This is a genomic window from Cellulosimicrobium cellulans (assembly GCF_042723955.1).
GTDB classification, from domain to species: domain Bacteria; phylum Actinomycetota; class Actinomycetes; order Actinomycetales; family Cellulomonadaceae; genus Cellulosimicrobium; species Cellulosimicrobium cellulans_H.
Genome location: NZ_JBHXIC010000026.1, coordinates 1 through 56,726, shown reverse-complemented (window position 1 = coordinate 56,726; position 56,726 = coordinate 1). Strand labels below are relative to the sequence as shown.

At 75.5% G+C, this 56,726-nt stretch carries 51 protein-coding genes and 1 pseudogene (1 of these 52 running past the window's edge); 23 read left to right on the top strand and 29 right to left on the bottom strand.

Annotated features, from left to right (window positions below; all coding sequences use genetic code 11):
* On the bottom strand, positions 1-1,307 hold the 5' portion of the coding sequence (locus tag ACFWH7_RS09560; RefSeq protein ID WP_378216273.1) for a DEAD/DEAH box helicase. 607 nt of this gene lie to the left of the window's left edge; the window shows 1,307 of its 1,914 coding nt (coding positions 1-1,307); the start codon lies at positions 1,305-1,307; the stop codon falls past the left edge of the window.
* Between the two features lie 399 nt (positions 1,308-1,706).
* Here ACFWH7_RS09560 and ACFWH7_RS09555 point away from each other — a divergent pair, with 399 nt between their 5' ends.
* The 11 genes from ACFWH7_RS09555 (at position 1,707) to ACFWH7_RS09505 (ending at position 12,524) form a co-directional block, all read left to right on the top strand.
* The gene (locus tag ACFWH7_RS09555) at positions 1,707-2,324 is read left to right on the top strand and encodes a CDP-alcohol phosphatidyltransferase family protein (protein ID WP_378216275.1); all 618 of its coding nucleotides are present in this window, start codon (positions 1,707-1,709) and stop codon (positions 2,322-2,324) included.
* Positions 2,321-3,289: a DUF881 domain-containing protein gene (locus ACFWH7_RS09550; RefSeq protein WP_378216272.1), complete on the top strand. Its 969-nt coding sequence runs from the start codon at positions 2,321-2,323 to the stop codon at positions 3,287-3,289. Before ACFWH7_RS09555 ends, ACFWH7_RS09550 begins: the two co-directional genes overlap by 4 nt.
* Positions 3,286-3,618 (top strand): small basic family protein, encoded by a 333-nt coding sequence (locus ACFWH7_RS09545; RefSeq protein WP_021483549.1) that lies wholly within the window; start codon positions 3,286-3,288, stop codon positions 3,616-3,618. The genes ACFWH7_RS09550 and ACFWH7_RS09545 overlap by 4 nt, the downstream gene beginning before the upstream one ends.
* Positions 3,615-4,931, top strand: coding sequence for a DUF881 domain-containing protein (locus ACFWH7_RS09540; protein ID WP_378216271.1), 1,317 nt, complete (start codon positions 3,615-3,617; stop codon positions 4,929-4,931). Before ACFWH7_RS09545 ends, ACFWH7_RS09540 begins: the two co-directional genes overlap by 4 nt.
* Before the next feature lie 176 nt (positions 4,932-5,107).
* Positions 5,108-5,590, top strand: coding sequence for an FHA domain-containing protein (locus ACFWH7_RS09535; protein WP_047234767.1), 483 nt, complete (start codon positions 5,108-5,110; stop codon positions 5,588-5,590).
* Positions 5,587-6,348: a transcriptional regulator FtsR gene (gene ftsR / locus ACFWH7_RS09530; RefSeq protein WP_378216270.1), complete on the top strand. Its 762-nt coding sequence runs from the start codon at positions 5,587-5,589 to the stop codon at positions 6,346-6,348. The genes ACFWH7_RS09535 and ftsR overlap by 4 nt, the downstream gene beginning before the upstream one ends.
* Before the next feature lie 107 nt (positions 6,349-6,455).
* Positions 6,456-6,929, top strand: coding sequence for a bifunctional nuclease family protein (locus ACFWH7_RS09525; protein ID WP_024839673.1), 474 nt, complete (start codon positions 6,456-6,458; stop codon positions 6,927-6,929).
* 216 nt (positions 6,930-7,145) lie between these two features.
* Positions 7,146-7,736 carry a MerR family transcriptional regulator gene (locus tag ACFWH7_RS09520; RefSeq protein WP_378216269.1) on the top strand — a complete coding sequence of 197 codons (591 nt, stop codon included), beginning with the start codon at positions 7,146-7,148 and terminating at the stop codon, positions 7,734-7,736.
* Between the two features lie 207 nt (positions 7,737-7,943).
* The gene (locus ACFWH7_RS09515; protein WP_378216268.1) at positions 7,944-11,342 is read left to right on the top strand and encodes a pyruvate carboxylase; all 3,399 of its coding nucleotides are present in this window, start codon (positions 7,944-7,946) and stop codon (positions 11,340-11,342) included.
* Between the two features lie 79 nt (positions 11,343-11,421).
* Positions 11,422-12,264: an MBL fold metallo-hydrolase gene (locus tag ACFWH7_RS09510; RefSeq protein WP_378216267.1), complete on the top strand. Its 843-nt coding sequence runs from the start codon at positions 11,422-11,424 to the stop codon at positions 12,262-12,264.
* Positions 12,261-12,524: a DUF2510 domain-containing protein gene (locus ACFWH7_RS09505; RefSeq protein ID WP_378216266.1), complete on the top strand. Its 264-nt coding sequence runs from the start codon at positions 12,261-12,263 to the stop codon at positions 12,522-12,524. The genes ACFWH7_RS09510 and ACFWH7_RS09505 overlap by 4 nt, the downstream gene beginning before the upstream one ends.
* A 61-nt stretch (positions 12,525-12,585) precedes the next feature.
* Here ACFWH7_RS09505 and ACFWH7_RS09500 read toward each other — a convergent pair whose 3' ends face one another.
* The 7 genes from ACFWH7_RS09500 to ACFWH7_RS09470 form a co-directional block, all read right to left on the bottom strand.
* Entirely contained in the window at positions 12,586-13,839 is a 1,254-nt protein-coding gene (locus tag ACFWH7_RS09500; RefSeq protein ID WP_378216265.1) for a phospholipase D-like domain-containing protein, read from the bottom strand.
* 102 nt (positions 13,840-13,941) lie between these two features.
* On the bottom strand, positions 13,942-14,211 hold the full coding sequence (locus ACFWH7_RS09495; RefSeq protein WP_375823624.1) for a DUF7218 family protein: 270 nt from the start codon (positions 14,209-14,211) through the stop codon (positions 13,942-13,944).
* A 117-nt stretch (positions 14,212-14,328) separates the two neighbouring features.
* On the bottom strand, positions 14,329-15,789 hold the full coding sequence (locus ACFWH7_RS09490; protein WP_378216264.1) for an outer membrane protein assembly factor BamB family protein: 1,461 nt from the start codon (positions 15,787-15,789) through the stop codon (positions 14,329-14,331).
* Positions 15,790-15,822: 33 nt separating this feature from the next.
* Complete coding sequence (locus tag ACFWH7_RS09485) at positions 15,823-16,884, bottom strand: tyrosine-type recombinase/integrase (protein WP_378216263.1); 1,062 nt, start codon at positions 16,882-16,884, stop codon at positions 15,823-15,825.
* 103 nt (positions 16,885-16,987) lie between these two features.
* A complete protein-coding gene (locus ACFWH7_RS09480; protein WP_378216262.1) occupies positions 16,988-17,692 on the bottom strand; it encodes a histidine phosphatase family protein in 705 nt (234 codons plus the stop codon).
* A 208-nt stretch (positions 17,693-17,900) separates the two neighbouring features.
* Positions 17,901-18,473, bottom strand: a complete 573-nt coding sequence (locus tag ACFWH7_RS09475; RefSeq protein ID WP_378216261.1) for a hypothetical protein — start codon at positions 18,471-18,473, stop codon at positions 17,901-17,903.
* The gene (locus ACFWH7_RS09470; protein WP_378216260.1) at positions 18,470-18,985 is read right to left on the bottom strand and encodes an NUDIX hydrolase; all 516 of its coding nucleotides are present in this window, start codon (positions 18,983-18,985) and stop codon (positions 18,470-18,472) included. Before ACFWH7_RS09470 ends, ACFWH7_RS09475 begins: the two co-directional genes overlap by 4 nt.
* A gap of 175 nt (positions 18,986-19,160) precedes the next feature.
* Here ACFWH7_RS09470 and ACFWH7_RS09465 point away from each other — a divergent pair, with 175 nt between their 5' ends.
* On the top strand, positions 19,161-19,583 hold the full coding sequence (locus ACFWH7_RS09465) for a hypothetical protein (RefSeq protein ID WP_378216258.1): 423 nt from the start codon (positions 19,161-19,163) through the stop codon (positions 19,581-19,583).
* A gap of 18 nt (positions 19,584-19,601) precedes the next feature.
* On the opposite strand, the gene ACFWH7_RS09460 is transcribed toward ACFWH7_RS09465, so the two are convergent.
* Positions 19,602-20,126, bottom strand: a complete 525-nt coding sequence (locus tag ACFWH7_RS09460; RefSeq protein ID WP_378216257.1) for a putative immunity protein — start codon at positions 20,124-20,126, stop codon at positions 19,602-19,604.
* 258 nt (positions 20,127-20,384) lie between these two features.
* Between ACFWH7_RS09460 and ACFWH7_RS09455 the strand changes: the two genes are divergently transcribed.
* Positions 20,385-21,143 (top strand): DinB family protein, encoded by a 759-nt coding sequence (locus ACFWH7_RS09455; RefSeq protein WP_378216256.1) that lies wholly within the window; start codon positions 20,385-20,387, stop codon positions 21,141-21,143.
* Positions 21,144-21,172: 29 nt separating this feature from the next.
* Here the strand turns inward: ACFWH7_RS09455 and ACFWH7_RS09450 are convergent, their stop codons facing one another.
* On the bottom strand, positions 21,173-21,649 hold the full coding sequence (locus ACFWH7_RS09450) for a hypothetical protein (protein ID WP_378216255.1): 477 nt from the start codon (positions 21,647-21,649) through the stop codon (positions 21,173-21,175).
* Positions 21,650-22,008: 359 nt separating this feature from the next.
* Here ACFWH7_RS09450 and ACFWH7_RS09445 point away from each other — a divergent pair, with 359 nt between their 5' ends.
* Together ACFWH7_RS09445 and ACFWH7_RS09440 are read left to right on the top strand one after the other, a co-directional pair.
* On the top strand, positions 22,009-23,028 hold the full coding sequence (locus ACFWH7_RS09445) for an FUSC family protein (RefSeq protein WP_378216254.1): 1,020 nt from the start codon (positions 22,009-22,011) through the stop codon (positions 23,026-23,028).
* Positions 23,029-23,083: 55 nt separating this feature from the next.
* Entirely contained in the window at positions 23,084-23,524 is a 441-nt protein-coding gene (locus ACFWH7_RS09440; RefSeq protein WP_378216253.1) for a pyridoxamine 5'-phosphate oxidase family protein, read from the top strand.
* A gap of 24 nt (positions 23,525-23,548) precedes the next feature.
* Here ACFWH7_RS09440 and ACFWH7_RS09435 read toward each other — a convergent pair whose 3' ends face one another.
* The 3 genes from ACFWH7_RS09435 to ACFWH7_RS09425 all read right to left on the bottom strand — a co-directional run bounded on the left by ACFWH7_RS09435 (position 23,549) and on the right by ACFWH7_RS09425 (position 26,433).
* Positions 23,549-24,298: an SHOCT domain-containing protein gene (locus ACFWH7_RS09435; RefSeq protein WP_378216252.1), complete on the bottom strand. Its 750-nt coding sequence runs from the start codon at positions 24,296-24,298 to the stop codon at positions 23,549-23,551.
* A gap of 149 nt (positions 24,299-24,447) precedes the next feature.
* Positions 24,448-25,086: a CE1759 family FMN reductase gene (locus ACFWH7_RS09430; RefSeq protein WP_378216250.1), complete on the bottom strand. Its 639-nt coding sequence runs from the start codon at positions 25,084-25,086 to the stop codon at positions 24,448-24,450.
* 159 nt (positions 25,087-25,245) lie between these two features.
* Positions 25,246-26,433 (bottom strand): LLM class flavin-dependent oxidoreductase, encoded by a 1,188-nt coding sequence (locus ACFWH7_RS09425; protein WP_378216249.1) that lies wholly within the window; start codon positions 26,431-26,433, stop codon positions 25,246-25,248.
* A gap of 365 nt (positions 26,434-26,798) precedes the next feature.
* On the opposite strand from ACFWH7_RS09425, the gene ACFWH7_RS09420 reads away from it, so the two are divergent.
* Positions 26,799-27,143, top strand: a complete 345-nt coding sequence (locus tag ACFWH7_RS09420) for an RNA polymerase-binding protein RbpA (RefSeq protein ID WP_021483180.1) — start codon at positions 26,799-26,801, stop codon at positions 27,141-27,143.
* A gap of 122 nt (positions 27,144-27,265) precedes the next feature.
* Here ACFWH7_RS09420 and ACFWH7_RS09415 read toward each other — a convergent pair whose 3' ends face one another.
* The 10 genes from ACFWH7_RS09415 to ACFWH7_RS09370 form a co-directional block, all read right to left on the bottom strand.
* Positions 27,266-28,066 carry a polyprenol monophosphomannose synthase gene (locus ACFWH7_RS09415; RefSeq protein WP_378216247.1) on the bottom strand — a complete coding sequence of 267 codons (801 nt, stop codon included), beginning with the start codon at positions 28,064-28,066 and terminating at the stop codon, positions 27,266-27,268.
* Complete coding sequence (gene lnt / locus ACFWH7_RS09410; protein ID WP_378216244.1) at positions 28,063-29,805, bottom strand: apolipoprotein N-acyltransferase; 1,743 nt, start codon at positions 29,803-29,805, stop codon at positions 28,063-28,065. The genes ACFWH7_RS09415 and lnt overlap by 4 nt, the downstream gene beginning before the upstream one ends.
* A gap of 275 nt (positions 29,806-30,080) precedes the next feature.
* A complete protein-coding gene (locus ACFWH7_RS09405) occupies positions 30,081-31,730 on the bottom strand; it encodes an amidohydrolase (protein WP_378216243.1) in 1,650 nt (549 codons plus the stop codon).
* 126 nt (positions 31,731-31,856) lie between these two features.
* Positions 31,857-34,850, bottom strand: coding sequence for a DEAD/DEAH box helicase (locus tag ACFWH7_RS09400; protein ID WP_378216242.1), 2,994 nt, complete (start codon positions 34,848-34,850; stop codon positions 31,857-31,859).
* 268 nt (positions 34,851-35,118) lie between these two features.
* Positions 35,119-36,231, bottom strand: a complete 1,113-nt coding sequence (locus tag ACFWH7_RS09395) for a diacylglycerol/lipid kinase family protein (protein ID WP_378216241.1) — start codon at positions 36,229-36,231, stop codon at positions 35,119-35,121.
* Positions 36,232-36,274: 43 nt separating this feature from the next.
* Entirely contained in the window at positions 36,275-37,018 is a 744-nt protein-coding gene (gene tatC / locus ACFWH7_RS09390) for a twin-arginine translocase subunit TatC (RefSeq protein ID WP_378216274.1), read from the bottom strand.
* Positions 37,019-37,054: 36 nt separating this feature from the next.
* The gene (tatA, locus tag ACFWH7_RS09385) at positions 37,055-37,321 is read right to left on the bottom strand and encodes a Sec-independent protein translocase subunit TatA (protein WP_378216239.1); all 267 of its coding nucleotides are present in this window, start codon (positions 37,319-37,321) and stop codon (positions 37,055-37,057) included.
* Between the two features lie 57 nt (positions 37,322-37,378).
* On the bottom strand, positions 37,379-37,705 hold the full coding sequence (locus ACFWH7_RS09380; protein ID WP_378216238.1) for a hypothetical protein: 327 nt from the start codon (positions 37,703-37,705) through the stop codon (positions 37,379-37,381).
* Positions 37,706-37,715: 10 nt separating this feature from the next.
* A complete protein-coding gene (locus ACFWH7_RS09375) occupies positions 37,716-38,729 on the bottom strand; it encodes a helix-turn-helix transcriptional regulator (protein ID WP_378216237.1) in 1,014 nt (337 codons plus the stop codon).
* Positions 38,722-39,840, bottom strand: coding sequence for a helix-turn-helix transcriptional regulator (locus ACFWH7_RS09370; RefSeq protein ID WP_378216235.1), 1,119 nt, complete (start codon positions 39,838-39,840; stop codon positions 38,722-38,724). The genes ACFWH7_RS09375 and ACFWH7_RS09370 overlap by 8 nt, the downstream gene beginning before the upstream one ends.
* A 35-nt stretch (positions 39,841-39,875) precedes the next feature.
* On the opposite strand from ACFWH7_RS09370, the gene ACFWH7_RS09365 reads away from it, so the two are divergent.
* From ACFWH7_RS09365 to ACFWH7_RS09335, 7 genes and pseudogenes are all read left to right on the top strand, one after another.
* Complete coding sequence (locus ACFWH7_RS09365) at positions 39,876-41,045, top strand: DUF3866 family protein (RefSeq protein ID WP_378216233.1); 1,170 nt, start codon at positions 39,876-39,878, stop codon at positions 41,043-41,045.
* Positions 41,042-41,848, top strand: a complete 807-nt coding sequence (locus tag ACFWH7_RS09360) for a DUF4129 domain-containing protein (RefSeq protein ID WP_378216232.1) — start codon at positions 41,042-41,044, stop codon at positions 41,846-41,848. Before ACFWH7_RS09365 ends, ACFWH7_RS09360 begins: the two co-directional genes overlap by 4 nt.
* Positions 41,845-42,390 carry a hypothetical protein gene (locus tag ACFWH7_RS09355; protein WP_378216229.1) on the top strand — a complete coding sequence of 182 codons (546 nt, stop codon included), beginning with the start codon at positions 41,845-41,847 and terminating at the stop codon, positions 42,388-42,390. The genes ACFWH7_RS09360 and ACFWH7_RS09355 overlap by 4 nt, the downstream gene beginning before the upstream one ends.
* Complete coding sequence (locus ACFWH7_RS09350) at positions 42,387-43,415, top strand: AAA family ATPase (protein ID WP_378216228.1); 1,029 nt, start codon at positions 42,387-42,389, stop codon at positions 43,413-43,415. The genes ACFWH7_RS09355 and ACFWH7_RS09350 overlap by 4 nt, the downstream gene beginning before the upstream one ends.
* Positions 43,412-44,764, top strand: coding sequence for a DUF58 domain-containing protein (locus ACFWH7_RS09345; RefSeq protein ID WP_378216227.1), 1,353 nt, complete (start codon positions 43,412-43,414; stop codon positions 44,762-44,764). The genes ACFWH7_RS09350 and ACFWH7_RS09345 overlap by 4 nt, the downstream gene beginning before the upstream one ends.
* Complete coding sequence (locus ACFWH7_RS09340) at positions 44,761-45,315, top strand: hypothetical protein (protein ID WP_378216226.1); 555 nt, start codon at positions 44,761-44,763, stop codon at positions 45,313-45,315. The genes ACFWH7_RS09345 and ACFWH7_RS09340 overlap by 4 nt, the downstream gene beginning before the upstream one ends.
* Before the next feature lie 104 nt (positions 45,316-45,419).
* Positions 45,420-45,959, top strand: a pseudogene (locus tag ACFWH7_RS09335) (Dps family protein); the annotation flags it as partial.
* 434 nt (positions 45,960-46,393) lie between these two features.
* Here ACFWH7_RS09335 and ACFWH7_RS09330 read toward each other — a convergent pair.
* The 6 genes from ACFWH7_RS09330 to ACFWH7_RS09305 form a co-directional block, all read right to left on the bottom strand.
* Positions 46,394-50,878, bottom strand: a complete 4,485-nt coding sequence (locus ACFWH7_RS09330) for an FtsK/SpoIIIE domain-containing protein (protein WP_378216225.1) — start codon at positions 50,876-50,878, stop codon at positions 46,394-46,396.
* A 123-nt stretch (positions 50,879-51,001) separates the two neighbouring features.
* Positions 51,002-51,724: a hypothetical protein gene (locus ACFWH7_RS09325; RefSeq protein ID WP_378216224.1), complete on the bottom strand. Its 723-nt coding sequence runs from the start codon at positions 51,722-51,724 to the stop codon at positions 51,002-51,004.
* The gene (locus ACFWH7_RS09320) at positions 51,700-53,505 is read right to left on the bottom strand and encodes a serine/threonine-protein kinase (RefSeq protein WP_378216223.1); all 1,806 of its coding nucleotides are present in this window, start codon (positions 53,503-53,505) and stop codon (positions 51,700-51,702) included. The genes ACFWH7_RS09325 and ACFWH7_RS09320 overlap by 25 nt, the downstream gene beginning before the upstream one ends.
* The gene (locus ACFWH7_RS09315) at positions 53,502-55,163 is read right to left on the bottom strand and encodes an FHA domain-containing protein (RefSeq protein ID WP_378216221.1); all 1,662 of its coding nucleotides are present in this window, start codon (positions 55,161-55,163) and stop codon (positions 53,502-53,504) included. The genes ACFWH7_RS09320 and ACFWH7_RS09315 overlap by 4 nt, the downstream gene beginning before the upstream one ends.
* A complete protein-coding gene (locus tag ACFWH7_RS09310; protein ID WP_378216220.1) occupies positions 55,160-56,017 on the bottom strand; it encodes a PP2C family protein-serine/threonine phosphatase in 858 nt (285 codons plus the stop codon). The genes ACFWH7_RS09315 and ACFWH7_RS09310 overlap by 4 nt, the downstream gene beginning before the upstream one ends.
* Entirely contained in the window at positions 56,014-56,538 is a 525-nt protein-coding gene (locus ACFWH7_RS09305; protein ID WP_378216219.1) for an FHA domain-containing protein, read from the bottom strand. The genes ACFWH7_RS09310 and ACFWH7_RS09305 overlap by 4 nt, the downstream gene beginning before the upstream one ends.
* Between the last annotated feature and the right edge of the window lie 188 nt (positions 56,539-56,726).

Here is a 56,726-nt window from a genome sequence, read left to right as displayed (position 1 = left end):
ATGTCGGCGTACATGGACAGGCGGCCTGCCTCCTGGCGGGCGGGGACCTGGCCGAGCAGGGCCCGCACCTTGTGCGCGGACACGTCCGCGGGGGAGGGGATCTCGATCTCCTCGAGCGGGGTGCGGGTGGTGCGCTCGATGGCGCGCAGGCGACCGCGCTCGTGCGGGGTGACGAAGCTCAGGGCCTCGCCGGTGCGCCCGGCGCGGCCCGTACGGCCGATGCGGTGCACGTACGCCTCGGGCTCGCCGGGCAGGTCGAAGTTCACGACGAGGCCGATGCGGTCCACGTCGAGACCGCGCGCGGCGACGTCGGTCGCGACGAGGACGTCGAGCGCACCGGAGCGCAGGCGCTCCACGATCCGCTCGCGCTCCTTCTGCGCGACGTCGCCCGAGATGGTCGCGGCGGAGATGCCGCGCTCGACGAGCGCCGACCCGACCTCCTCCGCGGCGCCGCGCGTGCGGGTGAACACGATCGCGGCCTCGGCGTCGGACGTGGCCAGGACGCGCACGAGCGAGCCGGTCTTGTGCCGGAACGGCACGACGGCGTACGTCTGGCGCACGCTCGTCACCGTGGAGGACTGGCGGGCGACGGCGATCTCGACCGGGTCGGTGAGGTGCTCGTTCGCGACGCGGCGGATCGGAGCGGGCATCGTCGCGGAGAACAGCGCGACCTGACGCTCGCGCGGGGCGCGCGAGAAGATCGTGTCGACGTCCTCCGCGAAGCCCATGCGCAGCATCTCGTCGGCCTCGTCGAGCACGAGGAAGCGCACGTCGTCGAGCACGAGGGTGCCGCGCTCGATGTGGTCGATGACGCGCCCGGGCGTGCCGACGACGACCTGCGCGCCGGCCGCGAGCGCCCGCTGCTGCGGCTGGTAGGGGGAGCCGCCGTACACGGCGACGACGTCGACCTTGGGCAGGTGCGTCGCGAACGACTCGACGGCGTCGGCGACCTGCATCGCGAGCTCGCGCGTCGGGGTCAGGACGACGGCCTGCACGCGGCGCAGGGACGGGTCGATCGCGGCGAGCAGCGGGAGGCCGAACGCGGCGGTCTTGCCGGTGCCGGTCTGCGCGACGCCGGTGATGTCGCGGCCGGAGAGGAGCGCCGGGATGGCCTCGGCCTGGATCGCGGACGGGGTGACGAAGCCGAGGTCGGCGACGGCGCGCTCGAGGGGAGCGGGCAGGCCGAGGTCGGCGAACACGGGCCCGGCGGGCGCGGTCGGCTCGGGGCGGGTCTGGTCCGCGCGCTCGGCGGCGGCGTCGGCGGACTGGTCGAGGGCGTGCGAGGGCGCGAGGACGTCAGCAGTCATGAAGGGGTGAGGACCGTTCGTTTCGGGGTGTGGAGTGGCGTGCGGTCACCAGGACGGTTCTCGCAGGTCGCACTCCCGAACACACCAGGCCGGCCACCAGGACGATCAGGGATGATCGAGGGGGACGGCCGCTCTCACGGACACACGCGGGACGAGCGACGAACTCCAGAGGTGTGGCCATCCTACCGGAGGGAGCGGTCGGCGAGCGGGCCGTCCCCGGTGACGTCCCTCACCGCGTCCCCGTCCCGCGGTCGGTCGGGACGGACGAAACGGGTGATTTCCGCCCGGGGAGGGCGCCGCGCCGCGAAATGAGGGTCCGGGTGCGGGGGCCCGGTACGTAGGATGGTCCGCGCGCGGCAGGTCGCCGCGACGGCGCGACGTGAGCACGGGGCGGTGGGTGTGTCAGCAGGGCAGCAGGTCAGCTCCCGCGTCCTGACCGTCCCGAACGTCATCAGCCTCCTGCGGCTGCTCCTCGTGCCGGTCTTCGCGGTCCTCATCGTGCGCGGCGACGACGTGTGGGCGCTCGTCGTGCTCGCGGTGTCGGGCGCGTCGGACTGGCTCGACGGAGTCCTCGCGCGGCGCCTCGACCAGGTGAGCCGCCTCGGGCAGATGCTCGACCCGGCCGCGGACCGGCTCTTCATCCTCGTCACGCTCCTGGGGCTCGCGTGGCGCGACGTCGTGCCGCTGTGGCTCGTCGTGGTCGTCGTCGGGCGCGACCTGCTCCTCGCCGCGCTGCTGCCGCTGCTGGCGCGCCACGGGTACGGGCCGCTGCCCGTGAGCTTCGCGGGCAAGGCCGGGACGTTCGCGCTGCTGTACGCGTTCCCGCTCCTGCTGCTGGCCGAGATGCCGGGCTGGCTGGGCGACGTCGCCGCGGTCACGGGCTGGGCGTTCACCTGGTGGGGCGTCGGCCTGTACTGGCTCGCGGGCGCCCAGTACGTGCTGCAGACGCGCGCGCTCGTCGTGCGCGACCGGGCGGCCACCGACGAGACCGGCACGACGACGCGGGAGGCGCCGTGAGCGAGAACCGTCCGGACCCGGGCGCCGCCGCACGCCGCGCTCCCGTCGACGCGTCGATGACGCTGCTCAACGAGGTCATGCACCGCCCGCTCGACCCCGGGTACGCGGACGCCGCGGCGCGCCGCGCCGCGGGGCAGTCACCGCACCGTGGCCGCACGGGCACGGTCGCCCTCGTCGCCCTGGCGGTCGTCCTCGGTGTGGTCACGACGGCGGCCGCGGTCGAGCTGCGCGCCCCGCAGCCGGGCGTCATCGCGGCCCGCGAGACCCTGGAGCAGGAGATCCTCGACCGGCAGGGCGCCGCCGAGGAGCTCACGGCCCGCGGGGCGGAGCTGTCCGCGGAGATCGAGCAGCTCCAGGGCGCGGCGCTCAGCGGCGCGAGCGCGGACGTGCTCCAGGGCCTCCAGGAGGAGGGCGCGCTGACCGGCACGCAGGCGGTCGAGGGGCAGGGCGTCGTCGTCACGCTCGACGACACCAGCGGCGGCCTCTCGTCCGACACCGTGGACGCGAACTCGCTCGTGCACGACTCCGACCTCCAGCGCGTCGTCAACGCGCTCTGGGCCGGCGGCGCGGAGGCCGTCGCGATCAACGACCAGCGCCTCACCGGGCTGTCGGCCATCCGCTCCGCCGGGGACGCGGTGCTCGTCGACCTGCAGCCCCTCGTCGGGCCCTACCGGGTCGAGGCGATCGGCGACCCCGACACCCTGCGCACCTCCCTCCTGCGCTCGGGCACGTCGGACTACCTCCAGATCCTCGGGACCCAGTACGGCATCCGGTCCAGCGTGACGACGCAGAGCCGCCTCGACCTGCCCGGCCGGTCCGCACCGACGTTGTTCTTCGCGCAGGCCCCGGCGACCGTAGACTCCGACACGCCCGCCGGGAGCACCGACCGCACGACGGACGGCACGACCGACGGGACCGGGACGGGCTCGGAACCGCACGAGACAGGGCAGGAGATCGTCGAATGATCGCAGTCGTCGGACTGGTGGTGGGCATCGTCGCGGGCCTCGTCCTGCAACCCACCGTGCCGGTGTCGCTGCAGCCCTACCTGCCCATCGCCGTCGTGGCCGCGCTCGACGCCCTCTTCGGGGGCCTGCGCGCGCGCCTCGACGGGCTGTTCGACGACAAGGTCTTCCTCGTGTCGTTCCTGTCGAACGTCGTCGTCGCCGCCCTCATCGTCTTCCTCGGCGACCAGCTCGGCGTCGGGAGCCAGCTCTCCACCGCCGTCGTCGTCGTGCTCGGCATCCGCATCTTCTCCAACGCAGCCGCCATCCGGCGCCACATCTTCAAGGCGTGAGCGTGACCCGCGACCCCCAGGACCCCCGAGACCAGGGCGTCGACGACGTGACGCCGGACGACACCCCCGTCACCACCGACGAGACCACCGACGAGACCACCGACGACGTCGAGACCGCTCGCCCGTCGGACCTCGAGGGCGTCCCCGCCGAGCCCGAGCCCGAGACCCCGGGGGAGACCGCGGCCCCGCACGCGACCTCCGGCGAGGCCGCCGACGACGCCCCGGACGAGATCGGCGCCGACGACGGCGAGCCCGCGGACGTGTCGGCACGCGCGCACGACGACGCACCTGAGGTACCGGACGGCACGCTCGAGGGCGACGAGCCGCCCGCAGCCGACACCACCCCGGTCGGCGAGGAGCCCGGCGACGACCCGGCAGGGGCCGGTCCGCACGAGGGCGCCGACCAGGACCACGACCACGGCGACGGAGACACGGCCGCACCGGACGATCCCGCGGGTACCGCCGCCGCACCGGACGACGACGCGGCGACCGCGGACACCACCGGCACGGACGCCTCGGCGCCGGCAGAACCCCCCGCGACGACGGGGACCGTCGGCGCCGTGGGCCGCCACGGCTCCCCGACGCGACCGGAGCCGCGCGGGCTGCGCGGGCTCGGCCGCGCGCTGCGCCCCCGCGCGTCCCGGTCCCAGATCGTCGTCGGCGTCCTGTGCGCGCTGCTCGGCTTCGCGCTCGTGGTCCAGGTGAGCCAGACGCAGGAGGACCAGCTCTCGTCCCTGCGCCAGAGCGACCTCGTGCGCCTCCTCGACGACGTCACCCAGCGCTCCGGCGAGCTCGAGGACCAGGTCTCCTCGCTCGAGTCGACGCGGGACGAGCTCCAGTCGGGATCCGGGCGCGAGCGGGCCGCCCTCGAGCTCGCCGAGCAGCAGGCGGAGACGCTCGGCATCCTGTCCGGCCGGCTCCCCGCCGAGGGCCCGGGCGTCGAGATCGAGGTCGTCGAGGGCACGGAGGCGCTCGACGCGTTCGCGCTCTTCAACGTGCTCGAGGAGCTGCGCAACGCGGGCGCGGAGGCGATGGAGGTCAACGGGGTCCGGCTCGTCGCGAGCAGCTACTTCGAGGACTCGGCCGAGGGCGTCGTGGTCGACGGGCAGACGATCACCTCGCCGTACCGGTGGAACGTCATCGGCGACCCGTCGACGCTCGAGACGGCCCTCGAGATCCCCGGCGGCGCGATGGCGTCGCTGCGCGCGGACGGCGCGCGCACGACGATCACCCAGCAGGACCGGGTCGAGGTCACCGCGACCGTCGAGCCCGGGGCGCCGCAGTACGCGACCCCGGTCCCGGCCGACGAGTGACTGCGGCTTCCCGCATCCCCGCAGGCCGGGGTAGGTTGGGACGACCGTGGGTCGCGCGCACCGCGTGACCTGCGGGTGTAGTAGTTTTCGAGCACTGTTCCGCACGGCGGGGCCACGGCCCGGCGGTGCGGTGTTCCGAGGTCGAGCACGACGTGCGTGAGCCCCGAGGAGGCGAGATGAGTGTCCCAGGCGGTCCTGAGGTGCCGAACCGGGCGGGTAGCGACACGACGGTCAGCTTCGGCCGGATCGAGGCCCCGATCGAGGAGGGCGTGCAGCCCGGTGGCCTGAGCCCCGAGGAGCACGCCGCGGTCGCGGCGCTGCCGCGCCACTCCGCCCTGCTCATCATGCAGCGCGGTCCCGGGCAGGGGTCCCGCTTCCTCCTCGACGCCGAGCGCACCGTCGCCGGCCGGTCGGAGCGCGCGGACATCTTCCTCGACGACGTCACCGTCTCGCGCAAGCACGCCGAGTTCGTGCGCGAGGGCGAGCACTTCCTCGTGCGCGACGTCGGGTCGCTCAACGGGACGTACGTGAACCGCAGCCGGATCGACGCCGTCGCGCTCTCGACGGGCGACGAGGTGCAGATCGGCAAGTACCGGCTCACGTTCCACGCCAGCCCGCACGCGGGGGCACCGGCGGGCGGCACGGCCCCCCGGTCGTGAGCGCCTCGACGGGCGCCGCGCACGCCACGGCCCCCGAGCCCGCCGACGGGGCGGAGCCGTGGCCGCAGGGCATCTCGCGCCGCGCGACCATGCGCATCTCCGACGTGCTGCGGGCGCTGCGGGCGGAGTTCCCGAACGTCAGCCACTCCAAGCTGCGCTTCCTCGAGGAGCAGGGGCTCATCGAGCCCGTGCGCACCGCGTCGGGATACCGCCAGTACAGCCCCGCGGACGTCGAGCGGCTGCGGTTCGTGCTCGTCGAGCAGCGCGACCGCTACCTGCCGCTCAAGGTCATCAAGGAGCGCCTCGCCGCGCTCGACGCGGGCACCGACGTCGAGGCCCTCGCCCCGCGCCTGGCGACGACCGACGGCGAGCCCGGCTCGGCTGCCGTGCGCCAGCGGTACACGCTCGACGCGCTCGTGTCCGCGGCGGGGGTGGAGCGTGAGCTCGTCGAGGGCCTCATCGAGGCCGGTGTGCTGCGCCAGGCGCCGGGGGGCCAGCTCGACGCACGCTCGCTCGACGTGGTCGTGCTCGCCGCCGGGCTCGCGGAGTACGGCATCGAGCCGCGCCACCTGCGCTCCCTGCGCACCGCTGCCGACCGGCACGTGAGCCTCGTGCACCAGGTCGTCTCGCCGTGGCGCGGGCAGCAGAGCGCGTCCGCGCGTGCCCACGCCGGCACCGTGGCCTCGGAGGTCGGGGAGCTCTGCGCGCAGCTGCACACCGTGTTCGTGCGCCAGGGGATCGACGACCTCACGCGCTGACGGAGGCGCCGACCAACCCTTGCCAGGAGCGCCCAGGCACCAGGGTCCCACCCCCTGCCGGATGCGGGCCGGAGTCGTACCGTGGAGGGGTGAGCGACGACGTCCCGATGGTCCCGGTCGAGGTGCTCGGGGTCCGTCAGCAGCAGCGCGACCAGGAGATCGTGGTGCTGCTGCTCGACGACGCGTCCGAGCTCGTCGTGCCGATCGTCATCGGCCCGCGGGAGGCGAGCGCGATCGCGATGGCGCAGGCCGGCCTGCCGACGCCGCGGCCCATGACTCACGACCTGCTGCGGGACCTGCTCGACGCGGTCGGGGTGCGCCTGGAGCGGGCGGAGATCGTCGCGCTCGACGGCGGCATCTTCTTCGCCGAGCTGGTGCTGAGCAACGGGGTGCGGCTCGACTCGCGCGCGTCGGACGCGATCGCGGTCGCGGTGCGCACCGGCAGCCCGGTGCTGTGCTCGGCGGAGGTCGTCGCGACGGCGGGGGTCGAGGTCGTCGACGTCGCGCAGCAGGAGGAGGTCGAGAAGTTCCGCGACTTCCTGGACCACGTCCAGCCGGAGGACTTCTCGGTGGACGAGTAGGGGGCGGTCCGCGTCGCCGCGGGACCGACCGTCGAGCGAGGGTCGAGGCTTGCGGGCACAACGGACAACACGGACGTTCGACCACAGGTCGAGGGTTGAGCGACCGGCTCGCCGGCCGCACGGGCGCGACACGCCCGCGCGCTCGGGTCGTCGGTCGTTGACGACCCCCGACGGCGCCCATAGCGTGGTCGTGGACATCACCCCAGGAGGCGGACAGTGAACAGCAGCGGTGAGGCGAGCGTCGGTATCGGCGCGGCGGTTCCGCACGGCGCGCAGGGCCTCCTCTTCGGGGAGGACATCACCGAGCAGGACACGACGACCGGCTACCGCGGCCCGACCGCGTGCCGCGCCGCGGGCATCACGTACCGGCAGCTCGACTACTGGGCCCGCACCGGGCTGGTCGAGCCGACCGTGCGCCCCGCGTCGGGCTCGGGCTCGCACCGGCTGTACAGCTTCCGGGACATCCTCGTCCTCAAGGTCGTCAAGCGACTCCTGGACACCGGGGTCTCGCTGCAGCAGATCCGCACGGCCGTCGAGCACCTGCGCGAGCGCGGCGTCGACGACCTCGCGCAGATCACCCTCATGAGCGACGGGGCGAGCGTGTACGAGTGCACGTCGCCCGACGAGGTCGTGGACCTCGTCCAGGGCGGGCAGGGCGTGTTCGGCATCGCGGTCGGCCGGGTGTGGCGCGAGGTCGAGGGCACGCTCGCGGAGCTGCCCACCGAGTCGCTCGACGACGAGGACGGCGCGACGGCCAGCCCGCAGGACGAGCTCGCGCAGCGTCGTCGGGCCCGCTCCGCCGGCTGAGGCCGCGAGCGCCGCCGACCCCGGGCATGTCGGCGGTCTCGTGCCGGTCTGGGAAGGCCCGGTCGACGCGTCACGGCACCCTTCGGCCTGTGGAGCACGTCACAGCCGGTGCGACGGCCTGCCCGGCGAGGCCGTGGGAGGATCGCCCGGTACGCGGCGCGTCACGCCCTCCCCGGCGGCGCCGCACGGTCGACGGATGGAGTGCCGGTGTTCTCGAAGGTCCTGGTCGCCAACCGCGCGGAGATCGCCGTCAGGGCGTTCCGCGCCGCCTACGAGCTGGGGTCCCGCACCGTCGCGGTGTTCCCGCAGGAGGACCGCAACTCCGAGCACCGGCTCAAGGCCGACGAGGCGTACCTCATCGGGGAGCCGGGTCACCCGGTCCGCGCGTATCTGGACATCGAGGAGATCGTGCGTGTGGCGCGCGAGGCGGGCGCGGACGCGGTCTACCCGGGCTACGGGTTCCTCTCGGAGAACCCTGACCTCGCGCGCGCGTGCGCGGACGCCGGGCTGACGTTCGTCGGGCCGCCGCCGGAGGTGCTCGAGCTCGCGGGCAACAAGGTGCGCGCGCTCAAGGCCGCCCGCGAGGCCGGTCTGCCGGTGCTGGCGTCGAGCGAGCCGTCGTCGGACGTCGACGAGCTCGTCGCGGCCGCGGACGCGATCGGGTTCCCCGTGTTCGTCAAGGCCGTGGCCGGTGGTGGCGGGCGTGGCATGCGGCGCGTGGACACGCGCGAGGACCTCCCCGAGTCGCTGGCCGCCGCGATGCGCGAGGCGGACGGCGCGTTCGGTGACCCGACCGTGTTCCTCGAGCAGGCGGTGCTGCGCCCGCGGCACATCGAGGTGCAGATCCTCGCCGACGGCGCGGGGAACGTCGTGCACCTGTACGAGCGGGACTGCTCGCTGCAGCGCCGCCACCAGAAGGTCGTCGAGATCGCGCCGGCCCCCAACCTCGACCCGGCGATCCGGGACGCGCTGTGCGCGGACGCGGTGACGTTCGCCCGGCACATCGGGTACCAGAACGCGGGCACGGTCGAGTTCCTCGTGGACACCGTGGGGGAGCGGGCCGGGCAGCACGTGTTCATCGAGATGAACCCGCGCATCCAGGTCGAGCACACGGTGACCGAGGAGGTCACCGACGTCGACCTCGTGTCCGCCCAGATGCGCATCGCCGCGGGCGAGACGTTGGAGGACCTCAGGATCCGGCAGGAGGACGTGCGCGTCAACGGCGCCGCCCTGCAGACCCGCATCACGACCGAGGACCCCGCGAACGGGTTCCGGCCCGACACGGGCCGCATCATCGCCTACCGCTCGCCGGGTGGGGCGGGCGTGCGTCTCGACGGTGCGACGGCGACCGCCGGGTCCGTCGTCTCGGGCCACTTCGACTCGATGCTCGTCAAGCTCACGTGCCGCGGGCGCGACTTCCCGACGGCGGTGCGCCGCGCCCGGCGCGCGCTCGCCGAGTTCCGCATCCGCGGCATCCGCACGAACATCCCGTTCCTGCAGGCCGTGCTCGCCGACCCGGAGTTCGTCGCCGGGAACGTGGCGACGTCGTTCATCGACGAGCGGCCCGAGCTGCTCGCCGCGCGCGAGAGCGCCGACCGGGGCACGCGCCTGCTCGCGTACGTGGGGGACACGACGGTCAACCGCCCCCATGGCGAGCCGCGGCGCACCCCGGACCCCGCGACGAAGCTGCCCGCGCTCGACCTGTCGGTCGCGCCCCCGCCCGGGTCGCGCCAGCAGCTCCTCGAGCTCGGACCCGAGGGCTTCGCGCGCGCCCTGCGCGGCGAGCAGCGCCTGCGGGTCACGGACACGACGTTCCGCGACGCCCACCAGTCGCTGCTCGCGACGCGCGTGCGCACGCACGACCTGGCCGCCGTCGCACCGTACGTCGCGCGGGCCGCGCCGCAGCTGTGGTCGGTCGAGGCGTGGGGCGGGGCGACGTACGACGTCGCGCTGCGCTTCCTCGGCGAGGACCCGTGGGAGCGGCTCGCGACGCTGCGCGAGGCGATGCCGAACCTCGCGATCCAGATGCTGCTCCGCGGGCGCAACACGGTCGGGTACACGCCGTACCCGACGCGCGTCACGGAGGCGTTCGTCGCGGAGGCCGCGGCGACGGGCATCGACGTGTTCCGGATCTTCGACGCGCTCAACGACGTCGACCAGATGCGTCCCGCGATCGAGGCCGTGCGCGCCACTGGGACGACGGTCGCCGAGGTCGCGCTGTGCTACACGGGCAACCTGCTGGACCCGGCCGAGGACCTGTACACGCTCGACTACTACCTGCGCCTCGCGGACCGCATCGTCGACGCCGGCGCGCACGTGCTCGCCATCAAGGACATGGCCGGGCTGCTGCGCCCAGCCGCCGCGACCCGGCTCGTGACCGCGCTGCGCGAGCGCTTCGACCTGCCCGTGCACCTGCACACCCACGACACCTCGGGCGGCCAGATGGCGACGCTGCTGGCCGCGTCGGCCGCGGGCGTGGACGCGGTCGACGCCGCGAGCGCCGCGATGGCGGGCACGACGAGCCAGCCGTCGCTGTCCGCGCTCGTCGCGGGGCTCGAGCACACCGAGCGCGACACGGGCCTGTCGCTGGCCGCGGTCGCAGACCTGGAGCCGTACTGGGAGGCGGTGCGTCGCGTCTACGCGCCGTTCGAGTCGGGGCTGCCCGGGCCGACGGGGCGGGTGTACGAGCACGAGATCCCGGGCGGGCAGCTGTCGAACCTGCGCCAGCAGGCGATCGCGCTGGGCCTGGGGGACAGGTTCGAGCAGATCGAGGCCATGTACGCCGCGGCGGACCGCATCCTGGGGCGCCTGGTGAAGGTGACGCCGTCGTCGAAGGTCGTGGGCGACCTCGCGCTGCACCTCGTGGCGGCGGGGGCGGACCCGACGGAGTTCGCGGCCGACCCGCAGGCGTTCGACATCCCGGACTCGGTGATCGGGTTCCTCGGTGGTGAGCTCGGCGACCCGCCCGGGGGCTGGCCGGAGCCGTTCCGCTCCCGTGCCCTCGCCGGGCGCGCGGCGCGCGGCGGAGTGACGCCGCTGTCGCCGGAGGACGAGGCCGAGCTCGCGCAGGCGGGGGAGGCGCGGCGCCGCCGGCTGAACCACCTGCTCTTCGCGGGGCCGACCAAGGAGTTCGAGCAGGTGCGCCAGGCCTACGGGGACGTGTCCGTGCTCGACACCCCGACGTACCTGTACGGGCTCGAGCCGGGGCAGGAGGTCGCCGTCGCGCTCGGCAAGGGCGTGCGCCTGCTCGTCGGGCTCGAGGCGATCGGCACGCCCGACGAGCGGGGCATGCGCACGGTCATGTTTACCCTCAACGGTCAGCTGCGCCCGATCCAGGTGCGCGACCGCGCGGTCGACGTCGACGCGCGCACGGCGGAGAAGGCCGACCCGACGCAGCCGGGTCAGGTCGCGGCGCCGTTCGCGGGTGCGGTGACGCCGGTCGTCGTCGCCGGCGACGTCGTCGAGGCCGGGCAGACCGTCGCCACGGTCGAGGCGATGAAGATGGAGGCCGCGATCACGACGCCGGTCGCGGGCACGGTGCAGCGCGTCGCGATCGGCGCGGTGCAGCAGCTGGAGGGCGGCGACCTCGTTCTCGTCGTGGGCTGAGCGGTGGGCACCCTCGTGGTCGGGGTGGCAGCCTGAGGCGACGGCCGTCGCGCCGGGCAGGGCGAGCGGAGGAGGATCCATGCGAGTCACGTTCCACGGCCACGCGTGCGTCACGGTGCGGCACGGCGGTCAGGTCGTCGCGATCGACCCGGGCGCGTTCAGCGACGCGGCGGGCGCCCTGCGCGACGCCGACACCGTGCTGGTCACCCACCAGCACCCGGACCACGTCGACGCGCCCGCGCTCGGCGCCGCCCTCGCGGCCCGGCCCGGGCTCACGGTCTGGGCGCCCGAGGCCGTGGTCGCGGCGCTGCGTCCCGCCCTGCCGGAGGACACCTCCGCGCGCGTGCACGTCGTCGTCCCCGGCGACGGTCTCGACCTCGGCGGCCTGGAGGTCGTGGTCGGCGGTGGGCAGCACGCGGTGATCCACCGCGACGTGCCCCGGATCGCGAACGTCACCTATCTCGTCCGCGGGGACGGTGCGACGCTCCTGCACCCGGGCGACTCGTTCGACGCGCCGGACGGTGACGCGCTCGGAGGCGAGCGGCTCGACGTGCTCCTCGCGCCGGTGTCCGCGCCGTGGCTCAAGCTCGCCGAGACCATCGACTTCGTGCGCGGCCTCGACCCGCGCGTCGTGGTGCCGATCCACGACGCGCTGCTGTCGGCGGTCGGGCACGGCATGGTCGACCGGCTCCTCGGGGAGCAGCGCACCGGCGGGACGTACGCGTACCGGCCGCTCACCCCCGGTGAGGCGCTCGACGTCGCCGCGGGGAGCCTGGACGGGGTCGGTGACGCCGCGGCCCGCGCGCTCCGCGACGAGCACCCCGAGTACGGCGAGGTGACGCTGCTCGAGGCCGACGAGACCGTGCCGCCACGCCCCGAGGAGGAGGTGGCCGACGCCGCCCGCTCCGAGGCCGGTCGGTGACCGCCACCCCGCCGTCGGGCTGGTACCCGGACCCGTGGGGCGTGCGGGCGGAGCGCTGGTTCGACGGGCGCGCCTGGACGCCGCACGTCCGCGACCGTCCCGCGGGCTCCGGCGGCCGGCCCCGGATGCACCCCGGCGCGATCGTCGCGATCGTGCTCGGCGTGGTCCTCGCGCTGGCGGTCGTAGCGGCCGTCGTGGTGTTCTTCGTCCTCACGGTGCAGGGCGTGATCTGCGGCGAGGCGCCCCACTACTGCGACTGACGCGCCCTGGCACCCGCGCCCGCTCCGCCCCTCACGACGGGCCCCGTGCGGGGCCCGCGCGTCACAGCAAGGGCCTCAGCGGGGTGAGGACGACCTCGCTGAGCTTGGCCGCCACCGAGCGGGAGTCCCACTCGGCGAGCGTGAGCTCCCGGGAGTTCGACAGGTCGACGTCGAACACCTTCTCCATCTGCTCGGCCACCCCGGGGTCGGTGATCTCGAGGTTCACCTCGTAGTTCCCCGTCAGGGAGAGCCGGTCGATGTTGGCCGTCCCGATCGTTGTCCACGCGCCGTCGATGGTGGCGGTCTTCGCGTGCACCATCGCGTCCCGGTACAGGTGGATGCGCACCCCACCCTTGAGCAGCGCGGTGTACAGGCCGCGCGACAGCCAGTCCGCGAGCACGTGGTTGGAGCGCTCGGGCACCAGGACGCGCACGTCGACCCCGCGCGCGGCGGCCGCGAGGAGTGCCGCGAGGATCTCCCGGTCCGGGATGAAGTACGCCTGCGTGATGTAGACGTGCGAGCTCGCGCGGTCGATGGCGTCGAGGTAGATGCCGCGGATCGGGAAGACGAGGTGCGCGGGCGCGTTGCGCGCGGCCCGCAGGCGCGGCTCCCAGTGCACCGACCCCGGGTCGGCGAGCAGCGGCTGGCCGGGCTTCCGGTTGGCGTTCCAGAAGTCGACGAACGCGTTGCGCAGCTCCCACGCGCTCGGGCCCACGAGGCGGATGTGCGTGTCCCGCCACTGCGTCGCGTACAGGGCGCCGATGTTGTACCCGCCCACGAACGCGATCTCGTCGTCGACCACGAGGATCTTGCGGTGGTCGCGACCCGACTTGCGCACGTTGAGCATGAGCACGCCCGGGCGGAACACGGGGTAGCGGATGACGTGGATCGGCTCCGGCAGGTCGAAGAACGCCTGCGGGACGACGAGGTTCGCGAACCCGTCGTAGACGACGAACACCTCGACGCCGCGTGCGCTCGCCTCGACCAGCGCCTGCTTGAACTCCTCGCCGAGCGCGTCGGCCTTCCAGATGTACGTCTCGAGCAGGATGCGGCGCTGCGCCCCGCGGATCGCGCCGAGCATCTCCCGGTAGACGTCCTCGCCGTACGTGAAGACGGTCGTCGTGGTGCCCGCGACCTCGACGTCGGCGGGGGAGGAGCGGGGGAACGACGCCTCGGTCGTGTTGCGGCGCTTGCGGATCGCGTCGGCGGTGACGAGCACGCCCGCGACGGTGATCGGCGCCGCGACGGCGACGACGAGCGCGCGGGAGAGCAGGCGGCGGGCGGTGCGCAGGGCGGAGTCGGCGGACAGGTGCACGGACTCACCGTAGCGGGCGCGTCCCCGGGCGCGACCTCACAACGGGCGCGCCGCGGGTGAGATCTGCACCCCCGCCGCCTCCGGGTTCCCCGAGCGCCCGGGTCAGTGCGAGCGCAGGGCCTTGATCAGCTCAGCCTTGCGCATCGAGGAGCGGCCCTCGATGCCGATCTCCGCGGCACGCTTGCGCAGCTTCTCGACCGTCCAGTCGTCGTAGTCGCCAGCCTTGCCGCCCTTGCGTCCGACGCTCTTGCGGGACGAACCCGCGGCGGCGTTCGCGATGCGCGCCGCCTTCTCCTTCGAGTCGCCCTCGTCGCGCAGCTTCTCGTACAGCTCGGGGTCCTTCACGCTCGGTCCCGGGTCGCGCTTCGGCACGGCGTCCTCCCTGGTCTCGGGCCGGCCACCTCGGCGCGGGGGCCGGACTCCTGCCAGGCTCGCCCCGCCGTCGCCCGCTCGCACGCGGACCTCACCCGACCGGCTCGTCTCGGCACCTCATCCGAGCACCGTGACGCGCGAGGTGCTCGGATCCACGTGCACGACCCGCCCCGCCACCGCGGCGAAGCCGTGCGGGTCCGCGTCGTACCCGGCCTGCCAGCGCACGTCGCCGTCGTCGAGGGACAGCGCGACCATGAGCGCGCGCCGCGGGGTGTCCGGGTCGGGCCCGACCACGGCGAGGGTCGCGCCGTCGGTGAACGCCGCCGTCACGCCGCGCGCGAGGTCCGGCCCGGGGGCGGGGCCGCCCGTGGACGCGGCCGACGCGCGACGAGGCCAGGACCACACCCGCTCGCCCGTGCGCGCGTCGAGGGCGACGAGCGCGCCGTCGGCGGCGAGCACCACCCGGGTGCCCGCGAGCGCCACGGCCTGCACGGCGGGCAGGTCGACGTGCCACAGCTCGCGCGGTGCGTCCGCGCCCTGGCCGGGCGGGGCGTCGAGCGCGAGCACCCGGGCGGGCGTCGTGACGAGCCACGTGGTCGCGTCGCGGCCGGGACCGACGAGCGGGACGAGCAGGCGTCCGGCGACCGCGGTGTGGACCGTGCCGTCCGGGGCGACGAGCTGTGTGGACCCGGTGCGGTCTGGCGGCCGGGTGGTCGTGCGCCAGAACGTGCCGTCCGCACGGGCCGTGACGGCCGTCGTGATCGTGTCGCCGCGCGTGTCGAGGCGGGTCCCGGCGGGGGTGAGGACCGCGCTGAGGCGGCAGCCGCGCACGACGAGCAGGTCGTCCTCGACCGTGACCGCGGCCTGGCCGGCCACCTGGGGCCGGCACATCGCGGTGCGCTCGGCGTCGTCCGGGTCGACCTCCCGGTGCCAGCGCACCCGGGCGGTGCGCGCGTCCTGGAGCGCGAGATGGACGACACCTCCGGTGCGGGCCCAGCGCAGGACCGTGCCGCCCGGGGCGGGGACCGCGCGCCCGAGGTCGTCGCCGAGAGGTACGGCGTCCGTCACCGGCCCGGACGGGCCGAGCACGTGCGCCACCGGTGCGAGGGCGGGACCGGTCAGGCACGTGACGACGGAGGGTCGTCCCGCGGGGGCCGACGTCTCGCCCGCAGCCGGTCCGCACCAGGCCGTCGGGTCGAGGGCCCGCCAGTACCGGGCGCCGGTCGCGACGTCGTACCCCTCCACGCCCGCGCCCGCGACCGTGGCGAGGATCGTGCCGTCGTCGACCACGGAGAGCCGGGGTGCGGCGGCGTCGGTCTCCCACACGAGCTCCGGTGGCACCGCGAGCGAGGCGACGGCTCCAGGACGGGCGAGACGTCCCTGCTCCGCGGTGGTCGTGCGCCACGTCCCGACCGCGACGAGAGCGAGGGCGAGCACCAGGAGGGGCACCGCGACGCGCAGGAGTCGGGAACGTCGGGCCGGTGCCGCGGGCCCGTGGGCCCCCTCCGCGGGTGCGCCGCGCCCGGCCGGCGGGGGCTCGTCGTCGGGGACGAGCTCCACCCGGTGGAGCGAGGCCATACCGGTGACGCTACGCGCCCCGCGGTCCGCGCGTCAGGCCTCCGCGGGCTCGAGCGCGGCCGAGAGGGGGTGGGCGCGGATCGCGGCGGCGAGCTCGCCCTCGATCCGGTCGAGGTACACGCCCGTGGTCGCGATGGACGCGTGCCCGAGGAGCTCGGCGACCACCTTCACGTCCCACCCCTCGGCGGCCAGCAGGGTCGCGGTCGTGTGGCGCAGGGCGTGCGGCGTGGCCTCGCGCCGGTACTGCGCGGGCATGCGCGCGACGCAGCGCCGCAGGAGGCCGCGGACCGCCTGCGCGTCGATGCGCCGGCCGCGCCAGGACAGCAGGAGGGCGCGCCGCGCGTCCGGGTCGTCGGGGCGGCGGGCGAGGAGCGCGGGGCGCAGGCGTTCCAGGTACTCCTCGAGCGCGGCGGCGAGCGGAGGAGAGAGCGTCACGGTGCGGACGTGCCCGCCCTTGCCCTGGATGCGCCAGCGCGTCTGGTCGGGCTCGCGAGAGAAGTCGTCGAGGTTCGCGCGCTCGAGCTCGGAGACGCGCGGGCCGAGGACGAGCAGGAGCGCGACGACGAGGCGGTCGCGGAGCTGGAGGTCCTGGTCCCGGCGTCCCGCGGCCGGGTCTGCCGGCACCCGTGCCGCGGAGACCTCGAGCAGCGACGCCGCGGAGCCCGCGGACAGCGCCGTGCGCGCGACCCGCAGCCCGTCGCGCAGGCGCGCCGGGGGAGCGGCCCACTGCATCGGGTCCGCCTGCACCCAGCCCTCGCGCGCCGCGTGGGAGAAGAACCGGGTGACGGACTGGCGGAAACGGTTCACGGTCGCCGCGGAGCGCCCCGGGCTGCCGGGCTTGCGGGACGCGTCCGCGTACCGGCCGTCGGGCGTGGTCTGGTAGCGCAGGAGCACGTCGTCGACGTCCTCCCCGGTGACGTCGTCCAGCACCCGGGCCGCCCCGGCGAGCCGGACGAACTCCGTCACGTCCCGCTCGTAGCTGCGCCGCGTCGTCGGCGACAGGATGCCGCGCAGGGTCTGAGCCGCGACGGACGCGAGGTAGCGGTCGGCCGCCTCGGAGGCGGTGATCCGCTCGAGGCGGGGCGGGGCGACCATGGGGCGGGCCTCCTTCCGGGAAGAGTCCGCCTCAGCCTAGGTCGTGCCACCGACACGGCCGCCGACGCGCGGCGCCCTGACCTGCGCCGACGCCCGTCCACGATCAGCGGGCCCCGTCCAGGTGCGCGACGTCGCCGACGCCCAGCACGGCACGGTTGCGGAAGAACCCGTCCTCGCGCAGCGTCGTGATGCTCCCCGACGGCACGGGGAAGGCCACGTGCCCGGCGGCCTCGACCGGCATCCCGATCCAGGCGGCGACGACGAACGTGGCCGCGAACCCGTGCGTGACCACCACCTGGTGGTCGACGCCGCGGCGGAGCAGGTCCGTCGTCGCCGCGTACACCCGCAGCGCGACGTCGAGCCTCGTCTCCGCGCCCGCGACGCCCAGGTCGTGCCGCAGGCGGTCGCCGACAGCGGGCGGCGGGACGAGCCGCGCGTCGAGCCAGGCCTGGGGCCGCCCACCGGCTTCGCCATAGGACGCCTCGCGAAGACGGGTGTCGAGGCGCGGGGCGATGCCGAGCGCGTCGCCGATCGCGGCCGCGGTCCGCCGCGTGCGGAGGAGGTCGGACGTGACGACGTCGACGGCGGCGCCGCGCGGGACACGGGCGCGCAGGACGGCGGCGAGGTAGTGCGCGTGCCGCACACCCGTCGCGGTGAGGTCGGAGTCGTGGACGCCCCCGACGAGCCGGTCGACGTGGTGCGTGGCCTCGGGGTGGGTCACGACGTGGACGGTGCGCTCGCGCGGGCCGACGACGTCGGGCAGCGGCGGGGGAGGGAAGGGGCTGTGGAGGGGGTCGGGTTCGGGCACCCGCCCAGGCTGGCACATGCCAGGGCTGCGCGACGCGGGGAGCGGCACGACCGATCGACGGGCGGCGGCGTCCGGGCAGGGGAGGTGCTTGTCGGAGCAATGACGGCGGCGCGGTCTACGGCCCGAGCCGCCGGGGCGCGACAGCGCGGTTCCGAGACGTCAGCACGGTGTTGACCTAAACACAATGGTTTGAGGGATATGTCCGATTCTAGGCATCGTAGCCGAACGTGCGGTCCCGCACCAGGCGCCGTCCGCGCGCCGGGGAGACGTCGGTTGCCGCCGGTCCAGGCGCCTGCGGCTCGTCCGGGGCGACGTCGGTGTCCCGAGACCCGGCCCGTGCCGCCTGCGCGGGGGACACCGAGCGCCAGCACCACACGGCGACGGTCGCCACGCCTGCCGCGATGCCGACGACCGCGAACGCGACGAGCGTCAGGGCGAGCACCGGGACCCACGCCAGCGTCGCGAGCGCCGTCGTGACGACCCGTCGAGGCCGACGTCCGTCGCGCGCGAGGCCGACGAACGGCGACGTCGTGGCGAACGTCCCGGAGACGGTTCCTGACGACGCCCGGCCAGGCACGAGCTCCGCCGGGCCGCCGAGTCGCCGGTCGCCGTCGTTCCGTCCCGCGGCGCGGGTGGCGCGCGGGAGCGGGTAGATCCGAGGTGCGTACGTCGTCGTGCTCATGACGAAGGGGAGCGCGTTACGGGCCTCCGTGATGCGCAGGAGCAGCTTCTTCGACGACGAAATGACATAATGTGCATTATCGGCGTAGGACTGGATCATCCTGAATCGTGCGTGCTCAGCCCTTCAGCGACCACCGGAGCCGGTTCCCAGAGCCCGTCACCGTTGAGGCGATGTGTCATCACGAAAGACATCGGGACGTTGGGCCAGCCGACGCGCTGCTGCTCGATCAGCGGCACGATGAACGGACTCACCGTGTCCAGCGTGAACGGGTCGACCCATGCCGCCTCCAGCACATGCGGCTCGTTCGCCGGAACCCGCGGCACAGCGCTGCTCGCGGCCGTCGCGACGAAGAAGCAGACCAGCTTGCGCCGTCGTCGTTCGTGCCACTCGTGAACGCAGGTGGCAACCAACCGACCGACCTCGATGACAATCCCGGTCTCTTCAGCCGTCTCGCGCGCCGCAGCCTCTTCGAGCGTCTCGCCACGTTCGACGTGACCGCCCGGCAGCTCCCAGCTCGTGACGCCAAGCCGTTCGTGCCGAATCATCAGCCACCTCCGATCCATGCGCGTCATCGCGAACGCTGTCACGGTCGTCTCCCACGGCTCAGCCACGGTCCGACCCTACGGGCTCCTCGGAACCGGCCCGCGACGTCGGCGCGATGGCACGTGCCTGATCCCCGGGACCCCCCGTCGCGGCGGCCGGTCTGGCGCCGCCCGGCACCTCCGGCAGCCCGCGGAGAAGGTGGAGCGGGCGCAGGCGAGGCATCGGCGGTGTCTACTGGCTCCTATGGGACCCGTCGTCATCGATTCCTCGACCCGGTGCGCGATCGACGCCGTCACCGCGCTGCGCCTCGTGCGCGACGACGTCGGGCTCGGTGCACGACGCCCGCTCGTCGGGCCCTCCGTGCTGCGCAGCCACGCGCTCTCGATGCTCTACCGCGACGTCCGTGACGGCGTGCTCGACGAGAAGACGGCGCGTGCCCGTCTGGAGGGCGTCGCCGCGCTGAAGATCCGCCTGCTCGGCGACCGCGTCTCGCGGGCCACCGCATGGCGGATCGCTCACGAGCTGGACGCGGACGACACCGCGGCCGCCGAGTACGTCGCGGTGGCCGTGCTCCAGGCCGACGTCCTCGTGGCCGGTGACGCGGGCGTCGTCGCCGCGGCGGAGGGGCGGATCCCTCTCGCCGCCTACGACGACCTGCTGCACTGAGCGGCCCTGTCCCCTGCCTCAGTCGTCGAAGACGGACCAGCAGATCGCGCTGCGGCGCCGCTGGTCGTCCAGGACGAGCTCGCGCAGCTCGGCCGGGATGCGCTCGCGCTGCCAGTCCCGCTCCGCGCGGCGGGCCGCCTCGGGGTCCTCGCCTCGGGCCGCGGCGTCGGCGGCCGCGGCCCGGATCGCGTACGCCGCCGCGCCCAGGTCGTGCGCCGCGACGTGGGCGACCGCCACCGCCTGCCCGGCCGCGAGCGCCGTGTACTTGACGGGTGCGGGTTGGTCGCGCCCGGCGGCGTTCGCGACGAAGGCGGTGCTGTGCGCGGTCTTCATGGGGGCCTCGCCGCGGATCCAGGCGCGGGCGACGTCGAGGGCGTCGCGGGGTCGGGTGTCGTCGGGCCGGGAGCTCTCGAAGATCGGCAGGACGTGCTCGGCGCAGTCGACGGCCCACTGGGCGAGCTGGCGGTGGTGGTCGTCGGTGAGGGTGCCGCCGCGGCGGACGGTGATGAGCCTGGGGTCGCGTTCGGCGGGCAGGATCGGCATGGTCCGATGCTCCCCCACGTCGGCGTGGGCGTCCCTCTGGGTGCCGGGCGACGACGGCGGGTACCTGGCGGGTGCGGCCCTCTGGTCGCGTGCGGGTCGGGCGGCGTACGGTGCGATCGTCGTCCCCGTCCGTCGCTTCCCGCCGCTGAGGGGTGGGGGCCTCTCCCCCGGCAGGGTCCCGCGCAGCGTCGTCGCCGCGCCCGGCCTCTCCCCTGGGCTGGCTGGTTCGTCGGGCGGCCCGTTCCTGAGGAGGCGCTCATGGCCCGGTTCACCCGCTCTGACAACTTGCAGGGCGCGACGTTCGACGGCGCGGACCTGCGCGGCGCGCGGTTCGTGGAGTCCGACCTGTCCGGCGTCGTGATGCGGGGCGTGCAGGTGGAAGGGGCCGACATCGACGCCCCGTGGCTCGCGGACGGCGATGCCGCGTTCCGGGTGAACGGCGTCGACGTGACGGGCTTCGTGGAGGCGGAGCTGGACCGCCGTTTCCCGGGGCGGGAGCTGCGTCGTGCCGGCGACCCGGAGGGGCTGCGCGCGGCGTGGGCGGCGCTGGAGTCGACGTGGGCGGCGACGCTCGGCCGGGCGGCGGCCCTGCCCGCGAGCGCCGTGGACGTGTCGGTGGACGGCGAGTGGTCGTTCGCGCAGACGTTGCGGCACCTGGTGCTGGCGACGGACGCGTGGTTGGGGCGGGCGGTGCTGGAGGTGGAGCAGCCGTTCCACCCGTTGGGTCAGGCGGGTCCGCAGGCGGCGGAGGACGGGCTGGACGTGTCGCTGTTCGTGACGGGGACGCCGTCGTACGCGGAGGTGCTGGAGGCGCGTGCGGGCCGGGTGGCGATGGTGCGGGACTTCCTGGCGGGTGTGACGCCGGAGGGGCTGGCGGTGGTGCGGCGCCACCCGTGGTCGCCGCAGTACCCGGAGACGACGTTGTCGTGCCTGCACGTGATCCTCGAGGAGGAGTGGGAGCACCATCGGTTCGCGGTACGTGACCTGGAGGCGATCGAGGGGGCGTCGGGCACGTGAGCGAGGCGCGCCGGGCGGGGGCCTGGCGCTCAGGGGGTGCGTGAGACGAGGGCGGCGAGGTTGGGCGTGAGGCGCGTGAGGTCGGGGTCGGTGGGGAGACCGTCGGGGACGAGCACCGCGGTGACCCGCGTCCCGTCCGGGGCGAGGAGGCTGAGCGGGAGGTCGGAGTCGTCGAGGTCGGTGACGAGGCCGCACGTGGCAGCTCCCGCGTCGTCCTGCGCGGTGTCTCCCGGCACGACGGTGACGAGGCAGACGACGTCCTGCCCGTCGCGGTCGCCCGTACCGGCGTAGAAGGTGACCTCGTCGAGCTCGCCCAGGCGTCGGGCCGAGGCGGGGTCCATCTCGTCTGGCTTCATCGTGTCCGGGAGGGCGTCGTCGGGGACGCGCTCGTCGGCAAGGCGGGTGACGAGGTCCTGGGCCGTCACGGTGCCGGAGCAGGAGGTGAGGGCGGCGAGCGCGGCGGTGGCGAGGACGAAGGGTCGGGTGCGACGACGGGTCTGGTCCATCGGGGTTGGATATCACGACGCGGCGGACAGGTGCGGCGGGCGCCGGTACACGGACACGTGGGAGCGTGACTCGGCGGTGGACGCCACTCCCGCCCATCAGGCGTGCCGGGTCTGGGGCTCGGGACCGGCGAGGCGGGCCAGGAGGTCGAGATCGGCGGCTAGACGTACCGGTGGGGTGTGCGTCCTGGAGTGGCGAGGCCCTGATCATCGGCCCGTGGCGGGGACGGTCGGGGTCTCACGGCGGGCCCGGTCCCGTTCTCGGCCGCCGCTGGTGGGCTTGGTGTGCCCGCACGGACGGCCGGTTCGTGGCTGGACGGCTCGCGGGGTCGCGAGCGCGGCGCGCGCGTACCCTCGCTGCTGTGAGTGCGGGACGCGGGCCGGTGCGGGCGTTGGGGCAGGCGGTGCTGCTGCTCCTGATCGTGGTGGCGGTTCCGGTGGTCGCGGGCGCGGCGCTCGGTGGTGCCGCGCCCGCATCGGTGACGGCGACGGGGGCGATCTTCGGCGTGCTGCTGGCCCTGAAGGCGGGGTGGCGGAGCGCGCTGGTGACGGTGCCGGTCCTGGTCGTGTCGTCGGTGCTCGCGGCGGTGTCCGCCGGCTCGGTGTGGTGGGTCGCGCTGCTGGGCGGGCTGGGGCTGGTCGCGGGGTGGTCGGCTCGGTGGGGTTGGTTGCCGGTGGTGGCGCTCGTCGGGGCGGCGACGTCCACCGCTCCCCCGCTGGAGGCCGACGCCTCGGTGGTGCTCCGGTTCGTGTGGGTGGCGGGGGCGGCGGTGTACGCGGTGGTGGTGGCGCGGATGCTGGGCCTGCCCGCGGTGGTGCCGGGGGTGCGGGTTCTGCGCGGGCTCGCGGGTGCCGGTGCGCTGCTGCTCGCCACGGGGGTCGTGGTCGCGGCAGGGCTGGCGCAGGCATCGGGCGTGCGGCTGGCGTACTGGCTCCCGGCGACGGTGTTCCTGCTCGTCGTCCCGACGCCGGGGGTGCGGTGGTCGCACGTGGCGCGCTCGCGGGTCTTGGGCACGCTCGGTGGCGTCGTGGCGGGCGCGGCGCTGGCGGTGCTGGTGACGACGGCGCCGGTGCGGCTGGGCGTGGCGGTGCTGACGGCGGCGGTCACGGTCGCGGTGTCGCGTCCCGTGTGGGCGAACGCGGCGGCGTCGACCCTGACGCTCATGCTCGTGCTAGACCCGGCGGGCTCGGGGCTGGCCGTCGGCGAGGTGCGGCTGGTGGCGACGGTGGTGGCGGCGGCGGTCGTCCTGGTGGGCGGCACGCTGCCGGCGTGGTGGGCGCCGCGGCTGGCCCGGAGCTCGGCCGACGGGTCGTTGGAGGTGCTGCGCGACGTGCGCGACCCGGTCGCGGTCGAAGAGACGCACCGGAACCCCGCGGCTTGAGGAGCTCGGCGTGACGCCTCCGGTGGCGGAGGACCGAGACCGCTACGGTGGCGGCATGGATCGTGAGGCGTTCGTCGGCTATGTCCGTTCGCAGGGGTGGGGCGTCGTCGCGTCCCTCGGCGCGGAGGGCGAACCTCAGGCCGCGTTCCTCGCGGTGGCGGCGACGGATGCGGGCGAGCTGGTGTTCGACGCGCGCGCGACGTCGCGCAAGGTGGCGAACCTGGCCCGGGACCCGCGCGTCGCGGTGACGGTGGGAGGCGCGGACGGGACGACCGTGCAGTGCGAGGGCAGGGCGGACGTCCCGGTCGGTGCGGATCGGGAGCGCTGCGCCGCGGCGTACGCGGCGGCGTTCCCGCAGTTCGCCGCATCGTTGGCCGACGACGGCATCGTCCTGCTGCGGGTCGTGCTCGCCTGGGCGCGGTACGGGGACTTCCGCGACGGCCGGTCCGTGATGACGGAGGTCGACGTGACCGGGTGGGCCCAGGCCGGGGACTGACCGGGGCCCACAGCCCGGTCGGCGTCAGCCGAGCAGCGCCTGCTTCGCGCGCGCGAACTCGGCGTCGGTGAGGTCGCCGGCGCGGTGCAGGGCGGCGAGCCGTTCGAGCCGGGCGACGAGCGCCGCTCCCCCGTCACCCGGGGTGGCGCTCGCGGCGGGTGCGCCGCGCCCGACGACGCGCCACAGGGCGCGGGCGAACACGCCGGGGCGTCGGGCGGTGCCTGCCTGGTCGGGGTGGAGGCGCGGTACGCGCGGCGAGGGGACGGTGCGGTCGTCGACGACGACGCTCCCGGGCCGCGCGTCCGCGAGCGAGCGCGCGAACCGGGCGAAGCGGGCGGACGACCCGTCGAGCAGGACGGCGCGGGTCGACCGCGAACCGGGGTGCTCGTCCCGCCACGTCACGACGACGGTCGGCCCGTCCCCGGTGACGGTCACGACGGGTCGCCCGGCGGGCTCGAGCACGGTGTCGTCGCCGCGGACGAGGCGCAGCCGTGCGCCGTCCCACACGAGCCGGCCGCCGGCGACGTGGAACATGGCCGGGTAGCGGGGCGCGGCGGCGAAGCGCGAGGTGTCGGGCGCCCGGCCGGGGACCGTCACGACGCCGACGGGTCGCCGCCGCGGCGGGACCGGAGGGCGGGGGCCGTCCGCGTGCGTGGCGAGCGCCTCGACGACCGGGACTGCGACCGTGACGGGAGCGACGGGTTCGACGCCGGGCTCGGGGGCGGGTCCTGCCGGGTGCGTCTCGGTGTGGCCCTCGGTCGCGCTGGTGCTCATGGTGCTCCCCCGTCGTCGTCGGTCCCCCGATCCTGCCGCGCGACACCCGCCGAGAGCAACCCCTCGGGTGGTGTCGCCGCAGGTCAGGACGACGTGAGCGCGCCCCCGGCCGGGAGCACCGGTGGCCGGGGGCGCGCGGGCGGTGGGGGTCAGAGCCCGCCGAGCAGCGCCGTGAAGTCGGGCGTGGCCGCGAACGGGTCGGCGGGGCCGGTGTTCTTGCGCAGGGCGACCTTCTCCGCGAGCTCGCGGCCTGCGCGCGCGATGCGGGCGGGCAGCCCGCCGCCGGCGTCGGCCTCGGCGGCGGCCCAGTCGTCCGTCGCGGCGAACACGGACGTCGTGGCGACGTCGGCCCGCAGGTAGGTGAACAGCGGCCGCAGGGAGTACTCCAGTGCGAGCGAGTGGCGCGCGGTGCCGCCGGTCGCGCCGAGCAGCACGGGCGTGCCGGTGAGCGAGTCCTTGTCGAGGACGTCGACGAACGACTTGAGCAGCCCCGAGTACGTGGTGGTGAACAGCGGGGTGGTCACGACGATCCCGTCGGCGGCGGCCAGGCGCTCGAGGACGCCGGCGAGCTCGCCCGTGGGGAACCCGGTGAGCATGGCGTCGACGACGGCGTGCGCGTGGTCGCGCAGCTCGACGGTCTCGACCTCGGCGTCCACGCCGAGACCCTGGAGCTCGCGCACGGTGGCCTCGCCGAGCCGGTCGGCGAGCAGGCGCGTGGAGGACGGCTTGGACAGCCCGGCGGACACCACGACGAGGCGGCGGTCCGGGGCGGGGGTGCTGGCGGTCATGCGGTGCTCCTGGGGTGTGGCGTGTCGTGCGGGGGTCGACCCGTCGCCGGGCCGGGTGGTGCGGGGTGCCCGACGGCGGCCGGTCGACCGGGTGCGCGGGGCACCCCTCGACCGTACGCCGTCGGGCGACCGGTCAGGTCGGCCGCGGGACGGCGCGGGTCACAGCCCGAACGCGGCGCCGGCCTTCGCCGGCTCCTGGTCGTCCTCGGCGGTGCGCCCGGTCCAGCGGTCCTCGGTGCCGCCGACGTGCGCGGCGCCCTCGGTCCCGGCGGCGCGGGCCGCGGCGACGCGCTCGGCGTGGCTCGGCGGGTTCGCCGGCACGTGCGCGGGGCGTGCGGCCTCCATCTCCTTGCGGAGCACGGGCACGACCTCGCCCGCGAGGAGGTCGATCTGCTCGAGCACCGTCTTGAGCGGCAGGCCGGCGTGGTCCATGAGGAACAGCTGACGCTGGTAGTCGCCCACGTGCTCGCGCATCGCGGCGTACCGGTCGATCACCTGCTGCGGGGAGCCGACGGTGAGCGGCGTCTCGCGCGTGAAGTCCTCCATCGACGGGCCGTGCCCGTACACGGGCGCGTTGTCGAAGTAGGGGCGGAACTCGTCCCACGCCTTCTGGGAGTCCTTGCGCATGAACACCTGTCCGCCGAGGCCGACGATCGCGGTGTCCGCGGGGCCGTGGCCGTGGTGCTCCCAGCGCTGGCGGTAGAACTGCACCATCTGCTTGGTGTGGCTGATGGGCCAGAAGATGTTGTTGTGGAAGAACCCGTCGCCGTAGTAGGCCGCCTGCTCGGCGATCTCGGGGCTGCGGATCGACCCGTGCCACACGAACGGCGGCACGCCGTCCAGCGGGCGCGGGGTGGAGGTGAAGCCCTGGAGCGGGGTGCGGAACTTGCCCTCCCAGTCCACGACGTCCTCGGTCCACAGGCGCCGCAGCAGCGCGTAGTTCTCGATCGCGAGCGGGATGCCGTTGCGGATGTCCTGCCCGAACCACGGGTACACCGGCCCGGTGTTGCCGCGCCCCATCATGAGGTCCATGCGCCCGTCGGAGATGACCTGGAGCATCGCGTACTCCTCCGCGAGGCGCACCGGGTCGTTCGTCGTGATGAGGGTCGTGGACGTCGACAGGACGATGTTCTTCGTCACACCGGTGAGGTAGCCGAGCATGGTCGTCGGCGAGGACGGGACGAACGGCGGGTTGTGGTGCTCGCCCGTGGCGAAGACGTCCAGGCCCGCCTCGTCCGCGTGCTTCGCGATGGTCAGCATCGAGCGCACGCGCTCGGTGTCGTCGGGGGTCCGGCCCGTCGTGGGGTCCGTCGTGACGTCGCCGACGGTGAAGATGCCGAACTGCATGGTGTGCTCCCGTGAGTCCTAGGTCGATGCGTTTGCATGTACATGCCGCTCAACCCACCACCCCGCGGGTTTGTTCCCGGCCCCTGGCGCCGCCGGTGTGAGCGTGCGCACGTCCGGGCGGTGGCGGCCGTGACGAGTTGCGTCGGGCATCGAAACCCGGGAGCCTGGGACCGCGACGCACCGAGGCGGACCGGCTCGACGCCGTGGAGGCGGCCAGGCCGCGGACACCCCGCGACGTTCACCGGACCTTCACGACGCGTCGGAACACCGACCGACGGTGAGGCGTTGCCTCTCGTAGACCGGGCCGCTGCCCGCACCCCACCGGGCGCGCCCACCCACCCCCGAAGACCCCTCAGGAGGACACCATGGCCGACCGTTCGCTGCGCGGGATGAGCATCGGTGCGAAGAGCATGGAGTCGGACGAGGGCGTCGACTTCGCCCCCCGCTTCCAGGCGCACTACGACTGCCCCAACGGGCACACCATCATCCTGCCGTTCTCGACCGACGCCGAGGTCCCCCCGGTGTGGGAGTGCCGGTGCGGCGCCGAGGCGCTGCTGCGCGACGCGGAGCGCCCCGAGCCCAAGGCCGGCAAGCCCGCCCGTACCCACTGGGACATGCTGCTCGAGCGCCGCACCATCTCCGAGCTCGAAGAGCTCCTCGACGAGCGCCTCGGACTGCTGCGCGCCGGCAAGCTGCGCCGCAGCGCCTGACGCCACGGTCGCCCGACGACCGGAGAGGCCCGGACCCCGCAGGGTCCGGGCCTCTCGTGCGTCACGGGCAGGCGCAGACCCCGCTCCGCTCGCGCACCGCTCCGCCCCCGCTGCGCCCGGCCTCAGCGAGAGGCCCGGGTCCCCCGCCCCCGGACCGCCCCCGCGAGCTGCGCGGCGCGGCGTCGCGCGCCCCACACCGTCACCTTCCACAGGGCCTCGGTGACGATCGCGCGGCTCATCTTCGACCGGCCTGCGGTGCGCTCGACGAACGTGATCGGCACCTCCACCACCCGCCCGCCCGTGCGCACGACCCGCCAGGCCATGTCCACCTGGAAGCAGTAGCCGTGCGACTCCACGCTCGCGAGGTCCACGGCGCGCAGCGCGTCGGCCCGGTACGCGCGGAACCCCGCCGTCGCGTCGCCCAGGCCCAGCCCGAGCGCGACACGCACGTAGACGTTCCCCGCCCGGGAGAGCACCTCGCGGTGCCACGGCCAGTTCTCCACCCGCCCGCCCGGCACCCAGCGCGACCCGATGACGAGGTCCGCGCCCTGTCCCCCCGCCGGGGCGAGCGCCGCGAGCAGGGACGGCAGCTGCTCGGGCTGGTGCGACCCGTCGGCGTCCATCTCGACCAGGACGTCGTACCCGGCGTCCAGGCCCCAGCCGAACCCCGCGACGTACGCGGCGCCCAGCCCCTCCTTGCCCGCCCGGTGCAGCACGTGCACGCCCGGGTCCGCGGCGGCCGCGGCGTCGGCGAGGTCGCCCGTCCCGTCGGGGCTCGCGTCGTCGACCACGAGCACGTCCGCGCCCGGCACCGCGGCGCGCAGGCGCGCGAGCGTGCCCGGCAGGGTCAGCGCCTCGTCGTACGTGGGCACGACGACGAGCACGCGGCCCCGCGCGGCGGGCTCCCCGGGGCGCTCGCTCACCGCGCGTCGTCCCCGGTCGAGACCGCGGCGGGCGTGGTGGACGCCCGGGACGCGCGGCGCTCGCGGACGGCGCCCACGACCCCCGCCGCGAGCAGGCCGAGGGCGAGGAGCTCGACCACGCGCCCGGGCCAGTCCCCCGCCCGCACGGCCGGGGTCAGGCTCGTGCGCAGCGGCAGGTCCGCGACCAGCTGGTCGGCGGTGAACAGCCCGGTGCTCTGCAGCAGGGTGCCGTCGGGGGCGATGACGCCGCTCACGCCGACGGTCGAGACCTGCACGGTCGCGCGCCCGGTGGACACCGCGCGCAGCCGCGACATCGCGAGCTGCTGCGTGGACTCGGCGGTGTACCCGAAGGAGGCGTTGTTGGTCTGCACGACGAGCACCTCGGCGCCCGCGTCCACGGCGTCGTTCACGAGGCCGTCGTAGGCGACCTCGAAGCAGATGACGACGCCGAGCGGCACGGTGCGCCCGAGGCGCTCGGACGCGAGGTCGACGACGCCGGTCTCGGTGCCGGGGATCATGTCGATGCTCACGCGGTCGACCTGGTCGGAGAAGATCCGCAGCAGGGACCGCAGCGGGATGTACTCGCCGAACGGGGCGGGGTGCTGCTTGGCGTACCGGTCCACGACGCCCGCGCCGGGCTCCCACAGCAGCGACACGTTGTACCGGCCGCCGGTCTCGGGGTACTCCTGGGCGCCGACGAGGATCGGGGCGTCGACCTCGCGTGCGGCGTCGTCGATGGCGCGTGCGACGTCGGGCGCGGTCTGGGGGTCGAGGTCGGAGCCGTTCTCGGGCCACAGGACGACGTCGAGGTCGCCGGGCTCCACCTGGTCCAGCAGCGCGACGGTCCCCTGCAGGTGGTTGTTCAGCACCTCGGCCCGGTTCGCGAACGATCCCAGGCCCGGCTCGCCCACGTTGCCCTGCACGCCCCCGACGGCGAGCGTCCCCGCCTCGGCGCGCGTGTCGAGCGGCACGAGCAGCGGCGCCGCGACGAGTGCGCCGGCCACGGCCACCGGGACGACGGCGCCCGTCACGACGTCGCGGCGGCGCACCAGCGCGAGCACGGCGACGGCGAGCAGCGACCCGGCGAGCGCGACGAGCAGGGACACGAGGACCTCGCCCCCGAGCCACGCCGCGCGCCCGAGCGGGGAGTCCGCCTGGGAGAACGCGAGCCGGCCCCAGGGGAAGCCTCCGAAGGGGACCTCGGTGCGCGCCTGCTCGACGCCGACGAACAGCAGCGCGAATCCGACGGCCTGCGCCCACGGGCGCCCGGCCAGCCACGGCCAGCGCCGCGCCCACACCCAGGCGGCGCCGAGCACGGCGACGAAGCACGCCTCCATGACGGACAGCGCGACCCAGGGCGCGGTCTCGGTCGCGTAGTTGGCCCACCACAGGTGCGGCAGGAAGAACGCCAGACCCCACACGAGCCCGACGAGGAAGCCCCAGCGTGCGCCGTCGCGGCGCAGCGCCCAGAACAGCGCGGCGACGCCGACGAACGCGAGGGGCCACCATCCGCGGTCGGGGAAGGCCGCGTCGGTGCCGAGGCCGCCCGCAAGGGCCAGGAGCAGCGTGAGGGGCCGCGACGGCGTCCCGACCCGGGTGCGCGCCTCCGCCGCACCGGGGACGTCGGGACCGGTCTCCGCGGGTCCGGGCGCGGGTGCCGCGGGGTCCGGGGCGGAGGCGTCAGGTCCTGCGGGGTGGGATCGCCCGGCCGGGGCGGCCGTGGGCTCGGGGGCGTGCACGGGTGCACCCTACGCCACGCACCTGCACGGACCGGGGTCCGCGACGGCGGCCCGGCGGGTGAACGAGAGGTGGTGTGTGCGGGCTCGCGCGCCCTTCGGCCCGTACGCCGCCGCCACCGGCGGGAGCACGTTTTCTACTGAGCGCGCGAGCCCGGCCAGATACCCGGCGCGGCACGCCGAGGGGTCGTCGTCGGTGGCTGATCCCCCTGCGGCCGCGGGGGCCGGAACACCCTGTCGAACCTACTCCGGCTCACGGCCCTGTCAAGCGGTAGCGGTCAGACGAACGTGTCGAACAGGGGGACGCCGTCGCGCACCGTCTGCAGGCAGCGGGGGCGCGGCACGTCCGGGCCGAGCTCCGGCAGCAGCGGTTGCCCGGCGCGCGCGTCCGTGCTCCACGACGACGTCGTGCGCCCGAGCGCACCCTGCACGACCAGGTGCTCGCCGCGCCACACCGCCAGGTGCGCGGGCGCACCGACACGCAGCTGCCCGGCGCCCGTGTGGTCCAGCCCCGCGATGCGCCACCCGCCGCGCGTGTGCGCGCGGAACGCGGCCCGCGCCGAGATCTGCTGGTCCGGGTCCACGTGCGACATCGCCGCGAGCACCCCCGCCCAGGGGTCGAGCCGCGTCACCGGCGCGTCCGACCCGAACGCGAGCGGCACGCCCGCGCCCGCGAGGTCCGCGAACGGGCTCAGGCCCTCCGCCCGGGTCGCGCCCACGCGCGCCGCGTACATGTCCTGCGGCCCGCCCCACGCGGCGTCGAACCCGGGCTGGATGCTCAGGCTCACGCCGAACAGCAGCAGGGACGCCAGCGCCGACGCGTCCACGAACAGCGCGTGCTCCACCCGGTGCCGCGCTGCGCGCACCGCGCCCTGGCCGTGGACCTCCGCGGCGACCTTGAGCCCGAGGACGAGCTCGTCCATCGCGCGGTCCCCGATGACGTGGAACCCGCCCTGCGTGCCCGCCGCCCCGACCGCGGACAGGTGGTTCGCGATCTGCTCCGCGCTCAGGTAGAGGTTCCCGCGGTCGGTGCGGTCGGGTCCGTCCTGGTAGGGCAGGCGCATCGCCGCGGTGCGCGACCCGATCGACCCGTCCACGTTGAGGTCGCCCGCGATGCCCGTCAGGCCCGGCACGTCCGCGAGGAGCTCGCGCGCGTCGTCGACCGTGGTGCACAGCTCGCCCCGGTACCCGACGACGTGCGGCAGCCCCGCGGACGCCTCGCCCGTGAGCGCGAGCAGCTCGCGCAGCCCGGCGCGCGTGTCGATGTGCGGGGCGCTCATCTCGTGCACCGACACGATCCCCTGCTCCGCCGCGGCGCGCAGCGCCGCCCGGTACAGGGCGGTGCGCCGCGCCGGCGACACGTCGCGCGCGACGTCGCGCGCCACGTGGTGCGCCTCGCCCATGACCCAGCCGGACTCGTCCCACCCGGGCCGCTCCGCCAGCGCGCAGCGGCGCGCGAGCGTCGTGGAGACCACGGCGGAGTGCACGTCGACGCGCGCCGCGTACACCGGGCGCCCGCCGGCGGCCGCGTCGAGCTCGTCGCGCGTCGGAGGGCGGCCCTCGGGCCAGGACCGCTCGTCCCACCCGAACGCGAGCACGACGTCGTCGTCCCCGCCGTCCCCGCCGTCCGCGGCGGCCTTCGCGACCGCCTCGAGCGCGGCGGCGAGGGTCGTCACGCCGGCGCTCGCGGACAGGTCGACGCCCGCGAGGGCGAGCCCGACCTCGAACAGGTGGACGTGCGCGTCGACGAACCCGGGCGCGACGAGCGCGCCGTCGAGGTCGATCACGCGGTCGGCGCGGGCGGCGAGCCCGTCGGCCGTGTCGTCGGCGCCGATCCAGGCGATGACGCCGTCGTCGACGAGGAGCGCTTCCGCGAACGGGTCGGCCTGGGAGTGGATCACGCCGCCGCGGTACAGGGTTGAGGCCACAATCCTTCACGATACCGCCACAACCGCCCGAATCTCACCCTTCCGACCCTGCGTCCACGCAGGTGGGACCGGGTGTCGTGCACGTCACGCGCCCGGCCTGGCTTCCGCGGGCTCTGCCCGGTCGGCTCAGACGCTCGAGTACGCGACGACGCCGCGCCGCAGCTTCTCGATCGCCTGGTGCGCGGTGCGCCGCACGGCGGGCGTGGGCGCGGCGGTCGCGACCTGGTCGAGGACGTCGATCACCTGCTTGCACCAGCGCACGAAGTCGCCGGCCGCGATCTCCGAGCCGCGCAGCACGGCGTCGAGGCTGCGGCCCACGGCCCACCGGTGCACGGCGGTGACGAGGCCCTCGTCGAGGGCGCCGGTCGCGTCGATGTCGTGCGCCTCCTCGAGGTCGTCCACCTCGGACCACACGCGCGTGGTCGCCTCGAGCGCGCGGGCGAGCCTGCCGTGGGGGCCGCCGGGGACGTCGGGCTCGCCGTGGTCCTCGCGCCGCCCCGCGTACACGCACGTGGACACCACCGCCGCGAGGGCGGGAGCGTCGAGGTCCTCCCACACGCCGCGGCGCAGGCACTCGGCCAGCAGCAGGTCGTTCTCGGCGTACAGGCGCCGCAGCCACTGCCCGTCGCGCGTGACGCGCAGCCCGGCCCGGCCCGCCCCCTGTCCGCCCGCGCTGCCGGAGCCGTCCCCGTCGTCGCGGGACCCGCCCGCGGGTTCCTCCGCGTCCAGGGCGTCCTCGAGCGGCGCGACCGGGTCGTCCGCGGCGTCGCCCGGGGCGAGGTAGCCGAGAGTGAGCAGCACGTCGCAGATGCGGTCGAACACGCGCGCGATGGACCCGGTGCGGCCCTCGACGCGGCGCACGAGCTGGTCGTGCTCCTTCTTGAGCCGAGCCCACCGCTCGGCCCAGCGCGCGTGGTCCTCCCGGTCGGGGCAGTCGTGGCACGGGTGGCCGCGCAGCTGGGCGCGCAGGCGGGAGAGCTCGGCGTCGTCGGCGGCGGCCGACCGGGAGCGGGCGGTGCGCCCGGGGCGCGCGCCGGGCTCGTCGAGCGCCCCGAGGGCGTTGCGCAGCGTGGACGCGAGGTCGCGCCGCTGCGCCGGCACGCGCGGGTTGAACGACTTGGGCACCCGGACCTTGGCGACGGTGCGGATGCCGCCGGGCGCGTCGGCGACGGTGAGCTTCTTCACCTGCCGGTCCTGCGTGAGCACGGTGGGGCGGGGACCGTCGAACCCGGCCCCCTCCCCCGGGTCGAGCACGACGACGTAGCCCGCGCGCCGCCCCGACGGCACCTCGACCACGTCCCCGGGCCGCAGCCGCTCGAACGCGGCCACGACCTCCGCGCGGCGCGACCTGCTGGCGGCGCGCGACAGGTCGCCCTCGCGCGCGGTGATGCGCCGCCGCAGCGCCGCGTACTGGGCGAAGTCGCCGCGGTCGCACGTCATGGCCTGCGCGTACCCGTCGAGGGCCTCGGCGTGCACCTGCGCCTGCTTCGCGAGCCCGACGACGCCGCGGTCGGCCTGGAACTGGGCGAACGACGTCTCCAGGACCTCGCGCGCCCGGTCCCGCCCGACCTGGGCCACAAGGTTGACCGCCATGTTGTACGTGGGGCGGAAGCTGGAGCGCAGCGGGTACAGGCGCTTGGACGCCAGGCCCGCCAGGTGCACGGGGTCGAGGCCCGCGTGGTCGACGACGACGGCGTGCCCCTCCACGTCGATGCCGCGCCGCCCCGCCCGGCCGGTGAGCTGGGTGTACTCGCCGGGGGTGACGTCCACGTGCGCGGTCCCGTCCCACTTGACGAGCTTCTCCAGCGCGACGGACCGGGCGGGCATGTTGATGCCGAGCGCGAGCGTCTCGGTCGCAAACACGACCTTGACGAGGCCGCGGCTGAACAGCTCCTCGACGGTCTCCTTGAACACGGGCAGCATCCCGGCGTGGTGCGCCGCGATCCCGCGCGCCAGCGACTCGGTCCACGTCCAGTACCCGAGGACGTCCAGGTCCTCGGCGGGGATGGTCTCGGTGCGCTCCTCGGCGACGCGCCGGATCTCCGCCTCCTCCGCAGGCGAGGTGAGGCGCAGCCCCGCGGCCAGGCACTGCTGCACGGCGCCCTCGCACCCGGCGCGGGAGAAGATGAAGTAGATCGCGGGCAGCAGCCCGTCCCCGTCCAGGGCGTCCACGACGGCGAACCGGGCCGGGGTGCGGCGCGCCCCTACCGCGGACCGGTCAGGGCCGGGGCGCCGCCCGCCCCGCCCCCGGTACCCGCGGTCGCCCGGGCCGCGCCGCCCGCCCGGACCCGACGCGCTCGTGCGCGGGGCCGCGCGGAACGCGGCCAGCAGGTCCGGGTTGATGGGCGGGTTCACGCCCGGGTCCGTCGGATCCACGTGCCCCGCGTACAGGTCGAGCAGGTCCGCACCGAGCGCCCGGCCGCCGCCCGCGTGCGCGACCCCGGTCGCCGGGTTCGCCGACGCGACGAGCACGTGCTGCCACAGCGGCACGGGCCGGCGCTCGCTGACGACGACGGTCGTGTCGCCGCGCACCATCTCCAGCCAGTCGCCGAACTCCTCCGCGTTGGACACCGTCGCGGACAGGGAGACGAGCTGGACGTCGTCGGGCAGGTGGATGATGACCTCCTCCCACACCGGCCCGCGGAACCGGTCGGCGAGGTAGTGCACCTCGTCCATGACGACGAACGCGAGTCCGTCGAGCGTGCGCGAGCCCGCGTAGAGCATGTTGCGCAGCACCTCGGTCGTCATGACGACGACGGGCGCCTCCCCGTTGATCGTCGTGTCGCCCGTGAGCAGGCCCACCGAGTCGGCGCCGTAGCGGCGCACGAGGTCGCCGTACTTCTGGTTGGACAGCGCCTTGATCGGGGTCGTGTAGAACGCCTTGCGCCCGCCGTCGAGCGCGAGGTGGACGGCGAACTCGCCCACGACGGTCTTGCCCGCGCCCGTGGGGGCCGCCACGAGCACGCCGCGCCCCTCCTCGAGCGCCTCGCACGCGCGCTCCTGGAAGTCGTCGAGGGGGAAGTCGAGGACCTGCCGGAACTCCGCGAGCCGGGTGCGGGACGCCGCCTGGCGGGCCCGGGACGCGGCGTAACGGGCGGCGGGCGATTCAGCGGCCGTCATGGTGCCAGCCTACGGTCCGGGGGGGGGGGGGCGCCGCCGCCCACCGGGGGTGCCGGGGCCCCGCCCCCCGGGGGCGCGCCGAGGTGAGGGGGGGGCCCGGCGCGCCGCCGGGCGCGCGCCCAAGGCGGGCCGCAACCTTCCCGTGGCGATCGCGGTGGGGGGGGGGCCGGGCGCCGCCCGCGCGGGGGGGCGCGCGGGGTGCGGCGGCGAGCCGCCGGCGGGCGATCGAAGCGTCGTCGGCGGACGGCCTGCGGACGGCGGCGGACGGTCAGCGCGCGGCCGGGCCGGCCGCGGCGTCCAAGACGTGCAGCGCGCCCGGGACCACGTCGACCCGTAGCGGCAGGGAACCCAGGTGCTCGCCGTCGGCGAACGCGTGCGGCGGGGTCGCGCCCGCCTCGGTCGCCGCGACCGTGACCGACGTCGCGCGCAGGGTCCCGACCCCGGGGTTCGCCAGGTGCCGCCCCGCGTACATGCCGGGGAAGATGCGCGTCGCGCCCCAGCGCCCGAACGGGCCCGCGACGACGACGTCGAGCAGGCCGTCGTCGAGCGCCGCTGCCGGCGCGATCCGGATGCCGCCGCCGATGCGCGGCCCGTTCGCGACGGACACGAGCGCGCCCGGTGACTCCCACACCACGGTCCGCCCGCCCTGCGCGTCGGGGGCGTCGGGGCTCGTCCCGAGGGCCGCGCCGTCGAGCAGGAGGGGCGCCCCGGCGAGCAGGTCGGGCAGCTCGTCCCCCGCGGGCACGCCGCGCAGCGTGACCCGGTACCCGTACGGGCGGTACCGGGTGATCTCCGTGAGTGCCGAGCGCGCGTACCGCGACCGCCCGCGCGGCCACGTGGCCGCGTTCGCGTGGGCGTTGACGGCCGCGTCGATCCCCGCGGACAGCACGCCCGCGTACCAGCGGGGCGCGGCCAGGTGCTCGCCCGTGACGCGGGCGGCGTCGACGGCGCGCACGGACGGCAGCGCGCTCGTCGAGGACACGGTGCTCGCGGCGGTGCCCAGGGCGGCGAGGAGGGCGTCCACGCACCGGTCGGCGCGGGTCGTGGGCAGCCCGAGGCCGTGCGCGAAGTCGTTGCCCGTCCCGACCGCGACGATGCCGAGCGGGACGCCGGTCCCGGCGGTCGCGTTGACGCCGAGGTGCACCATGCCGTCCCCGCCGACGACGACGAGGGCGTCCACCGTGGGTCGGGCTCCCGCGCCGTCGCCGCCCGGGCCGCGCACGGCGGCGTCGGCCGACTCCTGGGCGAGGGGCAGGCTGGGGGCGCTGAGGTCGACGACGTCGTGCCCGGCCGCGCGCAGCGCCTCGGCGGTGCGCGCCCCCGCGGTGCGGCCGCGGCCGCGCCCCGCCGTCGGGTTGACGACGAGCGCGACCGTGCTCATGCGCATCCCCCGCGCCCGGTGGGGCGCGGCCGGGGCACGGCGCTCACAGGGCGAGCCGTGCGGCGTCGCGCTTGTCGACGCGCCGGTCGTGGAGGTAGCTGATGCCGAGCGCGGCGAAGTAGAGCCCGCAGATGGGCAGCGCCACGAAGATCATCGTCAGCGCGTCGGGCGTCGGGGTCATGACGGCCGCGAAGACGAACGCGATGAGCACCGCCCAGCGCCAGCCCTTGGCCATGGCGGACGCCCGCAGGAGCCCGGCGGCGTTGAGCGCGACGAGCACCACGGGCAGCACGAACGCGAGACCGAACGCCAGCACGAGGCGCATGACGAAGCTCAGGTAGCCCTGCGCGTCGGCGAGGTTGGTCGCGCCGTCGGGCACGAACCCGGCGAGGATGTCGACCGCGTGCGGCAGGACCCACCACGCGAGGAACGCACCGCCGAGGAACAGCGGGACGGACCCGCCGAGGAACGCGAACGCGTACCGCTTCTCCCGGGTCGTCAGACCCGGGGTGATGAACGCCCACAGCTGGTACAGCCACCACGGGCACGTGACGATGACGCCGAGGAAGAGGGAGACCTTGACCTTCATGTCGAGCGCGGAGGCCAGGCCCGAGAAGTTCAGGCTGATGACCTTGCCCTGCTCCTCCGCCGCCTTGAGCAGCGGCGCCTGCAGCGCCTCGAGCAGCGGCTCGTAGAGGAACCATCCGACGATCGCGCCGACCACGAGGCCGCACGCGGCGAGGAAGAGACGCTTGCGCAGCTCCAGGAGGTGCTCGCGGAGCGGCATCCGCCCCTCGGGGTCACGGGAGGTACGTGACACCGACTATCCCTTCGAGGTGTCGCCCGGTTCGGGCGACGTGGTCCCTCCGGTCACGGTCGGCGAGGAGGTACCGGTCGACGGGTACGCGGTGCCCGTGCCGCCCGCCGCGGGCGGCGTGGTGTCGTCCTCGCGCAGGTCCTTGACCTCGCTCTTGAAGATCTTCAGAGACTGCCCGACGCTCTTGGCCAGGTCGGGGAGCCGGCGCGCGCCGAACAGGAGCAGGATGACGACGACCAGCACGATGATGTGCCAGGGCTTGAGCATGCCCATGGGCTAACTCCTCCTCGAGGCGAACGGCGCTATGCGAGCGAGTCTACGTGGTGAACCCTACGCGTTGAACCGGCGCCAGCGGGACCAGACCTGCTCGTCGCGCCGCCGCCGCAGCACGCGCCGCTCGGCGCGCTCGGCGCGCAGCAGGTCCACGCGCTCCTGGAGCACGACCGGGTCGTCGAACAGGGTCGGCGCGGTCGACGGCTGCGCCTCCTCCAGGGCGCGCGACAGCTCGTCCGCCCGCGCGCTCAGGTCCGCCGCGACCTGCGAGGCGCGCGACAGCTCGCGCCCCAGCCCCTTCATCGACCGCCACAGGCGCCGCGCGAGGAAGAACGCGCCCACGAGCGTGCCCACGACGAGCAGCGTCCAGATCCAGAACCACATGCCGCCCACCCTAGCCAGCAGCCCGCTCGCCGGACGCCTCGTCGCCCGCCCCGCCGTCGGGCTCGCCCGGCAGGTGCGCGTACGCGGACAGGGCGGCGCTCGCGGCGTCGCGCACGTCGCGAGCGACCGACGCCGGCTCGACGGCGAGCACGTGCCGCGCCCGCTCGGTGAGGAGCTGGCGCAGCCACACCGGGTTGGTGACGCGCAGGCGCACCTCGAACGCGCCGTCGGGCAGGTTGCGCACGGACTCGACGGGGACCTGCTCGGCGACGGCGCGCGCCGGGCTGGCGAACGTGATCGTCGCGAGCGGGGCGTCGCCGGTGGGGGTGAAGTCGACGTCGGGGTCGACGTCGTGCCCCTCCACGGCCTGGTCGAGCTCGGTGGCGGCGAGGATGCGGTCGACGCGGAACGTGCGTCGGCCCTGCGCGCGGTGGCACCACGCGAGCAGGTAGGCGTGCTCGTCCTGCGTGTGCAGCGACACGGGGTCGACCTCGCGCTCGGACTCCTCGTCCGCGGCCGTCACGTACCGGATCCGCAGGCGGTGGCCCGCGACGAGCGCGCTGGTGATCGCGGCGACCACGCGCGGGTCGCCCTCGGGGGCGAGCTGCACGTCGAGCGCCGCCGCGGCTTCGCCGGTCGCGTGGGTGAGCTTGCGCAGCACCGACTCGACGACGCCCGCGCGCTCCGGGTCGGCCTGCACCGCCGCGGTCTCCCGCATGGCGCGCAGCGCCGCGATGAGCGCGACCGCCTCGCGCGTGCCGAGCCGCAGGGGCCGCGTCATGCCGCGCGCCTCGGTGAGCCGCACGACGCCGCGCTCGATCGAGTCGGCGTCGAAGTCGATGAGGTCGTCCGGCCAGTACCCGGGTGTGCCGGACACCCACAGGGCGTCGACGTCGTCCAGGGCCTGGCGCTCGCTGACGCCGAAGTGGCGGGCGAGCTCGCCCACCGGCACCGGTCCCGCCCCGTCCAGGTACGCGACGATGCCCAGCAGGCGCACCAGCCGGTCGTCCGCGCGCTCAGCCACGCCCCGTCACCTCCGTCGACCCTTCGCCCGTGCCCGTGCCCGTGCCCTCCCCGGCGTCCTGCGCAGAACCCAGCGCGGCCGCGTCCCGCAGCCGCCGCACGACCGCCGCGCGCAGGTCGGGGGGCCCGAGCACCAGCACCGCGTCCCCGTACCCGACGACCTCGTCCGCCAGCGCGTACCGCACGTCGTACGCGACCTCCAGCACGTCGCGGCCCGCGCCGTCGCCCGCCCGCGCGTCCGGCACCGACCCCACGACCGTGCCGCGCGCCCGCAGCGCGCCCGCACGCTCCGGCACGACCGCCAGGCGCGCGACCCCGCCCGCGTCGCGCGTGCCCAGCGCCGCGTCCACGTCCACGTCCACCGGCACCTCGAACGCGTCGCGCGGGCCCGTCGCCCGCACCCGGCCCTCGACCCGGCTCAGGCGGTACGACCGCGGCGCCCCGCGGTCCAGGTCGAACCCCACCAGGTACCAGCCGCCGCGCCGCGCCGCGATCCGCCACGGCTGCGCGCGCCGCGCCCGCACCTCCCCCGTGCTCGCCGCCCGGTACGTGAACGACACCGCGCGCCGCGCCGAGATCGCGTCCATGAGGGTCGCGTACGCGTCCCCCACCGGCCGCACCTGCGGCGCCAGGCCCGCCACGACGTCCATCGCGGTCTCCCCCGCGCCCGCCGCGCGCAGCTTTGTCAGCGCCCGCGAGATGTCCGTCCGCAGCGTCTTGTCCTGCCAGAACTGCGCCGCCAGGGCCAGCACCCCCAGCTCCGCCGGCGTCAGGTCCACCGCCGGGAGCGCGTACGCGTCCTGGTCGATCCGGTACCCCACCTCGTCCGCGTGCCCGCCCGCGTCGACCGTGACGATCGGGATCCCCAGGTCGCGCAGCGTGTCCTTGTCGCGCTCGAACATGCGTTCGAAAGCGTCCGGGGACGGCGCGTCGCCGTACCCCGCCACGCTGATACGGATCTGCTGCTTCGTCATCGACGCGTTCGTGTTCACCAGCGCGATGACCAGGTTCAGCAGGCGCGCCGCCGGGTTCGTCGGCGACGACCCCGACGACGACGGCACGGAGCCGGGCACGGGATCGGGCGCGACGGAGGGGGGCGTGGGCTCGGACATCGGTACCACGCTAGTCGGTCGATAGGGTGTGCCGCGTGATCACGTGGCGGACCGCGACCGTGGTGTCGCACGCGAAGGCCTGGACCGGCGCCCAGGAGCTGCACGTACGGCTCCACGACCCCCTCCCCGGGCGCGACGACGACCCCGACGCGACCGTGCGCGCCCTCGCGTACACCCAGCTCGTCGGCACCCCCGACCCCGGCGACCACGTGCTCCTCAACGTCTCCGCCCTCGCACGCGGCCTCGGCACCGGCGGGTACGCCCTCGTCGTCGGGCCCGCCCAGCCCGGCACCCCCCTCCCGCCCGACCCCTCGCCCGGCCCCGGCCACCTCGTCAAGGCCCGCTACACCCCCCTCCAGGCGCTCGTCCTCGGCGTCGACGAGCAGGAGTCCCCCCACCACGACACCCTCCGCGACGCCGACGACCTCGACGCCACCCCCGTCGTCGTCGCCGACCTCCACTCCGCCCTGCCCGCCGTCGTCGCCGGCGCCCGGCACGCCGCGGCGCTCGCGGGCCGCCCCGCACCCCGCGTCGCCTACGTCATGACCGACGGCGGCGCGCTGCCCGCCGCGTTCTCCCGCACCGTCGCCACCCTGCGCGACACCGGCTGGATCGACACCTGCCTCACCGTCGGGCAGGCGTTCGGCGGCGACCTCGAGGCCGTCACCGTGCACACCGGCCTCCTCGCCGCGCGCCACGTCACCGGCGCCGACCTCGTCGTCGTCGCCCAGGGACCCGGCAACCTCGGCACCGGCACGCGCTGGGGCTTCTCCGGCGTCGCCGCCGGCGAGGCCCTCAACGCCGTCGCCGCCCTGGGCGGCCGACCCGTCGCGTCCCTGCGCGTCTCCGGCGCCGACGCCCGCGACCGCCACCTCGGCGTCTCCCACCACTCCCTCACCGCCTACGGCCGCGTCGCCCTCGCACCCAGCGACGTCCCCGTGCCCGTCCCCGGGCCCGACGTCGAGCGGCTCGCCGGGTGGGGGCCCGGCCTCACGAGCCGCGTCGCCGAGCAGGCCGCGACCCTCGCCGCCCCCACCGGGCGCCACCACCTCGTCGACGTGCCCGCCGAGCCCGCCCTCCTCGACGCCCTCCACGCCGTCCCCGTCCGGCTCTCCACCATGGGCCGCGGGCTCGACGCCGACCCCGCCGCGTTCGTCGCCGCCGCCGTCGCCGGCGTCCACGCAGAGTCGCTACGACCCGCATGACCGCACCGCAGGGGGAGAACCACCGCCGGCCCGGACCGGCACGCTTCGCCGCCGTCGCCGCGCTGGCGCTCGCGGCGGTGCTCGCCGCGGCCGTCGGCGCGCCGTGGGGCTGGGAGGCGCCGGGCTGGTTCGACGACGTCGCGCGGGAGCCGGTCGCGCCGCCACCGGACACCGCGACGACCCGTGACGCGAGCACCGGCCCGGACGACCTCCGGGTCCTGGCCGACACCGGCGGCATGTCGTTCGACACGTACCTGCTCTGGTTCCTGGGCGTGGTCGTGCTCGTGGTCCTCGTCGTGCTCGCGCGCCGGTACCTCCCGGCACTCCTCGTGCGGCGACGCCGGCGAGAGCTCCTCGTCACGGCACCCGGCGACGTCTCCGTCCACACGGCCGAGGACCCGGTCGTGCCCGAGCTGCGGGAGGCGGTCGAACGGGCGCACGACGACCTGCACGTGCCTGACGTCGACCCGCACGACGCCGTCGTCGCCGCGTGGGTCGCGCTCGAGCGCGCCGCGGAGCGGGCGGGCACCCGGCGCGACCCCGCGCAGACCCCGACGGAGTTCACGAGCGCCGTCCTGGCCAGCACCCGGGTGGACGCGGACGCCGTCGCGACACTCCGAGGCCTGTACCACCGGGCCCGGTTCGGCGAGACGCCGCTCGGCGTGCACGACCTGGAGGCGGCTCGCGCCGCGCTCGCACGCATCGCGGCGGACCTCGCGACGCGGGCCGGACGCCCCGTGGTCGGGACACCCGACCCGGGCGCGTCCCACGACCCCTCGCTGCGCGACGAGGCACGGTCGTGAGGGCGCGCGAGCGCTGGGATCGCCTGCGCCCGGCGGACCGGCGTGCCCTGCTCGCGGCCGTCGCCGTCGTCGGGCTCGGCGTCGTCCTCGTGCTGCTCGGATCCTCGCCCGCGCACGCCCTCATGCTCACGACCCTCGGCGTCGCGGGCGTCCTGCTGTGGCACCGCACCGGCTACGCCGGGGACACCGTGTGGCCGCGCGTCCCCGACGTGCGGCGCGACGGCAACCGGCGCGACGTGTCCGACCTCGGCTGGTCGGTCCTGGGCCGCGACGGGCGCGTCACGGTAGCCGCCGCCCGACGGGTACGGCGCCTCACGGAGCGTCGCGTCGCCCACCACGGGATCGACGACCTCACCGACCCCGGCTCCGCGACCGACGTGGCCCGTCTCCTCGGTCCCCGCGCGGCCCGCACCGTCCACGGCCTCGTCACCGACGGACGCCTCCCGACGCCCGCGGAGCTCGACACCTGGCTCGCGGCGCTCGACCGGCTCGACCAGATCCCCACCACCCCGGACCGCCCCGACGGAGGGACACCCCGATGACCGCCGACCCCGCCCCCCGCACCGCCGACCCCGCCCCCCGCACCGCCGGACCCGCCGCGGGCGTCGACGTGCCGACCGTCGCCGCGCACGGCCGCGCCGTCCTCGACGAGGTCGCGACCGCCGTCGTCGGCGCCCGCGAACCCCTCACGCTGGCGCTCGCCACCGTGCTCGCCGGCGGGCACGTGCTGTTCGAGGACGTCCCGGGGCTCGGCAAGACCCTCGCCGCCCGCAGCCTCGCCCGCGCGCTCGGCCTCGACTTCACGCGGTTGCAGTGCACCCCCGACCTCCTGCCCTCGGACGTCACCGGCTCCTCCGTGTACGACCCCGCGACCCGGACCTTCGAGTTCCGGCCCGGCCCCGTCTTCACCGGGCTGCTGCTCGCCGACGAGATCAACCGCACCGCCCCCAAGACGCAGTCCGCGCTGCTCGAGTCCATGGCCGAGCGCCAGGTCACCGTCGAGGGCACCACCCACGTGCTGCCCCGCCCCTTCCACGTCGTCGCGACGTCCAACCCGGTCGAGCACGAGGGCACCTACCCGCTTCCCGAGGCGCAGCTCGACCGCTTCATGGTGCGCCTGTCCGTCGGGTACCCCGCGCGCGACGAGGAGCGCGAGGTCCTCACCCGCCGCATCGCCCGCCGCCACGACGACCCCGTCGTCCGCCAGGTCGTCGACCGCGACACCGTCCTCGCCATGCAGGCCGCCGTCGAGCAGGTCGACGTCCACCCCGACGTCATCGCCTACTGCGTCGACCTCGCCGCCGCCACCCGCGCCCACCGCGACCTCGAGGTCGGCGCGTCCCCCCGCGGGTCGCAGAACCTCGTCCTCCTCGCCCGCGGCGTCGCCGTGCTCGACGGACGCGACGTCGTCCTGCCCGAGGACGTCAAGCGCGTCGCCGTCCCCGTGCTCGCCCACCGCCTCACCCTCACCCCCGGGGCGTGGGCCGCCGACCTGCGGCCCGAGACCGTCGTCGCCGGCATCCTCCAGACCGTCCCCGGCCCCGCCACCGTCGGCGACCGCGGATGAGCACCCCCACGGCGGACCGCGACGATCCACCCCACTGGCGCACCACCGTCCACCTCGCCGCCGGCGTCCTCCTCGGCACCACACTCCTCGCCCTCGGCGTCCTCTTCCGCCGCCCCGACGCCGCCCTCCTCGGGCTCGCGCCGCTGCTCGGAGCCATCTGGGGCTGGACCCACCGCCCCGACGGACCCGTCAGCGTGCGGGTCGTCCTCGACACCGACGCCCCGGCCGGGACCCTCGCCGCCCGCACCGTCGCCGACGTCCCACCCGGCGTCGAGCTCCTGCGACTGCGGGCCCTCGCCCCCGGCGGCCTCGTCACCGAACGCCTGGTCCGCACCACGACCGGGACCCACGAGCTCGCCTGGCACGCACCCTCCGCCCGCACCGGCGTCACCGACACCCTGCGCGTCGACTACGTCGCGTACGGGCCCGACGGCGTCGAGGAGCAGGTCGCCCGCGTCGCCCGCGGCCCGCGCCGCCTCGTCCTGCCCCGCCCGACCCCGCTCGGACGCCTGCCCCTCGCCTCCCGCCTGCGCGGACTCTCCGGCCCCCACACCTCCCGACGCCCCGGCGACGGCACCGAGCTGCGCGACGTCGATGCCTTCCGCCCCGGCGACCGGCTCCGCCGCATCGACTGGCGCGCCACCGCACGCCGCTCCCCCACCCTCGACACCCTCTACGTCCGCCGGACCTTCGGGACCGCGGAGGCGACCGTCGTCCTCGTCGTCGACTCCCGCGACGACGTCGCCCCCGACCTCGCCACGTGGAGCGGCGTCGGCGCCCAACGCCCCGACGAGGCCACGTCCCTCGACCTCGCCCGCCACGCCGCAGCGTCCGTCGCCCAAGCCGTCCTCGCCGACGGCGACCGCGTCGCCCTCGACGACCTCGGCCGCCTCGCCCGACCCGTCCGACCCGGCGGCGGACGACGCCACCTGCGCCGCATCCTCCACGGCCTCGCCCTCGCCCGACCCGTCGGCGACCCCTCCGCCCGCCACCGTCCGCCCCAGGTCCCGGCCGGCGCCGCCGTCTACCTCTTCTCGACCCTGCTCGACGACGAGACGCCCCGCCTCGCCCGCCAGTGGCACGACACCGGACACGTGGTGGTCGTCGTCGACGTCCTCCCACCCGTCTCCGTCACCGAGGTCGACGACCACGTCGCGACCGCCTGGGCCGTCACCCGCCACGAGCATGCGGACCGCGTCCACGACCTGCGCGAGCGCGGGATCGTCGTCGCACGCTGGCACGACGGCACGCCCGGCGCCGAAGGCGCTCGCGGGACGCTCGAGCTCGCGGCACGACGGCTCGACCGGCGAGGACCCACGCACCCGAGCCCGACCGGAGCCACCCGATGAGGCGACTCGCCCGACGCGACGTGGTCACCGCCGGACCGCGCCCTCGCCTCCAGGTCGAGACCGGGCGCACCTTCCCCGGGTGGTGCCCGCGCGTCCTCCTCCTCGTCCTCGCCACCACCTTCGCCGGAGCCGCGCTCCAGACGACCGGGCTCGCGCAGTCGCTGGTCTGGGGGGCCGCGGTCGGCCTCGGGGCCGTCACCGCCTACCTGCCCGCCCCGCCGGTGCCGCACCTGCTCGTGCTCCTCGGCGGGCTCGTCCTGCTCCTGGAGGGGAGCGCTCCGTTCGACCCCGTCGTGCTCGTCCTCCTCCCGCTGGGCCACCTCGTCCTGCGCACGGCCTGGTGGTCGGACCACGTGCCGCCCGAGGCGCGCGCGGAGCTGCGCGCCGTCGTGCCCGACCTCCGCAGGGTCGTCGTCCTCCAGGCCGCGCTCCTCCTCGTGGCGCTCGCGGTGCAGGCGATCACCGCGGCAGACGTCACGTCCGCGGTCGCCACCGCCCTCGGCGGGATCGCCGTGCTGGGCCTCGTGCTGCTCGTCACGCCGCGGGACTGAACTCGCGCTGCGAGCGGCCGGGGACCGCCCGACGATGGCGGGACGGCGCCCGACGCCGTCCCGCCGTCACGGCGGCGACCGCACCCGACCCGAGGAGGCACCCCATGGCCGCTCGCTCCGACCTGCCGAAGTACACCGTCCCGTCGCTCACCCCCGAGGAAGGGGCGAAGGTCGCCGGGATCCTCCAGGAGCGCCTGCACGCGCTCAACGACCTTCAGCTCACGCTCAAGCACATCCACTGGAACGTCGTCGGACCGCACTTCATCGCGGTGCACGAGATGATCGACCCGCAGGTCGACGCCGTCCGCGCGATGGTCGACGCCGTCGCGGAGCGCATCGCGACCCTGGGCGTCTCCCCGAAGGGCACGCCCGGCGCCCTGGTCGCCGAGCGGAGCTGGGAGGACTACTCGCTCGGCCGCGCCTCGACCATCGCCCACCTCGGGGCGCTCGACGAGGTGTACGTCGGGGTCATCACGGCGCACCGCGAGGCCGCGACCGCGACCGAGGAGCTCGACGACGTGACCAACGACCTGCTCATCGGGCACCTGCACGACCTCGAGCTGTTCCACTGGTTCGTCCGCGCGCACCTCGAGTCGACCGGTGGTGACCTCTCCACCGACGGCGCGCGCCCCCCGCCCGGGGCCCCCCGCCCTCGGTGGAGCTCAGCGGATCAGCTGTTCGAAGCCTGCTCCTGCTGCTGCGCGTTCTGCGTGGCCTTCTGGCCCGCGTCCGTCAGCGTCTGCGCGACGTTGTTGAGCTGCGTCTGCGCGGCCGGCCAGTCGCTGCCCTTGAACTGCTGGGCGTCGGGGCCCTCCCACGGGACGCTCTGGATCTGCGAGTTCAGGTTCTGCATGGTCGTGCGGATCTCGTCCGCCTTCTGCTGCAGCGTCTGACCGAGCCCACGCAGCTCCTCGACGTTCGCGCCCCACATGCCACCAGCCATGGTGTTCTCCTTCTGTGTCTCGACCCCCACCCTGCGTGGACGTCGTCCCGTTGTCGATGGCCTTACTCAACCATCGGCCCGCGCGCCCCGTCGATGGGGAGGTGTCCCCATGAGGTCCCCGCGGGCGTCACGTCGCTACCGCGGGAGCGCGACGTGCAGCTTGCGCGCCCTCCCGGAGACCACGAGGAAGCCGCGTCCCGGCGGGAAGTCCGCCCGCCGGATCCGGCCGAGGCCGGTCCCGAGCAAGGTGTCGCCGTCGAGGTCGCCGGGGGTGAGGAGCAGACCGGTGCGCCCCGCCTTGAACGGCTGCGCGATCGCCCACGCCTGCCCCCAGGTCGACGACTCGGCCTCGCCCACGACGAGCTGCTCGGCACGCGTGGCGGCCCGGACGAACGCGACGAGCGGCTGCTCCGCCGGCGTCCCCGTGAACTCGGTCACCGACTCGACGAGCACGGTGAGCGTTCCCGGTCGCAGCGAGCCCCCGTCGAGCGCTTGCGTCAGCGACTCGAGGAGCGTCACGACCTCCTCGGGCGACGTCGCCGCCGTGTCCCAGGCGTCGAGCGCCGAGATGCTCGTGCGGCGCGGCGAGAGGTACACGACCCGGCCCGCTCGCGCCCGACGGACGGCCTGGGCGATGGTGACGAGCGCCGTCGTCCGACCGCCCCCGGGCGGGCCCGAGAGCATGAACGTCCCCCGGGCCGGCAGCGCGACCGGGGCGATGTCCAGGTCGTCGAGGCCGACGGTGGGCCGGCCGCCCGTGACCTCGGGCAGCGCGTCCAGCGCGAAGCTGTCCGGCAGCCGCTCGACGCCGGGCGCCTGCTGGATGCCGAGGCGCGTCATCGCGTCGCGCAGCTTGCCCAGCTCGCGCGCCTGGAGCGCGACGTTCGGGTCGCCGCCCAGGACCGCGATCTGGACCTCGTTCTCGTCGAGCACGCCGCGTCCCGGCGGGGACGTGAGCGACAGGACGTCCTTGGGGACGCCGAGCGTCAGGTAGTCGTCCTCGCTCGCGAGGCGCAGCACGAGCCGCTTCTGGATCGTCGAGCCGAGCGACGTCGGGACCGACGCCGCCCGGTCGCCCGCGACGACGACGTGCACGCCGACCTGGCGCCCGTCCGTCGCGATCGCGGTGAACGCGCCCCACACGGGGAACGCGTGCGCGGGTCGGAACTCGTAGGACTCGCGGAAGGCGCCGATGCCGTCGACCAGCAGCAGGATGCGCGGCTCGGCGGGCGCGTTCGCGAGGCGCCGGTACTCGTCGAGGCTGCCGGCACGGACCGCGGCGTAGCGGGCGGAGCGCTCGTCGACGAGGTCGCGCAGCGTGCGCAGCACGCGCTGGACGCGCTCCTCGTCGTCGCCCGAGATGACCGCGCCGACGTGCGGCAGGTCCTCGAGCATCCGCAGACCGCTCGCGCCGGAGTCGATCGCGTAGACCTGGACGGGGCCGCCGCGCGCCGTGATCGCCGCGGACACGGCGATCGTCCGGAGCGTCGCGCTCTTGCCCGAGCCACCCGTGCCGTAGATCGCCATGTTGCCGTCACGGTCGGGCTCGTAGAAGACGGTGGGCTGCGCCTGGGTCGTCGGGTCGTCCTCCACGCCGAGCAGCAGCATCGTGTCGGTGCGGGGGTTCGGCAGGCGGGCGAGGTCGTACGTCGGGGCGAGCTCGGCCAGCCACGGCTTGCGGGGCACCGGGACCGCGGCCTCCGTCGCGGCCCGCGAGATCGTCGTGACGACGCGCGCGATGTCGTTGGGGCCCGGGTCGGTGACCTCCTCGACCTCGGGCTCCGGCAGCTCCCAGCGGATGTCGGAGCCGAACGCCATCTCCTGGATGTCGATGCGCGACCGCTCGGGCTCCGCCGTCGTCCAGCCACCGGCGTAGCCGGTCTGGAACGGCGTGATGCGACCAGGACCGGTCTTCACCGCACCGCGGCCCGGGATCGAGGGGTCGAAGTGCGCGGCCATCGGGATGCCGAGGATGTCGGTCGAGTCGTCCTCGTCCGCCATGCGCAGCGCGACGCGCAGGTTCGTGTTGGCGCGCAGGTTGTCCTTGATGACGCCCGCCGGGCGCTGGGTCGCGAGGATGAGGTGCAGGCCGAGCGACCGGCCGCGCTGCGCGACGTCCACGACGCCGTCGACGAACTCGGGGACCTCGTTGACCAGGGCGGCGAACTCGTCGACGACGATGAGCAGGCTCGGCGGCGCGTCGGGGTCGCCGGTCCGCTCCAGGGACGCGAGGTCCTTGGCCTTCTTCCGGTTGAGCAGGTGCTCGCGGTAGCGCAGCTCGGCGCGCAGCGACGTGAGGGCGCGGCGCACGAGGTGGGGCGACAGGTCGGTGACGAGACCGACGGTGTGCGGCAGGTTGACGCAGTCCGCGAACGCGGCGCCACCCTTGTAGTCCACGAAGAGGAACGTCACACGGTCGGGGCTGTGCGCCGCCGCCATGCCGAGCACCCACGACTGGAGGAACTCGGACTTGCCCGCGCCCGTCGTCCCGCCCACGAGCGCGTGCGGGCCCTGCGTGCGCAGGTCCAGGTAGAGCGGCTCGGTGCCCGAGTGCCCGACCAGCCCGCGCAGGTTCGTCGGCGCCTTGCGGCGCACGGGCGGCGAGCCGTCCCGTGGCGTCAGGGAGCCGTTCTCGCGCCACGCGTCGATGAGGCGGCCCGGGTCCTCGGCCAGCGCGGTGCCGGCGAGCGTGAGGTAGGAGACCGAGCGCGGGAGGTCGGAGTCGTCGTCGACGGGCGCGCCGACGTCGACCACGGGGGCCAGGATGCGCGCCACCTCGTGGGCGGTCGCGAGGTCCACCGTCTCGCACGCCACCGGGAACGACAGCCGGCCCACCCGGACCTCGCCGCTCGTGGCGCCCGCGGTGGCCCCGGGCGCACCTGCGCCCGCCGCGTCGACGGTGTCCACGAGGACGAACGTGCGGCACGCGGCCGGGAGCTGCTCGACCGACGGCGCGACCCACACCACGTGCACGCCCGCGTCCGCGCCGCGCTCCACGAGGCGCGTGAGGCGCGAACGGTCCACCGGGGCGTCGTCCTCGACGAGCACGACGACCGTCGGCAGCACCGGCTTGGGCGTGTCCTCCCCCTCCTCGGGGTCGATCGGCCCGCGCAGCTCGGCGTGCGTGTCGAGGTCGGCCCCGCGCGCCTCGACGAGGTCCTCGAGCTGCGACAGGAGCGCCTGCGCGGCACCGGGGTTGTCGGCGAGGTGGTCGCCGCCCAGCGGGCTGTGGGGCGATCCGGTGTGCGGCAGCCACTCGAGCCACTCCCAGTCGGCGCGCGAGCGCTGCGACGTCACGGCCGCGAGCACGAGCTCCGACGGCGAGTGCAGGCCCGCGAGCTGGACGAGGATCCCGCGCGCGACGGCGTCGACAGCGGCCCCCGCGCCGGCGACGCCGAGCGCGCCGTCCGTGCGCAGGCGCGCGACGACCGGGACGCCGGAGATGGTCGCGCACTGGGCGTGCAGCTTCTCCAGCTCGTTCCAGTACTCCGGCAGCGTGTTGTTCTCGCCCGGCTGCTCGAGCTGGGTGCGCGACGGCGCGGCGCCGAGCCCGATGCGGACCGAGAGGAACGCGTCGTGCTCCGGGCGGTGCGTCCACATCAGCCCGCCGAGCCGCCGGACCGCGTCGACCGTGTCGCCCACGGACGGGGCCTCCGAGAGGCGCACCGCGCGCTCGACCGCGTGCGTGCGGTCGATGGTCTCGCGCATCGCGACGACGCCCGCCTCGAACTGCTCGCGCTGCGCCTTGAGCTTGCGCTTGGCCTGCACCTTCTGGTCGAGGTAGTTGCCGAGCATGAGGATCGGGCTCAGCCCGACGAAGACGATCGACAGGATGTTGTGCGTGACGGAGTACAGGATCGTGCCCATGAGCAGCGGCGCGACCATGGCCAGGTAGGGGAAGCGCTGCGGCTCCGGGGGCTGCGGCGGCTTGGGCGCCTTGAGCTTGCGCTCGGGGAAGCGGGCGACGACGCGGGGGGAACGGTTGAACTCCACGACCGGGCTCGTCGGCGCGAGGCTCGTCGTGCGGTGCAGCGCGACGACCGACACGACCGTGCTGCCGATCGTCACCGTGTCCGACGACGTGAGCGTCGAGCGCATCATGCGCTGGCCGCCCATGACGAGGCCGTTCGCCGAGTTGGTGTCCGTGATCTCGATCGTCTCGCCGACCGTGAGGCGGGCGTGCCGCTTGGAGATCTGCGGGTCGCTCAGCCGGATGTCCATGTTGCGGTCGCGGCCGAGGTAGCTGGTCCCCACGGGCAGCGGGAACTCGCGGCCCGCGTCCGGCCCCTCGAGCACGCGCAGGACGGCGACGGCCGCGCCACGGTCCTGCCCGGGGGCGTCGAACTGCTCGGAGACGCGCACGATCGACACCGTCGACCCGGACCGCAGCCCCGCCTCCGTGAGGTCGCTCGTCGGCGAGAGCACGCGACCCTGGCCCGACCCCGACGGCGCGGTCCCGACCTGGAGCGTGAGCCGGTCCGGGACGGCCGTTCCCGACCGGGTGGGGTCGCCCGCGAACAGCGCCTCGGCGACGTCGCGCACCGTGGCCGTCGCGTCGGCCGTGACGGCGACGTTGGTCGTGCTGGCGTCGGGGCGGTGCAGCGTGAGCTTGATTCGCACGAAGGTTCCTGTTCAGGTCCGGGGAGAGGGACGGGCAGGCCGGGGGCTCCGAGTGGCCGGCGACGGTACCGACGCGCGACCGGTCGGGGCACGCGTCGAGCGCGCCCGCCACGGCCGGTGCCGTCAGCCGTCGTCGGTGAGGTCGAGCAGGGGCAGGTCGGCCGAGGTCACGAGGCGTGACGCCACGGCGTACTCGACGAGGCGCGCGCGACGGTTCGTCGCGAGCGCGCCGGGGCCGCCGCGCAGGCCCTTGACGCCGATCCGGTCGAGCTTGTCGCACACGTTGTCGAGCTTGCGGTTGAAGCGCGTCGTCGCCCAGCCCAGCCGGGCGGCGGCCGCGGCCGACGACGGGATCTCCGACAGGCCCGTGCCGTCGCGGCGCAGCATCGGTTCCGCCAGCGCGACGATGAGCTGCTTCTGGCTCGTGGTGAAGGTGATCATGCCGATGGTCGTCGCGCCGCCCGACTCCGTGTCCTCCGAGCGGATCTCCTGGTACGGCGCGCCGCGCAGCTGCGCGGTGAGCTCGTACGTGGTCGGCCCGGCCGTGAACACGATCGACGTCGTCGGGAAGACGATCGGAAGGCGGTTGCCCGGCGAGAGCCAGGACTGGACCCCACCGCCCGAGTCGCACACCGTCGCGGAGATGAGCGTCCCGACGTTCGAGAGCCACCAGATCCCGCCCTCGTGCGAGATCCGCAGGAAGCGGCGGTGCAGGTACGGGTTGTCCTCGATCGCGAGGTCGCCGTCCCGCCCGATGTCGAACGGGTCCCCGTCCACGGACGGGCGGAACCACTCGCCGCAGAACTCGACCGCGAGCTCGCTCACGCCGCCTCCCCCGTCACGCATGCCTTCTGGGGCGCCGCCGAGAACTTGCCGTCCCGGTCCACGATCACCTCGATGCAGACCTGCTCCCCCGGCTTGGCCCGGAGCTCGACGCTGGTCTCGTCGAACGCGTCCTTGTACGGCGACTCCTCGAGCGGGTCGAGCTTCTTCCAGGCGAACATGTCGCCCTCCTGCGCCTTGTCCGAGTCGTAGGCCCACGTGAACGTCGCGACCTCGCGCGCCGGGTCGTACGTGCCGACGAGGTCGTTCACCGGCGGGACGAGGTCGCCCAGGTTGTCCGACGGCACGAAGTCGTCGTCCGTGGCGGCGGTCTCCTCGCCACCGCCGCCCGGGTCCGGGTCGTTCGAGGTCGCGTCCGGGCGGAGCAGGAAGAACCCGCCGACCGCGACCGCGACCCCGACGACGCCCGCGAGCGTCGCCCACAGGGCGCCACGACCGGACCGTTCCTCGGTCGGCGTCCCGGGGGACGAGCCCTCCTCGGGCCCGGTGGGCCGGTGGACCGTGTCCTCGACCGGCGGCTGGCCCCAGACGCCCGGGCGCCGGGCGCCGGGGTACATCCGGGACGGGTCCGTGAGCTCGGCGACGGGCGCGTGCCCGCCCGGACCGACGGCGGACGTCGGCGTGGTGCCGGACGTGTGCGCGGGTGGGCCCTGGTGCCACGCCGCGGGCGCGTACGGCTGCTGCGGGGCGCGCGGGCCCGGCTGCTGCGGCGGGACGGTCGGTCCGGGCGCGACGGTCTGGCCCGGCCACGGGCCGGGCTGCGCCGGCCGCAGCGGTGTCGTCGGCTGGGTCGGCCGGCCGGGCGCGACGGGCCCCGACGAGGTGCCGCCAGAACCCGACGGGTCGATCGACACGACCTGGCGCAGGCGGGTCCCGGCGTCGTCGTCCGGCTCCTCCTCCTGCACGTGCCCCGTGTCGTCGAGCAGGTCGATCGGGGTCACCGCGTACGACAGCTCGTTCTGCACCTGCTGGAGCGCGCGGGCGAACGCGAGGACCGTCGGGTAGCGCGACCCGGGGTTCTTCGCCATCGCCGTCGCGAGCACGCGCTCGAGCGAGGCCGGCACGTCCGTGCGGCCCGTCGGGGGCAGCGGCGAGGTCTCGATGCGCGAGATGAGGTTGGCGCTCGAGTTCGAGCCGCCGGGCACCTCGAACGGCGTCCGGCCCGCGAGCAGCGTGTACGTCGTCGCGGCCAGGGCCCACACGTCCGTCGCGATGCCGCTGCGCGGCGGCTCGGCGAACGACTCGGGCGGTGACCACGGGATGGACATGCCCTCCGCGCGCGCGGCGTCGTCGACCGTCGAGGAGATGCCGAAGTCCGTGAGCGCCGGGTGGCCGTACTCGGTCACGAGGATGTTCGCGGGCTTGATGTCGCGGTGCAGGATCCCCGCGCGGTGCGCCGTCTCCACGGCACCGGCGATCTGGACCGCGGTGCGCAGCGCCTCGGCGACGGAGAGCCGCTCGGTGCGGTACCGCGCGCCCAGGTTGGGACGCGAGCAGTACTCCATGGCGAGGTACGGGCGCCCGTCGTCGGCGATGTCCGCCTCGTACATGGTGACGATCGACGGGTGCGTCGAGAGCGTCGCCATGAGGTCGGCCTCGGCGTCGAACGCCGCCCGCTGCGAGTGGCTGGACCACTCGTGCAGCAGGACCTTGACGGCGACCCGTCGGCGCGGGCGCTGCTGCTGGTAGAGGAAGACGTCGGAGAACCCGCCCGAGCCGACCAGCGAGACGTACTCGAAGCCCTTGATCTCCGGCGGTGGGGACGGTGCGCGCTTGGTGCTCACCGGATCCCCTCGAAGACGAGGGTCACGCCGTCACCGAGGTCGGCGACGTCGCCGTCGACGACCAGGACAGGCTCCGACGGGTGCAGGCGCCGCGGCGGCTGGCCCGCGCGCAGGAGCGTGGTCCCGTTGGTCGTCGCCATGTCGCTCACGAGGACGTGCCACCCCTCGAGCGTGATCTCGAGGTGCGAGCGCGAGATGTCCTGCTGCGGGCTGGGCACAGTCACCAGACGGGGCAGGTCGGCCGCCTGCGACCGGGGCGTGCGCGGGCGCCGGCCCACGACGACGGGACGGTCGAGCTCGACCGTCTGCCCGGTCGAGACGAGGACCCGCCCGAGCGGCGGACGGATCGCGAGCTCGGCGTCGCCCTCGAGGGGCCCGCCGCAGAGCGCGCACGCGTCCCGCGACGGCGGGTTCGCGTGCCCCTGCGCGCACGTGCGCGCGAGGATCTGCTGCTGGCCGGGCCCGGGCGGAGCGCTGAACGACGGCGGAGGCGGCACCGGGGTGGAGGCTCCGGTGTCCTGCGCGGCCGCGCGCAGGTCCGCGATGGCGGACGAGTGCACCGTGTGGCCGTCGTGGTCGAGCCCGGAGGCGGGCTCGTCCTCGGCCTCGGTGGGCTCGCCGTCGGGGTCGACGACGGTCGCGGCGCGGTGCGCCGCGGCGGGCGTCGCGCCCGTCCACTCCCGCGGGACGCCCGCGATGAGCCCGTCACCGGCCGGGGCGGGCGGCGGCAGCGGCGGCTCCTCGGCGACGGGCGCCGGGGGGACGGGCGGGGTGACGGGGCTCGACGGCGCGGGCTCGTCGTGCTCCTCGTCGTCCTCCGTGCGCACGGCCGCGTCCTCGACGGTCCGCAGGATGGTCGACCCCCACAGGTGGGCGTAGTCGTCGTCGGCGTCCTCCTCCGGCGACGCGGGCGCCTCGGGCTCCTCCGTCGCCGCCGCGGGCTGCTCCGCGAGCGCCGGCGGGACCGGGGCATCGGACTCCGGCTCGGGCGCGATGGTCTCCTCCGGGAGGCGCAGCGTCGCGCCGAGCGGTGCCGCGGCCACCGCGGCGGGGGTGGCCTCCACGATCGGCGGCTCGACGGTCGTGCCCCCGGAGGGCCGGTCCGTCGGCGCGAGGTCGACGGCGGGTGCGTCGTCGTCCAGGGGGTCCTCGACGGCGGCCGGGGCGGGACGCTCGGCGAGGGGCCACGCGACGGCGCCCGCGAGCACCACGCCGGAGACCAGCGGGAGAGAGGCCGCGCTCCCGAGCAGGGGCGAGCCGGCGGGCGCCTCGTCGAGGGTGCCGACGACACCGGCGTCAGCGCGCACGAGGAGCTCGACGACGTCGTCCAGGACGCGCTCGGACCAGGTCGTCACGCCCTCGCCCTCGACCCGCACGCGGTCGCCGCCGTCGAGCTCGAGCGTCACCGTGACCCGGCCGCGCGCCGCGACGTGGACGCGACGGTCCGCGACCACCGCCACCACGAACGGCGGCACGGTCCGCAGGCTCGAGCCGAAGGCTCCGGTGAGGACCTGGAGGACCTCGACGACCCCCGCGTCGGTGCCGAGCTGGTCCCAGACCTGCTCGACGAGCGAGGCCTCCACCGGACCCGGCAGCACGACGACCGTGCCGCCTCGCACGACGGCGCGTGCGGTTCCCGTGACGTAGCGCAGCGTCACGTCAGACCCCCGATCTGGAGACGAACATCCCTGGGCAGCGTGTCCTCGTCGACGTCCGGGCCCGGTGCCGCGGCATGGTCGCGCGGTGTCGTGCTGCCACCGCTCGTGTCGTCGGACACGCCCGTCGCGTCGACGACGACGACTGTGATGTTATCCCGGCCACCGGCCGCGATGGCCTCGTGGACCAGCCGCTCGGCGGCCGCCTGCGGGTCGGGCGTGGACAGCAGGACCTCCGCGATCCGCTCGTCGGTGAGCTCGCCCGTCAGCCCGTCCGAGCAGACGAGGACGCGGTCGTGCCGCTCGATCGGCAGGTACCAGAAGTCCACCTGCGGGGCGTTGCGCGAACCGAGCGCGCGCGTCACGACGTGCCGACGCGGGTGGGTGAGCGCCTCCGCGGGCGTCAGCAGCCCGGCGTCGACCATCTCCTGGACCTCCGAGTGGTCGACGCTCACTTGCTCGAGGTGCCCGCCGGCGAGGTGGTAGGTCCGCGAGTCACCCACGTTGACGACGAGCCAGTACGGGTTCCCGTCCTGCTCCGAGACCACCACGCCGGTGACGGTGGTGCCCGCCCCCCGGCCGGGCTCGGTGACGATGGCCTGCACGTCCGCCTGCGCGACCGCGATCCGGTCGCGGACCTCGTCCGGGGTGACGACGTCGAGGTCGGCGAGGGGCCGGAGCGCCTCGACGGCCGTCGCGCTCGCGACCTCGCCCGCCTCGTGGCCGCCCATGCCGTCGGCGACGAAGAAGACGGAGCGCGAGACGAGGAACCGGTCCTCGTTGAGGAGCCGGCGCGCGCCGCGGTGCGAGGCCGCGCCCCAGGCCAGGTGGACCTCGGCCGGCAGCTCGGTCGTCATGCGGCACCGGGGTGGACGACAATGCGGCGGTCGCCCACGTGGATCGTCGCGCCGACGGGGACGCGCACGCGGGTCCCCGGCTCGGCGACGCGCGGCGGGGCGCCCGGCACCGAGACGACGGTGCCGTTGGTGGAGCCGCGGTCCGTGAGCCACAGGCCGCTCGGGTCCGCCCGGAGCTCGGCGTGGGTCTTGGAGACGGACCGCGTGGGGTCGTCCACAGCGACGAGGTTCCACGGGCCGTCGTCGGGCGCCTGCGGGTTGCGGCCGAGCAGCGTCGGCCGGTCGACGGCGCGGCGCTCCCCCGACTCGAGCTCGATGACGACCGACACGTCGGGCGCGGGGTCCATGGCACGGACGTCCCGAGCCGTCATGCGCGTGCTGTCCCACTCCGCCTCGGCGGGCTCCGGCGCGGGAGCGGCGGGCCGCGCGACGGGCGCGGGCGGCGCCGACGGCACCGGCGCGGCGGGGGCCGACGGCGCGGGTGCGGCGACGGGCGCCGGGCCTCCCCCGACGCCGGGCACACCGGTGATCAGGCCGTGCCCCCCCGGCGCGGCCGGGGGCGGGCACGCCCCCGGGTCCCGGGCGGGGGCGGGCCCGGCCCGCGGGCGCGGGGTCCTCGCGCGCGCCGGGGGCGGCCCCCGCCCCGCGCGACGCGGAGGTCGCCGTGCTGCGCGAGGCGTTCGAGCTCGCGCTGGCGGAGGAGCGGAGC

Excerpts from the sequence above, each read along its gene's own strand:
- tatA (WP_378216239.1), bottom strand. The coding sequence starts at position 37,321 with ATGGGCATGCTCAAGCCCTGGCACATCATCGTGCTGGTCGTCGTCATC.
- ACFWH7_RS09475 (WP_378216261.1), bottom strand. The coding sequence starts at position 18,473 with ATGATCCAGTCCTACGCCGATAATGCACATTATGTCATTTCGTCGTCG.
- ACFWH7_RS09350 (WP_378216228.1), top strand. The coding sequence starts at position 42,387 with ATGACCGCCGACCCCGCCCCCCGCACCGCCGACCCCGCCCCCCGCACC.
- ACFWH7_RS09440 (WP_378216253.1), top strand. The coding sequence starts at position 23,084 with ATGGATCGTGAGGCGTTCGTCGGCTATGTCCGTTCGCAGGGGTGGGGC.
- ACFWH7_RS09460 (WP_378216257.1), bottom strand. The coding sequence starts at position 20,126 with ATGCCGATCCTGCCCGCCGAACGCGACCCCAGGCTCATCACCGTCCGC.
- ACFWH7_RS09325 (WP_378216224.1), bottom strand. The coding sequence starts at position 51,724 with ATGCGTGACGGGGGAGGCGGCGTGAGCGAGCTCGCGGTCGAGTTCTGC.
- ACFWH7_RS09370 (WP_378216235.1), bottom strand. The coding sequence starts at position 39,840 with ATGTCCGAGCCCACGCCCCCCTCCGTCGCGCCCGATCCCGTGCCCGGC.
- ACFWH7_RS09380 (WP_378216238.1), bottom strand. The coding sequence starts at position 37,705 with ATGTGGTTCTGGATCTGGACGCTGCTCGTCGTGGGCACGCTCGTGGGC.
- ACFWH7_RS09455 (WP_378216256.1), top strand. The coding sequence starts at position 20,385 with ATGGCCCGGTTCACCCGCTCTGACAACTTGCAGGGCGCGACGTTCGAC.
- ACFWH7_RS09545 (WP_021483549.1), top strand. The coding sequence starts at position 3,286 with ATGATCGCAGTCGTCGGACTGGTGGTGGGCATCGTCGCGGGCCTCGTC.
- ACFWH7_RS09430 (WP_378216250.1), bottom strand. The coding sequence starts at position 25,086 with ATGACCGCCAGCACCCCCGCCCCGGACCGCCGCCTCGTCGTGGTGTCC.
- ACFWH7_RS09485 (WP_378216263.1), bottom strand. The coding sequence starts at position 16,884 with ATGGTCGCCCCGCCCCGCCTCGAGCGGATCACCGCCTCCGAGGCGGCC.
- ACFWH7_RS09450 (WP_378216255.1), bottom strand. The coding sequence starts at position 21,649 with ATGGACCAGACCCGTCGTCGCACCCGACCCTTCGTCCTCGCCACCGCC.
- ACFWH7_RS09510 (WP_378216267.1), top strand. The coding sequence starts at position 11,422 with ATGCGAGTCACGTTCCACGGCCACGCGTGCGTCACGGTGCGGCACGGC.
- ACFWH7_RS09400 (WP_378216242.1), bottom strand. The coding sequence starts at position 34,850 with ATGACGGCCGCTGAATCGCCCGCCGCCCGTTACGCCGCGTCCCGGGCC.
- ACFWH7_RS09360 (WP_378216232.1), top strand. The coding sequence starts at position 41,042 with ATGACCGCACCGCAGGGGGAGAACCACCGCCGGCCCGGACCGGCACGC.
- ACFWH7_RS09535 (WP_047234767.1), top strand. The coding sequence starts at position 5,108 with ATGAGTGTCCCAGGCGGTCCTGAGGTGCCGAACCGGGCGGGTAGCGAC.
- tatC (WP_378216274.1), bottom strand. The coding sequence starts at position 37,018 with ATGCCGCTCCGCGAGCACCTCCTGGAGCTGCGCAAGCGTCTCTTCCTC.
- ACFWH7_RS09345 (WP_378216227.1), top strand. The coding sequence starts at position 43,412 with ATGAGCACCCCCACGGCGGACCGCGACGATCCACCCCACTGGCGCACC.
- ACFWH7_RS09395 (WP_378216241.1), bottom strand. The coding sequence starts at position 36,231 with ATGAGCACGGTCGCGCTCGTCGTCAACCCGACGGCGGGGCGCGGCCGC.
- ACFWH7_RS09525 (WP_024839673.1), top strand. The coding sequence starts at position 6,456 with ATGGTCCCGGTCGAGGTGCTCGGGGTCCGTCAGCAGCAGCGCGACCAG.
- ACFWH7_RS09340 (WP_378216226.1), top strand. The coding sequence starts at position 44,761 with ATGAGGCGACTCGCCCGACGCGACGTGGTCACCGCCGGACCGCGCCCT.
- ACFWH7_RS09465 (WP_378216258.1), top strand. The coding sequence starts at position 19,161 with ATGGGACCCGTCGTCATCGATTCCTCGACCCGGTGCGCGATCGACGCC.
- ACFWH7_RS09490 (WP_378216264.1), bottom strand. The coding sequence starts at position 15,789 with ATGGCCTCGCTCCACCGGGTGGAGCTCGTCCCCGACGACGAGCCCCCG.
- ACFWH7_RS09425 (WP_378216249.1), bottom strand. The coding sequence starts at position 26,433 with ATGCAGTTCGGCATCTTCACCGTCGGCGACGTCACGACGGACCCCACG.
- ACFWH7_RS09420 (WP_021483180.1), top strand. The coding sequence starts at position 26,799 with ATGGCCGACCGTTCGCTGCGCGGGATGAGCATCGGTGCGAAGAGCATG.
- ACFWH7_RS09435 (WP_378216252.1), bottom strand. The coding sequence starts at position 24,298 with ATGAGCACCAGCGCGACCGAGGGCCACACCGAGACGCACCCGGCAGGA.
- ACFWH7_RS09310 (WP_378216220.1), bottom strand. The coding sequence starts at position 56,017 with ATGACGACCGAGCTGCCGGCCGAGGTCCACCTGGCCTGGGGCGCGGCC.